The sequence below is a fragment of the Pseudomonas sp. NPDC089530 genome, from assembly GCF_050280705.1.
Classification (GTDB): domain Bacteria; phylum Pseudomonadota; class Gammaproteobacteria; order Pseudomonadales; family Pseudomonadaceae; genus Aquipseudomonas.
Genome location: NZ_JBNNVU010000020.1, coordinates 1 through 57,671, shown reverse-complemented (window position 1 = coordinate 57,671; position 57,671 = coordinate 1). Strand labels below are relative to the sequence as shown.

The window sequence follows — 57,671 nt, the reverse complement described above, 5'->3', positions numbered from 1 at the left end:
AGCCGGGCCTGCTGGTCCTCGGCCTCGGCCGCCTTGAAGGCGAACCAGCGGTCGGCGCGGAATATCGGCTGGTTGAGGACCGCCTGGTAGCTGGTGCCGCTGCGCTGGGTGTCCTGCCGCGGCTGCTGCAGGGAGGTGGCGGTGTTGTTCAGCTCGGCGCTGGCCGACAGCGTGGGCAGCAGGCCGGCCCGGGCCTGGGGCACCGCCTCGGCGCGGGCGGCCTGGTCGGCACGGGCGGCGGCCAGGGCGCTGTTGTGCTCATGGGCGTCGAGGTACACCCGCCACAGGTCGCTGGGCGGCGGTTGCCCGGCGGCGCCCGCCAGGGGAGCGACCAGCAGCGGGAAGGCGAACAGCCAGCCGGCAAGGGCTCGCTGTGGCGAAATCATGGAGTCGATCATGGTCTGCATCTACACAAGAAAAAGGGCCGGAACGTGGCGTCCGGCGTCGCAAGACAGGAGAGGCGTTGCACCCCTCCTGCGGTTCTCCTGCTAACTCAAGACAGGGATGGCACCAGCACCGCTTGCGCGGCCTGGCGGTTCTGCGGCAGGTGTTCGCGGGCGCCGCCGGTGTCGGCGAACGCCGCCATGGCCCCGCTCAGCTTGGCCAGGCTGGGACCCTCCACGTCCGTCGCCGTGGCCACGGCATCGGCGGCCAGCAGCGGCTGGCGCCCGACCGACGACAGCTCGAACACGCCGTGCCGGGTCGAGCCGGTCTGGGCCAGGCCCTTGACCAGGCGCTCGACGCTGATCACCGACGAGTCCCCTTGCAGCTCGAGCTGCAAATGCCGGTGCGCCGCGGCCTCGTTGCCCAGCACCTGGCGCAGTACCAGCGCGGTGCCGGTGCCGGCGTCGGTCAGCAGCACATCCTCGCCCTGACGGCTGACGAGGATGTTCTGCCCGTCGGCCACCGGCAGGATCAGGCGGTCCAGGGCCCGGCCGGCGTCATCGTTGTCGATGACCACCGTGCGGTAATGCGCCCAGGCCGCCCGGTCGAAGCGGTAGGTGTCGCTATCGGCCCCACCGTGCAGCACCACGCTGTCGACCCCGGCGATCAGCGGCGGCGCCAGGTCGTCCTGGCGACTGCCGGCGCCCCCGCCCCGCAGCAGCAGCGAAGAGCCGATACGCTCGACCTGGGTGTAGCGGTTGAGCCTCTGCGCAGCGCCTGCCCCGACCTGGTACAGCGCCTGCTCCGTCGGGCTGTAGACATACGCCACGCCCGACGTCCCGGCAGCGACCCCGACAAAGCGCCGGTCGCTCGCGGCTGGCATGCCGACACTGCTGAACACCTGGCCGCTGGCGACATCGAACCAGCCCTGGACGTCGCTGCCTTGCAAGGTCAGCACACCCTTGGTGCGCCACTGGGCGGCCGCCGCGGCCAGTGCCTGGGGCAACTGGCCGAGATGTTCCTGCTGCCAGCCCTTGTCGAGCGCCACCAGTTGCACCTCGCCGTTATCGGCCCGTAGCAGGACTTCCCCCTTGACCGTGGTCAGGCGCAGGCCGGCATCGACCTGGACCGCCTCCCGCAACCGCAGCTCGGGCAGCAGGACTGTGGCCGCAGGCAGCTGGGCCGTGGCTTCCAGCACCTCATCGCTGCCGAACGCCGTCGCCAGCGCCTCGACCGTCAGCGGCGCCTGGAGGTAGAGCTTGCCGCTCTCGGGCTCGAACAGCCGCGCGCTGGAGCTGGCGCTGTCGAAGCCGAGAAACTGCAGCGGCTTGCCTTGCAGCGCGGCGGACGCCACCACCACCTGGCCGTTGTGGTACCACACCGGCAGCGCACTTTTGCCATCGGCGCCCTTGGCTCCGAATACCGCCAGGGTGGCGTCGCTGCCGTTGACACTGGCCAGGTCCTTCCACCAGGTGCTACGGCCCTTGAGCCAATGCTCGTTGACCGCTTCATAACTCAGGCGCCCTGTCGCTTCGATCCGTGCGACAAGCCCGTCCTCGGTCACCGCCACCAGATGGCCGTTGAGTTCGAGCACATTGGCCAGGGCCGGTATGGCCAGGCGCAAGGCGCTCGGCTGGCTACCGTCGAGGACCTTCTGCCCCGGCCCTTCCTGGCGGAACAGCACCTTCTGCTTCTGGCTGTAGAAGAAAAACACTTCCTGGCCAGCGAGCTGCGGCATGCTGCCGGCGAACACCAGGTCCGCCGGAATCGGCCAGGCGCTCTGGGGTTTGCCCTGGGCATCCACCGGCTGCTGACCCGCCGGGGGCGCCAGGTTCGGCTTGATCACCGTGCCGTCGCCGGTGCGCACCCAGTAGCGGTGCGCCACTTTCGCGTTGTCCAGGCCAAACACCGTCACCAGCGCTGCGGCAGTCGGCTCCAGCAGCGGCGCGCCCAGGTTGTATACCGGCGTCGTCCGCTGGGTGACCTGGCTCTCATAGCCCTGGAGCATGGCCTTGAGCGCATCGCCATGCTGGCCGGTGCGCGCCGACAGTTGCAGCAATGCGTCATCGCCGACCACCCCGACCAGTTCCATCCGATCGCCGATGATGCGGAAGTTCAGCTCGGCCTCGCGCTCCTTGAGCTGATAGCGCCGGGCCAGGTAGACCGCGTCGCCCTCTTGCCAGAACCGGCTGATCCGGCCCGCGCTCTGGTTGAACGAAGGGGCGAACTGCGCATCGACCTTGCCGGTGGCGATATCCACGCGCCACGCCGCGGCGTTCTCGGCGTCGACAAAGTAGGCATGCTCGCCCACCACCGCCCCCAGCTGGGCTTGTTTGGCCTGCGCCACCTGGGTGTCGGTGAACAGCATGCGGTCCTTGGCCACGTCGTAGAACGCCCGGCCGACATCGCGCCCCTGGTGGCTGTAGTTCTCCACCGTCACATACTGGCCGTGCAGCTGATGGGCCTTGGCCAGATCGCTCAGGTGCTGCTCGATGCGCTGGCCCGACACCTGCCATTTGCTCGCGTCCTCCACCACCACCTGGGTGGTCAGGCCGGCGAAATCGACTTCGCGCACCTCGCCCTTGCCGTTGACCACCAGCACCCGGCCGTTCTGCGCCGGATCGAGCTCGACCGTCACGCCGCCGACCACCAGCCGGTTCTTCGAGACGCTGATGCTGTCGCTGGCCAGCTGGCTGCTGTCGATGATCCAACGCGAAGGCTTGCCGCTGGCCACGTCGTAGCGCACATCCCGCGGCTGGCCGTCGAGCGGATGGATATCGCCCAGGTGGACGTCCGGGCCCGCTGCCGCATTTTCGCTGGTGAGCTTGACCTGGGTGCCCTCGTTGAGGCCGATCAGGTATTCGCCGCCGGCGCCCTTGATCTCGTAGCGCAGGTAGCCGTGCAGTTCCTTGGGCAGCTCGGGGACGATCAACTGCCGGTTGCGCGAATCGAGCACCACCTCGATCGGGGTGTCGACATACTCCTGGCGAATCCGCCGGATCGTCTCTTCGCTCGGGAAAATGTAGAAGTCGTAGTCGAAGCGCCGGTCCTCCTCGAGCCGGCGGATCACGTCGAAACCGGTGTCGTGCCGGGTGGTGGACCCCGGCAGGATCATGTACTCGTAGCTGATGTAGGACTTGGGCGTGCCCGGCAGGATCACCGCCGTGCTGTCGCCGTGCTCCAGGGTGCGCGTGGCGTCCTTGTAGCCGATGCCGCTGCGCACCTCGATCGCCTGGCCGCGGTCGTGGATCATCCGCGGGAAGTCCCCGGCCCAGAAGAAGTAGTTGATCGCCCCCGAGCCGGTGGAACCGTGGTGCGTGCGGTAGATGTACTGGCTGTCGAAGCCGATCTGGCCGTTGCGCAGGTCGAGACGCTTGACCACCGCGCCGGCCAGCGGCACCAGCACCTTCTTCTCCTGGTCATAGCGATAGCCGTTGCCCTTGTAGGCCTGGTCGAGGGTGTCGAAGTAACGGCCAACCGCCTTGGCGTCTTCGGCCACCGCGCCGAAGGCTTGCGCCAGGGCGGTGAAGCCCACCGCCAGGCCGCCGAGGATCACCCCCGCACCGCCCAGCACCGCCGCCGCGGTCGAGGCGCCGACCAGCCCGGCTCCGGCCCCGGCCACGCCGGTGACGAAGCTGGCCGAGTCGAACGCCAGCTGGGTGCCGAACACCGCTTTCTGCACATCGTTCTCGGCATGGGCCAGCTCGTAGGCGTCCAGGCCGACCATGGCTCCGCCGAACAACACCCCCGCGCCTTCGTTGACGGTGTGGCCCAGGGTCGAGGCAAAGTCCTTGAGCGAGGTTTGCGCGGCCATGGCTTCACCGCGCAATGCGGTTTGCACCAGTTCGGTGACCTTGGCCACATCCTGCAAGGTGCCATGGCCGATCTGCGCCAGGCCCAGGTAGCTGTGGATCTTCAGCGCAGTGGCCAGATCCGGCGAAACCGTGCCCTGGGCCGCGTCTTTACGGTTCTTGTCGGCAAACCACTGGATCAGCGTCTGTACCGCGAAGCCGGCGTTCAGGCCGTCCACCGGCGCCGCTTCGCCGACCCCGGCACGGGGCCGTATCTGGCCATGCTCCAGGGTGAAGTGCTCGTTGAACACCCGCATGTGCTCATCGACGAAACGGCGGAACTCGACAAAAGTGCCATCGTCGGTGGCCAGCCAGCGGGTCTGCTCGGGTTGGTCACGATCAATGAACTGGACCCGATAGCCGCCCTCCTTCTGTTCCTCGATGTTGGCAATGATCGGTATCCATTGGCTGCCCAATTGGTGCTCCCGGGCCAGCCGGGTGCTGGCGGCTTCGAAGCGCTCGCCCCACCGCTCGGCGTCGAAGGTGGTCAAGGCCGTGCCCAGGCGCAGGTCTTCGCTGACCCGCTGCCGGGCGTCGACCACCTGTTCGACCTGGCGCTGCTGGCCGATGACGTCCGCCAGTTCCTCGGGCCGGGACAGGTCGGCCACGTTCAGCCCGCTGCCCACCGGCACCTCGGCCATCTTGCCGGTATCGATCTCCACCAGGTTGAAGGTCGGCTGCGACTGGCTGCCGAACGAGCCGTAGTGCGCCGCCAGCTTGCGCGTCACCAGGTGCTGCTGCATGGCCTTGGTCAAGGCCTTGGTCGAGTCGAAGGCGAAAATCCCCACGTTCGGGTCATAGAAATAGAAGCGCCGACCTTCGGCGGTGGCTGTGCTGCCCACCATCATCGAGTGGTTCTGGGTATTGAGGGCGAACATCGAGGTGCCGCTGGCGGAAGCCAGGCGCGCAACCACCTCGGCCAGCTTGAACTGCCCCAGCTCCTTCGACGCCTGGACCGCTTCGACATTGGAATGCAGGCGGATCAGGCTGTTCTTGAGCAGCGTCGAGCTGCCCGCCTCGGGGGCGGCCGAGGCCAGGAACAGCTTCTGCACCAGGCTGTTGACCCCGGTCTCGCCGCCGCTGGCCAGGGCCACGGCCATCGCCCTGACCAGGGGGTAGCAGCGGCCGCCGGAACGGTCGCCGACCAGCGACAGATAGAAGTCCTGGGGCACCAGCCGGTCGAAGACGCTGCCGGCGCCGTGGAAGTCTTCGCTGAACACCGCGGTCTGGCGCAGGACCTTGTCGATGTATTCGGCCTGGCTGGTTTCGCTGATGCGACCGCTCAGGGCGCCGCGCTGCTCGGGGCTCAGCTGGCCGTCGAGGAACAGCCGCTTCATCTCCAGGGACGACATCTTATCGTTGACCCCGGGAATCTCGATCTCGCGGAATCTGCGCAAGCCGTCGCTGAACGCCGTGCCCCGCGCGCCGCGCTGATAGGCCTCGGCAATGGCATAGCGCTCGCCCACGCTGCTGGCGCGCTCCGCGCCCCCGCCCTGCAGGGCCGCATCGCCGGTGCGCACCACCGCGGCGCTGCCGTCCTTGGCCTTGATCTGTTGCCAGAGCCAGGTCTTTTCCACGGAGCCGGCTTCGCGCAGCACCGGGTCGTACTGCGCCCGGTAGTAGTCCTGGGTGAGGTTGAGCTGCTTGATCTGCTGGTCGATCAGGCCCTTGTCGCTGGCGCCGCGGCGCTCCTGTTGCAGCTGGTAGCGCTTGTCGGCCAGTTGCTCGATATCGGCGTTGACCTTGGCCTGGACCGCTTCGCGCAGCCGGGTCCAGGCGGCGATCGCCGGATGCTCGGGAGTAAAGGCGCCGTCGCTGTAGACGCCGTCGGCCACCCCTTCGACCGACACCCCGAACTGCCCCGCAACCTTCTTCAGGTCCTGGTGGACCCGCTCGCGGTAGGCGGCGAACTCGGTCCGGTTGCGCTCCAGCACCTGGCTGTCGGCGGTCTGGATCGACAACGGCTGCGCGCCCTCGCGCAACTGCGGCCAGACCGTCTGCCCTTCGCGCCGGTACTCCTGGCGCTGGAACACCAGCTGCCACTGGCCGTCGACGTACTGCATGTAGGCCGCGGCCAGGCCCTCGGCGGTGCCGGCCACCTGGTAGTCCTTGTAGTCGACCGCCATCACCACGTTGTCGTACAGCAGCGAGCTGTTGACCCGGCCGTCGTGGTAGACCCGGAAGGTGTTGGCGTCCAGGCTGGTGACCACCAGGGAACAGCCCGACAGGGTGCCGGTGAAGAGGAAGCTGCCTGCCGCCGCATGCTTGGGAATGTCCACGTAGGCCGGCGCGGCATTGGCCTGGTTGGGGCCGTTGTAGCCGAGAAAGTACGCCGGCACGCTGTCGCCGCTGGCGGTAACTTCATTGGCGCCGCGCTCGGTGTATTCCAGCTCGTAGAGGTTCGGCGCGACCTTCACCAGTTGCGCATCGCCCTCGGCCGGCAGGCGGCCGGACTTGACCAGCGCCTCGGCGCTGAGCGTGTGGGTCTGGGCGAACCCGGCGGGATCGGCGGCGAACTGACGGATATCGGCGCTGCCCTGGCGCGCCTCGAACCCGGCCCCCAGCGAGGCCAGCCCGGTCTTGAGCTGCAGGTCCTGCGCCGCCTTGCCCAGCAGCGCCGGCATCGGCCCGATCTCGGTGAAGCGCGGCGGATGGAACTCCTCGGCCGGCGCCAGGCCCTGGTTGACCAGCGGCAGGACCCGCGCCATCACGCCGTCGTACAGCTGCCCCTGCAACGCCTCCTGGCGGCCTTCGGCCCGGTAGCGGTCGAACAGCTGCAGCAACTCCTGGCCGATACTGCCCTGGCCCTGGGGCTCGTAGCGCGCGGCGACATACAGGGTCTCGAAGAACGAGTGATAGCCGTTACGGATCATGAACGCCGCGTTGGCCATCTGGAACTGCCAGTACTGCTTGACGCTCAGGGCGCCGCCGAACAGCTCCGGCAAGACATTGCTGACGGTCTGGGTGGTCCCGGAAATCCCGCCCACGAACGGCGTGTCCAGGTCGTTCATGTAGCGCGTGGCCTCATTGCCGGGGTCGGGCCGGAACTGGTTGTAGCTGCGGTACTTGTCGTCCTCGATCCGGTACGTGGCATCGGCCTGGGCCTGCTCCGGGTGGGTATTGAGGATCAGGTAAGGGTCGGGCTGGTTCAGCCGGTTGTTGATCACCACCTTGTCGGCGCCGCCTGGCGAGGTCAGCGCCGCATGGGGATTGATCGGAGTCGCGGCCTTGGAATAGCTGTCGGCCAGCGGGCGCAGGGCGTGGAACAGCGCCTGCTTGCGCAGGCTGCGGCCGGCATCGCTGGCCAGCAGCGCTTCGATGCTGGGGCGCAAGGCCCCGTCGACACCTTCCAGGCCCTCCTGACCGTGCAGCAACAGGCTGAACAGCCGGTCGTCCACCGAGCGCTCGACCGCGACCCGGTCGAACACCTGCACGCTCGGGTTGTTCGGATGCTGCGCCGCGTTGGCGGCCGCGACCCGCCGGGTCTCGGCGTCCGCCGCCTGGGCGTGCCACTGCTCGTAGAGCGGCGCCAGGAGCAATTTGGCCTGGGCGATGTCGCTCTGCACATAACCGCCCTGCAGGACCTTGGCCGCTGCCGGATCCTTGGCCAGGCGGGTCGCCAGGCCGAACAGCAGCGCATCGTTGTCGCGGCTCTGCCAGACCGACGCGGCGAAGGCCTGCTCCCACAGCACCTTGTTCAGGTTGTTGCCCTTGATATCGCGCAGGCTGCTGCGGCTGTGCTCCGGCGCCAGGACCCCGGCCGGGGTGATGTGGTTGCGTTCCAGCAGGCGCGTCAGCTGTTGCACGAAGGTGGCGCGCTCGCGGCTGCCTTCGAACAGCCGGCTGGCCTTGATCCCGCCCTCGCGCAACTGCTCCAGCTTGTCGAAAAACGCTGCGTTGTATTGGTACAAGGTCTCGGTCTGGGCCTTGCTCAAGTGGCTGCTGCTGACCTTGTCGCCGTCGACGGTCATCACGGCAAAAGGCGTGGCGGCGCGGAAGTCGCCGCCCTGGGGCATTTCCAGCAGGTACTGGCGCTCGGCGAAACCCACCGAGCGCTCCAGCTCGCGGATATTGACGAACAGTCCGTCGCGGTCCGGGTGGTAACTGTTCTGGCGGAAGTCTTCGAGGCCGATGGTCTGGAAGCTGGCGATGTCCGCGTTCTGGTTGATCAGCTCGCCCAGGGCGCTGCCCAGGGGCACTTCGCGGGTGACGGTGGTGGTCGGCGACTGACCGGAAACCTGGATGCCCACCTGGTTCGGCACCTTGCGGTCGACGCTGGTCAGCAGCAGCTTGCGGCCATCGCCCAGCACCTGGGCCTTGAAGCCTTCGCGCAGGGAGCTTTCCGACACCAGATGGTGAGCGAAGTACTGTTCGACGAAAGCAGTCTTGACCAGTACCGAGCGGATCGGCGTCTGGGTCGGCGAGCGCATGGACGGCGGCTCGCTCTTGAGCCGGTACTGCTGCTGCCAGGCCAGGGAGCGGGCCGCGGTGCCGAAGGAAAAATTCAGCACCCCGTCGGTGGGCACCACCAGCCGGCCGTTCTCCAGGAAGAAGTCCTTGAAGCGCCCGTCGGTGCTGGCATTGACCAGCGCCACGTTCATGCGGATATAGCCGGGGCGCTCCTCCATCATCAGCAGGGAAATGTTCACCGGCAGCTCGTCCGAGGCCCGCGGCGGGACGGCCAGCGCGCCGAACGCCGCGCCTTGCTGCGCCGGCGCGGCCTTGAGCAGGGCGTTATAGCGGGCGCTGACTTCCTTGTAAGCCTGCAACTCGGAAAACAGCGTCACGTAGGCCTGGCTGAAGGTGGTGTCGGCCACCTGGACACTCAGCTGCTTTTCCAGGCGCTTGATCCGCGCGTCGAGCTTGCCCTGCTTGGCCAGTGCGTCGGCCTTCAGGCCCTTGGCCTCCAGCTGCTTGGCGCCGCCGGGGCTGAGCAGCGCCAGGGCCTTGTTCCAGGTGCTGTCGTAGTGGGTGATGGCCGTCTGCTGGCGGCTGTACAACAGAATGTCGCGGTCCAGCTGCTGCTTGTAGGCGCTGGTGGCCGGGGTGTCGGGGATGGCGTTCATCTGCTTGCGGCGCTGCTGGAGCGTCTGCAACTGGTCGCCGACCGAAACCGGGTTGTCCTGCATCTGGAAGTGCTGGGCGGCCAGCACGCTCAGGGTGCTCTGCTGCATTTCCAGCAGGCGCTCGCCGACCTGGCCGACGTACTCGGCGCGCTCGCCGGCGCTCATGTTGAACCATTCGGTTTGCCGTCCTGCCGCCTTGATCTGCTGATCGATCAGGGTATTGAGCAGGCGCGTGAAGTCCTTGGACATGGAAGCCATTACAGTGATCCTTTGTCTGTTTGAGCGAAGCCCTCCGCCGCGCGAAAGGCTGCTTGTCGATACGGCTATCGGGGGTGGGGAGACATGCCTGGTTCGTCGCTACTCCTGCCGTCGGTGGGCCTGCGATCAATCCTTCATCTGCAGGGCCCATTGCCGGGCATACACGCCATCCAGGGCGAGCAGTTGTTCGTGGCTGCCTTGCTCGAGCACCCGGCCGTGGTCGATGACCAGGATCCGGTCGGCATGGCGCAGGGTATTGAGGCGATGGGCGACGCTGATCACCGTGCGGCCGCGGGCGATGCCCTGCAGGTTCTCCATCACCGCCGCTTCCGACTCGTAGTCCAGGGCGCTGGTGGCCTCGTCCAGCAGCAGGATCCCGGGGTTGGTCAGCAGCGCGCGGGCCAGGGCGATGCGCTGACGCTGGCCGCCCGAGAGCTGGCCGCCGCGCTCGCCGACCGGGGTCTCGTAGCCCTGGGCCAGGGCTTCGATAAAGCCCGCCGCCCCAGCCAGGCTGGCGGCCTGCCGCACTTCGGCGTCGCTGGCCTGGGGCCGGCACAGGCGGATGTTGTCGGCGACGCTGCCGGCGAACAGCACGCTCTCCTGCAGCACCACGCTCATGTTGCGGCGCAGGGCCACCGGGTCGGCGATGGCCAGGTCGATGCCGTCCACCAGCACCCGGCCGTGCTGGGGTACGTAGAGGCGCTGCAACAGGCGGGTCAGGGTCGACTTGCCGGAACCGGAAGGCCCGGTGATGCCGACGAATTCCCCGGGGCGGATCTCCAGGTCGAGGTTGCGCAGGATCTCCTGGCCGTCTTCCTCATAGCGAAAGCGCACGCCCTGGAAACTCACACCGCCCTGCAAGGCCGGCACCGAGGCCAGCCCGCCGCTGCCGCTTTCGCCTTCGGTGTCGAGGATGTCGCCCAGCCGGCGCAGGGAAATCAGGGTGTGCTGGAAGTCCTGCCAGACCTGGGCCAGGCGCAGGATCGGCTCCACCACATGCCCGGCCAGCATGTTGAAGGCCACCAACTGGCCGGGGCTCAACTGGCCGTCCAGTACCAGCATCACCCCCCACCACAGCAGCAGCGCCGCCGTGAGCTTCTGGATCAGGCCGATGCCCTGCCCGGCCCAGATGCCGACGATGCGGGTGTGGAACGCCGCCCGCACGTAGGCCGCCAGCTGCCGTTGCCACTGCTGCTGGAAGCCGCTTTCGACGGCCCCGGTCTTGATGGTCTCGATGCCGGTCACGGCCTCGGTGAGAAAGGCGGTGTTGGCCGCGTTCAGCTCGTATTCGCGCAGCGCCCGGCTGCGCAGCAAGGGCCCGACGCACAGCCACAAGACGAAATACAGGGCCAGGGAGCCGACCACCACCCAGGTCAGCAGCGGCGCGTAGGCGTACATCACGGCAACGAACAGCCCGCAGAAGGCCAGGTCCAGCACCAGGGTCAGGGCCGAGCCGGTGAGGAACTGGCGGATCTGCTGCATCTCGCCGACCCGGGCGATGATTTCGCCGGTCTGCCGCTGCTGGAAATACCCCAGCGGCAACTGCACCAGATGCTGGTACAGCCGGGCGGACAGCTCGGCGTTGATCTTGCTCGCCACATTGCTGAACAGCCAGGAACGCAGGAAGCCGAACAACGGCTCGAACAGCGCCAGGGCCAGCATGGCCAGGCCCAGCACTTGCAGGCTCGACAGGCCGCGGCTGACCAGGACCCGGTCGATGATGTTCTCGAACAGCAGCGGCGTTACCAGCGCCACCAGTTGCAGCATCAGCGACACCAACAGCACGCTGCGAAACTGCCGCGCGTGCTTGAGGATCGACGGCAGGAACCAGCCGATGCCGAACCCCTGGCGCTTGAGCCCGGCATGCCGCTCGGCCAGCAGCAGTACCGAGCCTTGCCAGAGCCGCGCCAGCTCGTCCCGGGGCAAATCCTCGCAGACGCCCTGCAAGGGCCAGAACAGCCGGACCCGCTCGCCTTCCACGGCGTCCAGCACCGCCCAGCCGCGACTGGTTTCCAGCAAGGCCGGCAGCGGCAGGTGCTGCAAGCGCTGCGGCTGGCTGTGCACCACCCGGGCGCGCAGGCCGATCCAGCCGGCGCAGCGTCGCAGGTCGAGGCTGTCGGCCAGCCCTTCGACGCGCCCCAGGCGGTGCTCCAGTTGCGCCGCGCTGATGCTCAGGTCGAAACGCCGGGCGGCCCAGGCCAGTGCGTGCAGGCCGGTGTCGAACAGCAGCGGCGACTCGGCGGCGGGATTGAATGCGCTGGTCATGTTCAACGCTCCCGCAATGCTTCGGACTGGTACTCGCGGATCGGCCCCAGCAGGTAATTGATCACCCGCCGCTCGCCGGTGCGAATCTCGCCGGTCACGCTCATGCCGGCCTGCAACGGCAGCCAGCCCTGCCCCGCGGCGATGGCGGCCCGCTCCAGGCGGATCCGGGTGGGGAACACCAGGCCCTGCTGTTCGTCCTTGATGGCGTCGCCGGAGACATGGGCCACCGTGCCGCGCAGGGTGCCGTAGCGGGTGTAGGGAAAGGCGTCGACCTTGATCTCCACCGGCTGGCCGGCCCTGACGAAACCGACGTCCTTGTTCAACACCATGACCTCGGCGTCCAGCTCGGCGCCCTCGGGCACTATCACCATCAGTTGCTGCGCCGGTTGCACCGCGCCGCCCAGGGTGTGCACCGCCAGTTGCTGGACCACGCCGTCCACCGGCGCCAGCAGGGTTTGCAGGCGCTGGCGGTCGCGGCCGCGGATCAGTTGCTGCTCGAGCACGGCGATGTCCTGGCGGGCGCGGTTGAGCGCGTCATGCTGCTCGCGCCGGGTCCGGGCCAGGAAACTGTCGCGCTGCTCCCGGCGGTTCAGGGCCTGGGCCTTGAGCACTTGCAGCTCGGCGTGTTGCTGGGCCAGGGAACGCTCGACCTCCAGTTGCTCCTTTTCCTGCTCCAGCAGCTCGACCCGGGGCATCAGCTGTTCGGCCGCCATCGCCCGGCGCGCGTCGAGGCGACGGCGGACGTTACTGGCCAGCTTGCCCAGGGCGGCGATCTCGCTGCTGCGCGCCTGCTGGCTGGCCTGATTGATGGCGATCTCGGCGTTGAGGCTGTCCAGGTTGGCGCTGATTTCCTTCCAGGTGCTGGCCAGCTGCTCCCGCGCTTGCGCCGCTTGCTCCGGGTCCAGCCCCGGGGGCGCCTGGTAGCTGTGCAACGGGTCCGTGGTCAGCAGGGCCTGGGCCCGGGCCAGTTCCAGGCGCTTGAACGCCAGCTGGGCGCGCAACTCGCTCAGCTCGGCATCGATGCCGATCGGGTTCAGCGCCACCAGCACCTCGCCGGCCTGGACCCGCTGCCCGTCGCGGACGTGGATCGCCCGGACCTCGCCCGCCTCGTGGGCCTGGATCACCTTGGTGTAGCTGGAGACCATCAGGCGCCCGGCGGCGCTGGCATGGATATCGAGAAAGCCCAGGGTCGCCCAACCCAGCGCCAGCAGGATCGCCAGCACCAGCACCAGGGCCGTGCCGCGGGCCCAGGGCGCCGGCGGGCGCTCGACGATTTCCAGGTAACCGGGCTGGAACTCGTATTCGTCGCGGCTGCGCTCGAGCGCCGCCGGCGCCGCGCGCAGCCGCTGCCAGGCGCGCCGCCAAAAGGTCGATGAACCGCCCATCATTCGCCCTCCTTGCGCAGCGCCTGTTGCAGCGCCCACAGGCGCGCATAGCAACCGCCCCGGGCCAGCAGCTCGTGGTGGCTGCCCGACTCGCTGATACGCCCCTGCTCCAGGGCGATGATGCGCTGGCACTGGCGCACCGCCGACAGGCGATGGGCGATGACGATCACCGTGCGCCCCTGGGCGATGCGCGCCATGTTGTCCTGGATCAGCGCCTGGGATTCGTCGTCCAGGGCGCTGGTGGCCTCGTCGAAGATCAGAATCCGCGGATCGCCCATCAGCGCCCGGGCGATGGCGATGCGTTGCCGCTGGCCGCCGGACAGCGAACTGCCGGCTTCGGCCAGCACCGTGTCGTAGCCCCGCGGCAGGCGCAGGATGAAATCGTGGGCCCCGGCCAGGCGCGCGGCGGCGATCACGCTTTCCAGGGACGCCGTCGGCTGGCGCAGGGCGATGTTGTGCCGCACGCTGCGGTTGAACAGGTAGTTTTCCTGCAGCACCACGCCGATCTGGCTACGCAGCCAGGCCGGCGGCAGCTGCTGCAGCGGCACGCCATCGATCAGGATGCGCCCGGCGTCGGGGGTGTAGAGCTTCTGCAGCAAGCGGGTCAACGTGCTCTTGCCGGAGCCGGACGGCCCGACTATGCCCAGGGTCTGCCCGGCGGCGATGTGCAGGTCCAGGCCGCGCAGCACCAGCTCCAGTTCCGGGCGGTAGCGGAACGCGACCTGTTCGATGCACACCTCGCCGCGCAGCGCCTGCTCTGGCTGCCGATCGCCCGCGGCCTGCTCGACCGGCAGGTTGAGCATGTCGCCCAGCTTGTCCACCGAGACCCGCACCCGCACGAACTGCTGCCAGACCTCGATCAGCTTGGCCACCGGCTGGCTGACGTGGGACAGCATCATGTTGAAGGCGATCAACTGGCCGATGGTCATGCGCAGGTCGATGACCTGGCTCGCGCCCCAGCAGATCACCGCCACCGCCGTGACCTTCTGCAACAGCGTCACCAGCTGGCTGATGCCGCTGCCGAGGGTCTGGCTGGCAAAACCGGCCTCGACCATCTCCGCCGTCTGCGCCTCCCAGCGCCGCTGCATGCGCGGCTCCACCGCCAGGCTCTTGATGGTCTCCGTGCTGCTCACGGTTTCGTTGAGGAAGGCGGTGTTGCGCGCGGCGCTGTAGAACTGGCGCTCGATGCGCTTTTCCAGCGGCCCGGTGCTGGCCCAGGCCAGCAGCCCGTACAGCGGCAGGGTCAGCAGCACCAGCAGCGTCAGCGGCCAGGAGATCCAGGCCATGACGGCGAAAAACACCAGGGTGAAGGCCACGTCGACGCACAGGGTCAGCAGCGAGCCGGTGAGAAACTCGCGGATGCTGTCCAGCTCCTGGACCCGGGTGATGATCGCGCCCACCTGGCGCTGCTTGAAGTACAGCAGCGGCAGGCCCAGCAGATGGCGGAACAGCTTGACCCCGAGGCCGACGTCGATGCGGTTGGCGGTGTGCACCGCCAGGTATTCGCGCAGGCCCTTGAGCAGCACCTCGAACAGGCCGACGGCCACCAGGGTCATCACCAGCACATCCAGGGTCGACAACGCCCGGTGCACCATGACCTTGTCCATCACCGCCTGGAAGAACAGCGGGGTCGCCAGGGCCAAGACCTGCAACAGCAGGGAACACAGCAGCACTTCGCCGAGGATGCGCCGGTGCCGCAGCAGCTCCGGCACGAACCACGACAGGTCGAAACGCAGACCGCCCTGGCGCAGGCGGATCACCTCGCCGGACCACTGCGCGGCCAGTTGCGCGCGGTCGAGCACCTCGGGGGTATGGACGTCCGGGCGCTGCACCAGCGCCTGGGCGTCGGACAGCCGGGCCAGCAGGACAAAGGCGCCGCTGCGGTCGCGCCAGACCAGGGGCAGCATCTTCGGGGTCAGCCGGGCCAGGGCCAGGCGTTCGCAGCGCAGGTCGGCGCCGGCGGCCCGGGCGTAGTTCTTGACCGCCCGACGCAGGTCGCACTCGTCGCCCGGGTCCGCGGCGTGCGGCGCGCGCTCCTGGGTCAGTTGCAGCAGCAGTTGGCAACAGGCCAGGGCCGAGTGGACGGCGGCCGTGGCGGACAGCTCCGCCATGGCGGGGCATTCGGTCGGGGCAGGCTGCGGGGGTAGTGCGGGATCGACTGGCATAGACCGCTCGTTTCAGGACCCTCGCGTCAAAGACGAGGGCGCATGGAGAGACGAAACCAGTCTGCGGCAGCGGTGCGGGAATGATAATCAGCCGCAGGATTGAAAGCTTTTAAGTAAAACTTAATCAATCGTGCCCCAACCTCCGCGGGCCCTGGTGCGGGCAAAAAAAAGCCGGACTCGCGTCCGGCTTATTTCACCTCTGGGGTCAGGCGGCGTCCTGTCTGCGCAGCAACACCCGGGTCACCCGCCGCTCTTCCACCGTCAGCACTTTCAGGTTCCAGCCTGCCCATGCCAATTCGTCGCCGATCACCGGCAAGCGGTCCAGCAGGCTCATCACCAGGCCGGCCAGGGTCTGGTAGTCCGCGGTCGGTTCGGCGGCGAAGCCGGTACGCTGGCGGATCTGCGTCAGGTTCAGCGCGCCGCTGACCATGAAGCCGCCCTGCTCCTCGACTATGTCCGGGCCTTCGATTTCGCTGGCGTCGGGCAGCTCGCCAGCGATGGACTCGAGGATGTCGGTCATGCTCAGCACGCCGACGAAGTCGCCGAATTCGTTGATCACGAAAGCGATGTGGGTCGAGGCCTTGCGCATCTGCTCCAGGGCGTTGAGGATCGAGAAGCTGTCCAGCAGGTTGATGGCCGTGCGCGCCAGGTGTTCCAGGTTCGGCTCGTTGCCGGCCAGGTATTCCTTGAGCAACTCCTTCTTGTGCACGAAGCCCAGCGGCTCCTCCACCGCGCCGTCGCGAATCAGCGGCAGGCGCGAATAGGACGAGTGCATCAACTTGGCGCGGATGGCTTCGGCGTCATCGGCCAGGTCGATGTAGTCGACGTCGGCGCGCACCGTCATCAAGGTGCGGATCGGCCGCTCGGCCAATTGCAGCACGCCGCTGATCATCACCCGCTCGCGGCGGTCGAACAGTTCGGCGCTCGGCGCTTCGCCCTGGTCCAGCAGGTCGACGATCTCTTCGCCCACCTCCTCCACCGCCAGGCGGCGCCCGCCCAGCAAACGCATCACCGCATGGGCCGTGCGCTCGCGCAGCGGCCGCAGGCCCTGCATGGACTTCTTGCGCCGGGCCCGGGCGATCTGGTTGAACCCCTCGATCAGGATCGAGAAACCGATGGCCGCGTACAGGTAGCCTTTGGGGATATGGAAGCCCAGGCCTTCGGCGGTCAGGGCGAACCCGATCATCATCAGGAAGCCCAGACACAGCATGATCACCGTCGGGTGAGCGTTGACGAAGCGGGTCAGCGGCTTGCTGGCGACAATCATCAGGCCGATGGAAATCACCACCGCGATCATCATCACCGCCAGTTCGTCGACCATGCCCACGGCAGTGATCACCGCGTCCAGGGAGAACACCGCGTCGAGCACCACGATCTGCGCGACGATCGGCCAGAACAGCGCATAGGCGGCATTGCCGGCACGCTGGCTGACGTGGCCTTCGAGGCGCTCGTGCAACTCCATGGTGGCCTTGAACAGCAGGAACACACCGCCGAACAGCATGATCAGGTCGCGGCCGGAGAAGCTCTTGCCGAACACCTCGAACAGCGGCGTGGTCAGGGTCACCAGCCAGGAAATGCTCGCCAGCAGGCCCAGGCGCATGAGCAGCGCCAGGGACAGGCCGATGATCCGCGCGCGGTCACGCTGATGGGGCGGCAACTTGTCCGCCAGGATCGCGATAAACACCAGGTTGTCGATACCCAGCACCAGCTCCAGCACGATCAGGGTCAACAGGCCAAGCCAGGCCGTGGGGTCCATTATCCATTCCATAAAACGACTCTATCTCCGTAGTGGATTCAAACGGCCGGGCACGGCAAGGCCGGCCTTGAAGCGGCGAGCGCAGGCCAGATAGGTGAAACCGGAAGTTCGGCGCAGTGGCCGTGCCTTATGACGGGCGGCAGGCGCCGCAAGGCGGATGGGACGGGGAAAGGTCGGGACGTCCAGGAATAAGGACGACTGGGGGGCTCCGAGAGGGTGTTCATGCAAGTCCTGTGAAGAAAAACGGACTTGAATCCTACAATTTCACGAGAAATTTCCTATCGGGAAATCATTTCAAGATCTTATCGAGGAGGCTGGTTCCCGGGTCGAGAGCCCGCTCGCTGCCACGGCAACCAGCGGGCTTGCTCGGCTCAATGGCGCGCCGGCAGAAACCCGAGTTCCACCAGTTTGATATCGGTCTCCCCCACGATCTGCACATGCTGGACGTTCTTTTCGTCCATGATGCCGGGGCAGGCTACGACTATGGTTCCCTTCGATTGCGTAGGGTGCAGCTCGGCAACCTCCGGGAAGTCGGCCGCAGCCAGCGGATGCGGGCAGTAGCCGATCCAGCCGATGGTCTGCCGGTCCTGGAACACCCGCTGCTTGCGAAAGTACTCATTGGGCGCGGCCACGCCCCAGGAAATCTCCGGCCAGAGATCCACCGCCGCGTTCATCAACCCGACGATGCCCTGCCGCGGGTCCTGCAGGCAGCGGACCAATGTCCCGGCTTCGGAAAACTCGATCCCCGCCGGCAACGAACCACCGCTGCGGGCGTGATAGGTGATCGAAAGCCCGCCCTGGAGCGGATCGGCGATACCGTTCCACAGCACAAAACTCATGTCGTTGACGTCGAAGTCCGCGTCTTTCCAGGACGCCACTTCACGCCGGAGGCTGTCCGGGTCGAGGAGCACATTGTGCGTCAGGCCGTCATCCTTGCCTTCGGCGCACAGGAACCAGTTCTTGAGGATCGGGTCGAGCTCGCCGATCGCCTTGAGAAAGGCCAGGCTCCTGTCGATTTGTTCCTGTTCGGTCACCTGGGAAATCTTCTGCTTGTCAAAGCTCAACTTGAAATTAAAACGCTTGAATGTATCCATGAGTCTCCATCCGGTTTCAGGCCCTTAAGTGTGGATTGTCCTTGTAAAACTCCTCCAGCTCCTTTTCCTCCTGGCGACGCACTTTCTGGTACTCCTCATGCTCTTTGGTGCCGGGCATCGGATTCCAGTAAGCCTTCAGGTTGGTGAGCCCGCCCTCCTCGTATTTCTCGGAGCAATACTCGTAAACCACCCGCTGAAGGAAATGCCACTCGAGCATCACCGGCGGGCTGGGCTTGGCCTTGTCTGCCTGCTTGAACGCCTTGACGATCAGGTCCTTCTCAACATTCTTGGCCGCCTTCGGGTATTTGAAACCGAGGAAGATGAAGAACTCGTAGTTGGCCTTGGCCTCCTGCAAGGTACAGCGGTTTTTCACGAAACCGTCCCAATCGGTGCCGCTCCACAGCCACTCCCAGGGAAACGGGAAGTTGGTCACCCACTGCTGATAGCGGCTCGACAAGTCGCTCATGCTGTGCCCCTTGCCGTTGACGGGAATGTACATATCCCCGTCTTCGGGAGGGCATTTCACGCAGTCCTTCTTCTGCTTCTTGCAGTCCCTTTCGGCTTCCTGGGTGCGGTCCCGGGTCCTGGCCGGCGCATCCGTCTTGGGCAAGGCCTCGGGCTTGGGCACCGGCATCGGTTGCGGCATGGGCCTTGGGGCCGGTAGCGGCCGGGGCACCACTTCCGGCGGTGGCACCGGCAGCGGACGTGGCGGCGGCATCGGTAACCGGGTCGGCGCGGGCATGGGTATGTCGACGGGCAGCCTCGGCCCGGTGCGCGGCAACGGCATACGAAAGCCGCCGCTGATGGGAGGCGCCAGCTGGGCGACGGCTCCGGAAACGAAACTGGTCATTCAGGTCTCCCTGTCTTGAGGGCTGCACGCCATATCTGCTGCCCTTGAACGAAATCCATGACGCTCGCGTAATCTCGAAAGCGATGTTCCGGGCTGTCCGTCACCGGTCGTTGCATCCAGCGGATAAAACCCGGGGTTTCTTCGAATCCGGGAAACTGCAGGCCAAAGCGCATGAACTGCTCGACCGTCTCGGGCTCCTCGATGCCCAGGGCCCAGGCTTTTTCCCGGTAATCCTTGAGGTACTGGATCGTCTGCCAGTGGCCTTTCTGCTCGAGCCACTGAGGATTGTGCTGACGCACCTCCAGCATGATCTTTTCGATCACCTCGTTCTGCCGAACCTGCTCCAGCGCATTCAGCTGGTCTGCCGTCAACTCAAGCATGGCGAGCCTCCTGCTCTACCCGATAGTAAGTCTGGTACGCCAGCACCAGCGGCTGCCAGATCTGCCAGCGATCGAGCGGCAGCATCAGGGCCATGCGCTGCTCGCTGTCCAGGACCGTCTCCAGGCCACGCCGGACGGTCGGGTTGTAATAGCGGAACAGCGCCGTCCGGCCATCCGGCAGGCGGGTGAACAGGTGGGCTTTGAGGTGGTTGCTCAGGGCGTCGAAGGAGCGCTCGCTCCACAGCCACGACACCAGCGGCGATTTCTGGTCCCGCGCGATCAGCCAGTCGAGCAGTTCCGTGGCCTCGGCGCTGTCCTGCAGGAACTCCACCAGCGCCGGGCCGCCACGGCTGATTTCGTCCAGCTCGGTATCGGCCAGCAGCCATTGCACGCGAATCGCCGCCCCGGCGGCGTCCAGGCGATTTTCCAGGGTCAGGTAACAGGCCCCGTCCACCAGCACATACAGCCGGGTTTCGGGATGCTGCTCCAGGCAGTGGCGGATATGGTTGTGAAATTGCAGGACATAGGCATCGGGGCGGCGTCCATTGCCGGAAGTACTCATGCCTGGTTCCCCAGGCTTTGCAGCGGAACCAGGGCTTCATTGCGTCGCGCCGCCGCCAGCAGGCAAGGCAGGCACAGCCCGGGGATCTTGATCACCGGCGTGACCGGCGCCGCCGTGGCCTGTTGCCCGATGATCACGCTGCCCGATCCGCCCACCACCACATTGCCGTGGCTGCCGGTGCTGCCCAGGGTCGCCGCCGGCAATCCGTTGATCAGCACAGTGGCCACCACCGCGCCGACCAGGTTGCTGCCGCAGGCGGTGGAGTCCGACATCCGCGCCGCGCTGAGCCCATCGAACAACACGTCGGGCGATCCCGAGACAATCGGGTTGGTGCTGTGCCCGGGCAATGGGCAAGCCGTCGGATCCGTGACTCGCGCCGCAGGTTTTCCACTCATGGCAATCTCCTTGGTCCATTCAGGTATTGCAGGTTGTCCCGACCGTATCGATCTGGAATCGGCCAAAGCGCCAGCAGCCATCCTCCACATCGAACAAGGCCAGCTGGCTGGCCGTCGAGCCTTGCGCACCGAGCGGGAGCGACAGCTGCAGCGCGTCCGCGACGATGCGTCCCATGGCGGCGGGCGCCAGGTCATCCAGTTCATTGAGTTGTCGGTTGTAGTCCTGCGCCCCCACGCACTGGTAGGCGCTCAGCAGGTAGTCGGGCAAGGCCGTGTCCGACCATTGCAGATAGTAGCCCTGCTCATCCTGGGCAGGCCGGGTCCAGGCCGTCAGCCCGACCGGAATCACCGCCTGGCGAGGGCTGCCGAGGAGGCGCTCGTCCCGCGCCGCGAAGCCCAGGCAGATATTGAGTTTCAGCCAGCCATTACCGTGGCTGAGGAGCTGGGAAGGGTCGAACTGCCGAAGAGGCACCACGCGATAGTCGGGCAGGCAGGCAGAGCTCAGGTAAATCTCCGCGTCCAGCCGGGACACGAACGCCCTGACGCAGGGCGCCTGAACGTCGCCGACACAACTGATCTGCACCGGCTCCAGGGCCGGCTGATCGTGCACGCCGGTGACCGTGACCAAGCCATAAAGACGAATAGAGGATCTCAATCCCTGAAATCTGACCATCCCGCTCTCTCCGAGTAGCGTCGCTGCATTGCGCCGGTCACTCTAACAACCGAGAACTGCGCAAGAAGTTGCGCAGTGGCGCCCAAAGCCTCGCTCCAGAAGGCTTCGATGTTTTTTTTACAAAATATTTCATAACCCGGGCCAGTCGCCTCCTGGCTGCTGTGCCCGCCTAGGGACGAGCCCTGCCTTTGACCTGCTCGATATACCGCGCCACCGCCGGGGCCTTTTCGAAGCGGCGGTGGATCAGCGACAGCCAGGACGAGGCCGCGCTGTCCTGGATCGCGCGATACAGCACATTGGGCAGGCCGACATGCCCGACCACCGACTCCGGCACCACGGCCACGCCCTGCCCCAGGGAGACCAGGGCCAGCACCGCCACCAGGCCGCCGGGCTGCGGCCCCAGTTTCGGCGCATAACCGCCTTCGGCGGCGACCTGCAAGGTGCCGCTGATCTGTTCGGGCAGGACGAAGGTCTCGTTGGACAGATGCTCCGGCGCGATCTCGGGCAGGCGGCACAGCCACGACTGGGCCGACAGCGCCAGGACAAAGCCCTCGGCGTCCAGGCGGATCGCCTCGACGCCGTCGGGCAGGGTCATGGGCGAACGGATGTAGCCGATGTCGAAACGCCCGTCGGCCACCGCCGCGGGCAAGGTCGCCATGGGGCTTTCCCGCACGTTCAGGCTGACGTCCGGGCAGTCCTGGCTGAAGCGCTGCACCTGCCTCTGCAACAGCCCCGAATACACCGCCGAGGCGACGTAGCCCAATTCGATATGGCCGATCTCGCCGCGGCCGGCGCGCTGGGCATTGCGCTGGGCGAACTCGAACTGGCGCACCGTGGCCTCGGCCTCGAGCACCAGGGCGGCGCCGGCCTCAGTCAGGCTGACCTCACGCTGCTGGCGCAGGAACAGACGGGTGCCCAGGGTCTGTTCCATGTCCTGGATCTGCCGGCTCAGGGTCGGCGGCGCGATCCCCAGTTGCTCGGCGGCGCGGGTGAAATTGCGCTGCCGGGCCACGGCCAGAAAATAGCGGAAATGACGGATTTCCATGGATGCGTTAGCTCAAAGGTAATGAAGTGGGCCAAGTGGCCTAACGGAGCCCGCACCAGCCCGGGATAAGCTGGCCAGACCTTCACAGTAGAGAGCCCGAGCCATGCAGGTCAAACCTCTTATCCTGGCGCTGATCGCCAGCTGCAGCGTCCCCGTGGCATTCGCCGCGGACAAAACCGCCGACGTTGCGCAAAAGGCAATCCTGAATTTCGCCACCGCCCAGCAACTGCTCAAGGCTGCCCAGGAAACCGCCGAGGCCAAGGGCTGGCCCTGCGCCGTGGCGATCGTCGACGATGGCGGCTGGCCGATCCTCAGCGCGCGCATGGACGGCGCGCCGGTGGTGGCCGGCATCGAACTGGCCCAGGGCAAGGCGCGCACCTCGGCGCTGTTCAAGCGCCCCTCCGGCGATCTGGAAAACGCCATCAACGGCGGGCGCCAAGCGGCCATCACCTCGGGCCTGCTGATGATGAAAGGCGCCCAGCCGATCCGGGTCGCCGGCCAGGTGGTCGGCGCCATCGGTGTCAGCGCCGACACCCCGGCCCACGACGATGAAATCGCCCAGGCCGCCCTCGCGGTGCTGGGCCAGCGCTCATGAGGCCGGCCAGCCCGCGCCTGACCCTGCTCACGGCTTCCGGGGTCTGCTCGCTGATCGTGCTCGACACCAACATAGTCGCGGTGACCCTGCCGAGCATTGCCCGCGACCTGGGGGCCAACTTCGCCGATATCGAATGGGTGGTCAGCGCCTACATGCTGGCCTTCGCCGCCCTGCTGCTGCCGGCCGGCAGCCTGGCCGACCGTTTCGGACGCAAGCGCACCCTGCTCTGCGGCCTCGGGCTCTTCATCCTCGCCTCCCTGGGCTGCGGCGCCGCACCCAACGTGTTGCTGCTGGACATCGCCCGGGCGATCAAGGGTGTCGGCGCGGCGTTGCTGCTGACCTCGGCCCTGGCCACCATCGGCCACACCTTCCATGACGAGGTCGAACGGGCCAGGGCCTGGGCGTTCTGGGGCGCCTGCATGGGCGTGGCGATGACTGCCGCGCCGACCATCGGCGGCCTGATCACCGAGCTCGTCGGCTGGCGCTGGATCTTCTACCTCAATCTGCCGGTGGGCGGATTGCTGGTGCTGATGGTGCTGCGGGCGATCCCGGAATCCCGCGACACCCAGGCCGCGCGCCTCGACCCCTGGGGCAGCCTGGCCTTCAGCGCCAGCCTGCTGTGCCTGATCTGGGGCCTGATCGAGGCCAACCGCATCGGCTGGAGCCATCCATTGACCACGGCCCGCTTGCTCGGCGGCGTGGCGTTGCTGGGGCTGTTCGTGCTGATCGAGCGGCTGCAGCGGCGGCCCATGGTCGACCTGCAACTGTTCCGCCACCCGCGCTTCATCGGCGCCCTGCTGGGGATGTTCGCCTACGCCGGCTGCGCCCAGGTGATGATGACCCTGCTGCCCTTCTACCTGCAGAACGGCCTGGGTTTCTCGGCGATCTCATCCGGGCTGGGCATGTTGCCGTTCGCCCTGACCATGCTGGTCTGCCCGCGCATCGGTGTGCACCTGGCGACCCGTTATGCCCCGGCGACCTTGATGGCCACCGGCCTGACCCTGGTGGGCTGCGGCAATCTGCTGAGCGCCTGGGCCGTTCACGGCGGTGGTTACCTGAACTTCGCCCTGGCCATCGCGGTGACGGGGGCCGGAGCCGGCCTGCTCAACGGCGACACGCAGAAAAACATCATGGCCTGCGTCCCCCGCGACCGCGCCGGCATGGCTTCGGGCCTGAGCACTACCATGCGCTTCAGCGCGATCATGCTGGCCATCGGGGTGTTCGGGGCGTTGCTCGGCAGCCACACCCTGCAACGGCTGCAAGCCAGCCTGAGCAGCACCGCCGCGCCCTGGCTCGACCAGGCACAGGCAATCGCCTCGCGGGTGGTGGCCGGCGACATGCCCGCCGCCCTGGCGCTGCTGCCCGACGCGGCCCAGCCCCTGGTCGAACCCCTGGCCCGCCAGGCCTTCGTCGACGGCTTTGGCGCCGTGCTCTGGGTCGCCGGCTTCCTCGCCCTGCTGGCGGCAGTGACGGTCGGCACACTGATGCGCAAGCCACTTCCACGTCCGATGGAAGTTGCACTCAGGATGGAATAGCGCCCATGGGGTTTTATTGCACTGCTCAGCAATCATCGGTGCGGCTTTGCGGTAATCAAGCCGGTCGCACTCTGCACAGTGCCAATAAAACCTCAAGGTGTTCCAGAAACAGACATTTCCCTGTTCTTTTCCAATTCAACCTCCGCGCTATTGGATAAATACTCACGATCAGTAGGCTCAATCTGCCCCCCTTAAGGGGGACCCGCAGCATTGCTCTTCGAACAGCAATAGATAAAGGCAAATTTATGACGGTTCGGTTAAATTCATATATTTATCCTCCCGAGCATTGCTGTAACATTCGGCCACTTAACGTCCTCGTCTTCTTCAAAGGCAAAGACCCTGCGAGATTGCAAAGTTACGCTAAGTTGGCGCTTGGTATCGAAACAGCTATTTCCGGGACCTGTCTCGGAAAATGACCGGCCACCCGCAAGAAAACAGCCCCTGCTTTATGTTTTTTTCTGGTAACGAGTGTCGATAAGCGCCCATCAGCAAGGAGCCTCATGACGGGGCAGCCTGCATCCATGCACCATCAGGGGGCACGGCATGACGGGGTTAGGATTCACATGAATTAGAGGGTGTGCTGATTTTGAACATTATTCCCCAGCCTCAGATAAATGCTGACGCGGATGAAATTGATCTGTATGCATTGTTCCAATCCATTTGGCAGCAAAAGAAACTGGTAATTGGCTGCGCCCTGGCCGTGACCCTGGCGGGTTTGACTTATGCAGTAGTGGCACCCCGCATCTATGAGGTCAGCAGCGTATTACGTCCTGCCGCACTGAATGAACTCGACGCCCTCAATCGTTCGGAAGTCTACAAACTGCCGCCTGCAGACGCCCTGTCCAAGGTCGGTGCCGCTCTTGAGTCCTATGAAACACGACTGGAGTTTTTCCGTGAGCATCAGGATTTGTTCCAGTCTTTCAAGCGTCCGGGACAAACACTTGAACAAAGTTTCGAGGACTTCAACCGCAACTCAATCAATCTGATCCTGCCAGATCCGAAGAAACCGGGCGCCCTGAGCAATTACATCACGCTGGAAATGCAATACCCCAATGATGTCGACGGGGTGGCGATCCTCAACGGCTTTGTCGATTACGCCATCAATGCCGAACGCGCGCGGATCGGCGCCGACCTCAAGGTGATCGTCAAGAATCGGCTCAACGAACTCAAGGGCAAGATTGCCGCGGCGCGCTCCAACTATGACACCGACAAGGCCTCGAAAATCGCGACCTTGCTCGAAACCGACAACATTCGGCGCGGGCAGCTCGAAGACGAACGCAAGGCCCTGCGCCTGCAGCTGAAAGAACAGCGCAGTGGCCGCCTGGCCGAACTGGCCGAAGCGATCTCCATCGCCAAGTCGATGGGTATCCGTACCCCGACCACGCCCTCGTCGATGTCTGACGCCGCCCACGCCGGTTCGACCCAGGTCATGCGCACCGAGGTCAACAATCGGGCTATTCCGCTGTACTTCATGGGCTATGAAACCCTTGAGGCCGAGCGCACGGCACTGCAAAAGCGTACCTCCGACGACTTCACTGAAAAGCGTATCGCCGAAATCGGCAAGGAACTGCAGATGTTGCAGGTCAACCGCCAGGTGCAGGAGTTGAACAAGCGCTCCAACGAAGACATCTTCCTGAAAGACGTCTTTCCGCTCCGGGCAGAAATGGCCCGCCTGCGTAACCTGAACATCGATATGGACCAGCTGAAACTGGTCACCATCGATCGCAAGGCGTTGCAACCGGTGAAACCGATCAAGCCGAGAACGGCATTGATCACAGCGTCCTCCCTTGTACTGGGCTTGGTATTAGGGGTGATCCTTGCCCTGCTGCGTCATCTCATCCGTTCCCCCCGGAAGTCGGGCCACGACAAACTGCTCGCCACCCCGGTGCTGCTGGACCAGTCCGGCAAGGTGCGGGACAAGGCCAACGACACGCCGCAGTAAGCCGTTCGACCTGCTGACCTGAAACACCTTTTGGGCGACCGCAAGGGTCGCCCAAATGGTTTGGGGCCCTGTAAATCAGGCCCGGCTCAGGACGTCCGGTCCTCGATCGACGCCAGCACCCGCTCGGCGTTCTGCGAACAATCCATGCCTTCCGGGCGGTGGCGGATGTTGTCGATGATCTCCAGCAACTGCGCCTTGCTGCGCGCCAGGTGCTGCTGCATTTCCTCGATCTGCCGTTGGCCTGGCGCTGCACCTGGACCAGCAAGCCCTGGGCTTCGTAAGAGCGGATGCGCGACGCCGCCAGCCCGCTCAGTTGCGCCAATTCACCAATATTCATTTCAGTCTCGATAACCTGCTTGACATTAAAGTTAACTTTAAACTTAGCCTCAGGCCTCCACTGATGAGGAGTCAAGCCTGTCGCCCTTTCAAGCCTTGAATTTGCCCAACGGCCAGTCGATCTGGTAATCGCATCGCCAAGGCCACGATGGAAGAGAACCTCGCCGACAGCCAGCAAGCGCCCTCCACCGCTTTGATCCGGCTCTACCGGGCCTGGGCCGAGGGCGCAGGGCGAAGTGCGGGACGGCCGGACCCTGGCGCGGGAGGCCTACTTCATCGAAATGGCCAGCGAACTGGCGAACGTGGCGCCGGAACCGGCCCTGCCCCGGCTCTGGCGCAGCGGTCAGCCCAGCCATCCGCAGGCAAGCGCAAGCCCCTGGCCTCCCTGGCAACCATGGCCATGGTCCGCCTGCAGATGCAGCGCCTGAGCCGCGGCCGCGCGTCCAAACCCCAGGTGCGCCCGTGGGCGGCGCTGCTCCTCGACCGCCTCTACCTCGCCCGGCGCACCCGCCAGTACCGGCGGACGACGGCTGAGTGACGGTGGCGTATCAGAGAGGCCACTATCGCGGGCAAGTCGGATCTCCGCCCGCTCGCGCCTACAAAAGAGCGATTCAGGCGCCGCGGCTCGTCGTCGGGCTACAACCTTTCCAGATGCCGGACAATGACGCCCACCGCGTCTTCCGGCGACAGAGCAGCGCTATCGAGCTGCAAGCGCTCGCCGCTCCAGGCCTGGTACTCATGATCGAGCACCGACTGCCAGCTCGGCGGACACAGGCCAGGGACATCCAGCTCCCGGCTTTCCACCCGGCGCCGGTGCTCGGCAACATCTGCGCACACCACCTCGACGTCGAGCCACGCGACCCGCTGGGACTCGGCGCTATCCCGCCAGGCCTGACGGCTCTCGGCCACCGGATTGACGCAGTCGGCCACCACCCGGTTGCCCAGGGCCAGGTTGCTCCGGGCCAGGGCATTGGCGACGTCGTAGCCCAGGGTGCCGACCTCCGTCATCCCGGCATCGCGCAGCGTCTGTTCGATAGCGTCGATACGCAGGTAGGTCGCGCCCAGCTGGCTGGCCAGGGCGCGGGCGATGGTGGTTTTTCCGCTGCCGGGCAAACCACTGAAGACAATGAGCATGGGAGAAACTCCAAGCGGATGCCAAGGCTGGCCGCTACCCCAGCCAGCGGGTTCGGATAGATGCTATGACGCCCGGTTAACCGCTGGACTGACTGCCTTGGCCGCGCGCTCGACACGCCCGGCCGGGCTGCCCGGCTCGGCCAGTTCCACAGCGAAACGCCGGGCCAGCTCCTTGCGTCCCAGAGCGGTCAGCCCCAGGGCCCGGCTGTCCAGATCCTGGGTCAGCCATTGGCGGCGCAGCGCTTCCTGCAACAACGCCGCCCCCAGCGCGCCGCCCAAGTGCGGGCGGCGCATGCTCCAGTCCAGGCACGGGCAGGCAAAGCGTCGGCGCAAGGTGGCCAGGGCCAGGGCATCGATCCCGAGACTGGTGAAAAACGCCGCGCCGGCCGGGCTCAGGCGGTACTCCCGGGCCTCTTCCGGCGGCTCCAGCAACCAGCCGGCGTCGAGCATGCGGTCATGCAGTTGGACCGCCAGGGTGCCGGCCATATGGTCGTAGCAGGTGCGGGCGAACTGCAGGCGGTCCGGGGTGCGTGGGTTGAAGTCCGGGGTGGCGTTGCGGCCGATCACCATCAGCGCTTCCAGGGCCTGGGCCACACGCGGGTCGGCCAGGCTGTAATAGCGATGGCGGCCCTGCACATGCAGGCGCACCAGGGCCAGTTCCTTGAGTTTGCCCAGGTGGGCGCTGGCGGTGGAGGCACTGACATCGGCCAGCGCCGCCAGCTCGGTGCTGGTGCGGGCATGGCCATCCATCAGGGCACAGAGCATTTTTGTCCGCGCCGGTTCGGCAATGGCCGCGGCCACCTGGGATACGCCACTGTCGTGCTGCTCTGCATTCATATTTCGCTCCCGAACGAATCGTGCCCCTCGCAGGTTGCCGATAGTAGCAACACTTTCCTCAAGCCGATAAGGCCGCCCGCCATGGACCCGATCACCGCCGTCACCCACGCCGATCCCTACCCTTATTACGCCTGCCTGCGGGCCCGGGCCGGGCTGGTTTTCGACCCTGGCCTGGGGCTGTGGCTGGCCAGCAGCGCCGCAGCGGTGGCTGCGGTGCTGGCCCACCCCGAGTGCCGGGTACGCCCGCCCCACGAACCGGTGCCCCGGGCCATCGCCCATGGTGCCGCCGGCCGGGTGTTCGCCCGGCTGATGCGGATGAACGACGGCGAGCGCCAGCGTTGCCCACGCGCGGCCATCGAACCGGGCCTGCAGCAAGTGCATGGCGAGGAAATCGGCCAGCGGGTCACGGCCCTGCTGCCGGGCCTGCCGAACGATCTCGGCGCCCGGCTCCAGCACTGCCAGTTCCGTCTACCAGTAGCAGTGGTCGCCGGTCTGCTGGGGTTCAGCGCGCAGCAGTTGCCGGCAATCGCCGAACGGGTCGCGGACTTCGTCGCCTGCCTGTCACCGGCCAGTAGTCAGGCGCAACTGGATGCCGCCCACCGAGCCGCCGAGCAACTGAGCCGCGACTTCACCGCCCTGCTCGGCCAGACGCCCGGCAGCCCGCTGCTGCAACGGATCGTCAAAGGCTTCGGTGCCGAGGATCGGGACACCCTGATCGCCAACCTGATCGGCCTGCTGTCGCAGACCTTCGAGGCCAGCGCCGGGCTGATCGGCAACAGCCTCTGCGCCCTGCTCAAGGATCGCCATCTGCTCGCTGAACTCCGAGCAGCACCGTCGCGGGTCGACGAGCTGCTGGCCGAAGTGCAGCGCCACGATCCGCCGGTGCAGAACACCCGACGCTTCGTCGTCGCACCCTGCACCGTCGCTGGCGTGTCCCTTGAACCGGGCGATGGGGTGCTGGTGCTGCTGGCTGCGGCCAATCGCGACCCGCAACTGAACCCGGAACCGGATCGCCTGCTGCTCGACCGCCAGGCCCGGCGCAGCGTCAGCTTTGGCAGCGGCCGCCATCAGTGCCCCGGCCAGGCCTTGGCGCTGAGCATCGCCAGCGCGGTGGTCGGTGCCCTGGTTCGGCATTCGAATCTGGAACAGCCCCTTGGCTGGACCTACAAACCCTCGCTCAATGGCCGCATCCCGCTGTTCCACCCCCTGCCGGAGTCGCGCTGATGATTGCCGTGATCTTCGAAGTCCTGCCGCACCCGGAGCATCGTCAGCGCTACCTGGATCTTGCCGCCGCGCTGAAACCACTGTTGCTGGAGATCGACGGCTTCATTTCCATCGAACGCTTCCAGAGCCTGAGCGAGCCGGACAAGCTGCTGTCCCTGTCGTTCTGGCGCGACGAGCACGCCGTCGAGGCCTGGCGCACCCTGGAGCGGCATCGCGCGGCCCAGGCCCTGGGCCGCACCCAGGTGTTCGCCGACTACCGGCTGCGGGTTGCCAGCGTGGTGCGGGACTACGGGCTGACCCCGCGCGAGCAGGCGCCGGCGGACAGCCGTCAGGCCCACGCCGGGTAACACGACCTGGATTGCTGGGCGCCCATTCGACCCATGAATGGTCGTCAGCGGGTCATCGGGCTTCTGCTAGGGTCAGGCCTGGCCACAGAGGACACCGAGCATGAGCCAGATGACCCCGCACGTCCTGCCACTCAACGGCATCGAGCTGCACCTGTACGCCGCCGGCCCGCTGGACGGTCCGCCCGTCTGGCTGCTGCACGGCTTTCCCGAGTGCTGGTATTCGTGGCGCCGCCAGGTCGTGCCGCTGGTGACCGCCGGCTACCGGGTGCTGATTCCACAGATGCGCGGCTACGGCGACAGCAGCGCCCCCGAGGACGTGGCCGCCTATGACGTGCTGACCCTGTGCGCGGATATCCAGCAGGCGATGGACGCCTTGGGTCAGCAACGGGCCTGCGTGGTCGGCCACGATTGGGGCGCCGTGGTGGCCTGGCACCTGGCGCTGCTGGAGCCGCGGCGGATCACGGCCCTGGTGACCCTCTCGGTGCCGTTCGCCGGTCGCCCCGGCCGCCCGGCGGTGGAGATCATGCGCAAGCTGTTCGCCGAGCGCTTCAACTACATCCTGTACTTCCAGGAACCCGGCGTCGCCGAGCAGGAACTGGATGCCGACATCGACCGCAGCCTGCTGCATTTCATGCACGACTGCGAACGCCTGCTGGACGACAAGAGCCCCCAGGCCCTGCTGTTCGACGGCATGCCGCCCCGTCACGCACCGCCCGCCTGGTGCACGGAGCAAGACTTCACGGAGTACCGGCGCACCTTTGCCGGGCGGGGTTTTCGCGGTGCCCTGAACTGGTACCGCAACTTCGAGCGCAACTGGCAACGGACCGAGCACCTCGGCACGCTCCAGGTGAGCCAGCCCACTCTGTTCATGATCGGCGACCGCGACCCGGTGGGCCGGCTGGAGGCCCTGACCCTGGAGCGCATGCCCGGCAAGGTACCGCGCCTGGAGCAGCATCGACTGAAGGATTGCGGGCACTGGATCCAGAGCGAAAAGGCCGACGAGGTCAACCGGCGCTTGCTGGATTTCCTCGGGAGAAACTACCCCTGCCCGCCTGCTGTGCAGGCAGGGGCCAGCGTCACAGGCTGCGGTATTCGAGGGTGAGGTGCGACAGTTCGTGGACCGGCGCCAGGCGTTGGCGAATGGTCTCCGCGCTGACCCCGGCCGCCGCTACCACGCTGACGATCGCCGCCCGGGCCTGAGGGCCGACCTGCCAGACATGCAGGTCGGTGATGCGTGCGTCGCCGGCGGCTTCCACCGTCTGGCGGATCTCGCCGGCCAGTTGCTCGTCCGTGGTATCGAGCAGCACCGCCGCGCTGGACTTCATCAGGCCATAGGCCCAGCGGGCGATGACCAGGGCACCGACCAGGCCCATCACCGGGTCGAGCCAGACCCAGCCCAGATAACGCCCCGCCAGCAACGCGGCGATGGCCAGGACCGAGGTCAGGGCATCGGCTAGCACATGGACGTAGGCCGAGCGCAAGTTGTTGTCGTGGTGATGGCCATGCCCGTGACCATGGTGATGATCGTGGTGATGCCCGTGATCATGGCCATGGTGACCGTGGCCGCCGGACAGCAGCAAGGCGCTGACGATGTTCACCACCAGCCCGACCACCGCGATCAGGGTCGCCTCGGTGAAGGCCACCTGGGTCGGCTGCAACAGCCGCAGCAAGGACTCGCCGGCGATGCCGATGGCCACCAGGCCGAGGATCAGCGCCGAGGCGAACCCCGCCAGGTCGCCGACCTTGCCGGTGCCGAAACTGAAGCGCGCATTGTCGGCATTGCGCCGGGCGAAACCGTAGGCCGCCGCCGCGATCCCCAGGGCGCCGGCGTGGGTCGCCATATGGAAACCGTCGGCGAGCAGGGCCATGGAGCCGGTGAGATAACCGGCGGCGATCTCACCGAGCATCATGACGAAGGTCAGCACCACCACCCACAGCGTGCGCCGGGCATTTTCATCATGGGCGGCGCCGAGGAAATGGTGGTCGTGGGTGAAACCTGCCGCGGGCAAGGTCGGACTCATGGTAGGCCTCCAGTCAGGAATAACGGCGGATGGCTTCGAGCAGTTCGTCCACGCCCTGGGCCCGCTCCGCGTCGCTGAGTTCAGGGTGGGCCACATGCTCGCGGGCATGGGCTTCGATGATTTCCCCCATCAGGCCGTTGATCGCACCACGGGTGGCCGCCACCAGATGCAGGGTCTTGGCGCACTCCGCATCGGACTCCAGGGCCCGCTCCACCGCCTGCACCTGGCCCAGGATGCGCCGGACCCGTTTGAGCAGATCGTCTTTCTGTACGTGAATATGCGACATACCTATACCCCCTATACCTATACGGCGCGCATCCTGAACCATGCTGCGGGCTAACGCAAGGCTCCAGCGGTACCAGCCATCCGCCGACGCCTTTTGCCCCGCCTGGCGCATTTCAGAATCGCCCTACAGCCCGCCCATCAACCTTCACGGTAGCGTCCCGAAGCCCACTGCAAGGGTGGTTCGCCCTCGCTGACAGGGGACTTTTCATGGACGACAGGGCAGCGAACACGGATGAGCGGTTACGTACCGAACGCCCCAAAGGGCTATCGCAACACGGGTGTAGAACCCATTGATCTGGGTGCCCAGCGCTGGGCGGAATACCCGGCGCTGCCACCGAAGCCGGAAGACAAGCCCAAGACCGTCGGCTGCACCTTTACCAAACCCTGCAAGCTCCCTGATGGGGTTATCAATTACACAAGCTCAGTCATCCCCACCGATACCATCAAAGAGTTCGGTGAACTCGCCTTGCTGGGTGGCCGTGAAACCGACGCCTCAGGGAATATCAAGCTCGGCAGGATCAGCGGAAACATACCGGCATCACTCGGGACACTCGCGCTTGGCGCAAGAGCTATCGCGTCTCCTGCGGCAGCGGTCACAGGTGCGTCTGGCGTTGCTGCTGGCGCGTTGGCGGGAGTGGTCGCACTGTTGTGGCCATCGAGCTTGGGCGATAGCAGCCTGTATACAGTGGACCAGCTCAGCAGCCTCAAGGAAGGTCGTACACGTATACGGCTGCACATAGAACGGCAAGCTGACGGCAGCCTCAAGGGCTACGGGTACAACACCGAAAAACGTGCCGATTGGGAAATGATTCCTATCGTTCAGTTTGTTGCTCAGGGCCAACAACAGGTGGCTGACTTCGGAGACGGAATAACCCTGATCTGGACGCCAGCCGTTGACCCATCCAGCACATCCGGCATCCCCCCTTTAGAAGCTGCACCGCAAGCTCCCCACATCTGGATTTATCCGCCGACCGAACAGGCGGACCACATCATCGTCAACCCGATCTACCCTCCGGAATACAAGGATTTCATCCTGGTATTCCCGGCAGATTCCGGTATCAGGCCTATCTATATTGTCTTGGCACTGGAGTTCAGTGCCGCCAGCTACCATGGCAAGGCGGACACCGCAGCCAAAAGCAAAGGTCCCACCAACGGACAGGAAGCTCTGGAGAACTCCGTTCAGGTGAAACCTACATCACCCCGCAGGATTGGCGTCGATCCAGACGCCAATGAGTTTGTCGTCTTTGACCGTACGGCAGGAGATGTCTACCACGGCCATGTCAGGCAATGGGATAAACTTCACCAAGATATGAAAAATGCCCTGATCAAGGCCAAGAAAGCAGACATCAAGGGCAATATTCTGGGAGCGCAAAAGTGAGCCTTTTCTACCAAGACCCCTCAACCAGCCACGATGAAGCGACGAAGTTGCTCGCCAGTGGCGTGGATGCGGACGTTATTGCAGGGTTGATTTCCATCGGTCTGAATGAAGGTGACAGAATCTGGGCCCAGAATACTTGCCTTAAGTACCTTGCAAATGGAACTGAATCGGTCGCTGCAGCCGCCGTCACCACTCTGGGCCATATCGCTCGCAGACACAACAAACTGGATAGGGAAATGGTCCTTCCGGCACTCGAACGCGTACAGCAGCAGTTCCCTGCATTGGAAGGAGTCGTTGCAGATACGCTTGACGATCTCGATGCATTTACCTGACCCGTCGAGCGCTCAAGTGCAGGGCACTGCGGTGGGAGCTTGCCCCCTCCCAGCAGCGGCTCAACGCTCTCCCTCAATCGTCCCGCGTCAACACTTCGAGCAACTCGATCTCGAACACCAAGTTGGAGTTCGGCGGGATCTTGCCCATCGAGCGCTCGCCATACCCCAGGTGCGCCGGCACCAGCAGCTTGCGCTTGCCGCCGACCTGCATGCCCATCAGGCCCTGGTCCCAGCCCTTGATCACGCGCCCGGTGCCGATCACGCACTGGAAGGGTTTGCCGCGCTCCCAGGAAGAATCGAAGGGCGTGCCGTCTTCCAGGAAACCGCGGTACTGGGTGGTGATCAAGGCGCCCTTGACCGCCGCCTTGCCCTCACCCACTTCGATATCGATCACCTGCAACTGGTCGTTCATCCGCTCACTCTCTGCTGGGTGGCAGCCGGCAATGGCCGCCGAGGGTGCGGAAAATAGCAAATTTTCGACCTCGCGACTTCCGCTCGCGCGCCAGGACAGGGGCGCGGCGCTGCTGTGCAACGCCTTCAATTCGCTGATCCAGTGCGGCGGCAAGATATCGCTATTGCACGGCCCCCGCCCATGGCGGTACCGACTGCAAATTCGGGTACCATGGCGCCCCCCGAAATCCGCACCTCGATAAGGACATCCGTATGGCTGCTTCAACTCTTGTGATTCTGCTCGCTCTGGCCCTGTTGGTGATCTACGTCATCGTTGTCTACAACAACCTCGTGGCCCGCCGGAATCAGTTCAAGAACGCCTTCGCCCAGATCGAAGTCCAGCTCAAGCGCCGCTACGACCTGATTCCCAATTTGGTGGAAACCGCCAAGGCGTACCTGGCGCACGAGCGCGAGACTCTCGAAGCGGTGACTGCTGCCCGCAACAACGCACTGGCGGGTCTCAACGCGGTTGCCGCCGAACCCGGCAATGCTCAAGGCATGGCGCAACTGGGCCAGGCCGAAGGTGCGCTGTCCGGCGCCCTGGGCCGGCTGAGCGTGAGCATGGAAGCCTACCCGGACCTCAAGGCGTCGCAGAACATGCAGCAACTGAGCGAAGAGCTGACCAGCACCGAGAACAAAGTGTCCTTTGCTCGCCAGGCATTCAACGATGCGGTCATGCACTACAACAGCTACAAGCAGAGTTTCCCGCCCGTGATCCTGGCCGGCCTGTTCGGCCATGGCGCCGACGCCAGCCTGCTGCAATTCGCCGACAGCGCGCACATCCAGGAAGCGCCCAAGGTCGCGTTCTAACCCCCTGCCACCACGGATGGTCCGATGAATTTTTTTGAACACCAGGCCCGGGCCAAACGGCGTACCGGCACCCTGGTGCTGCTGATGATCCTGGCTGTGTTGTGCCTGGTGACCGTCACCAGCCTGATCCTGAACCTGCTCTGGCTGCAGTTTCTCAAGGAAATGAAGCAGTCCCCGAGCTTCGACTGGCAGCTGACCGCGATGATCGCCGCCGTGGTGTTCCTGGTGGTGATCGGCAGCAGCCTGGGCAAGCATTCCGAACTGAAGGCCGGCGGCAAGGTGGTCGCCAAACGCCTGGGCGGCCGGCTGATCAACCTGCACCCGAACGGCCTGGAAGAACAGCGACTGCTCAATGTGGTCGAGGAAATGGCCCTGGCCTCAGGCACTCCGGTGCCGCAGGTGTACGTGCTGCCGGATGCCGGGATCAACGCTTTCGCCGCCGGCTTTACGCCACAGGAGGCGGTGATAGGGGTCACCCGTGGCGCCATCCTGGTGCTCAACCGCGAAGAACTGCAGGCCGTGATTGCCCACGAGTTCAGCCATATCTACAACGGCGACATGCGCCTCAATACCCAGTTGGTGGCCGTTGTCCACGGCATCCTGGTCATCAGCCTGACCGGCGAGGCGATGGCCAATGGGGTCAATCGGGCTGGCAAGCTGGCAGACAATCGGCTCGGGGGCCTGGCCATGTGGAGCGGCCTGACGCTGATCCTGCTGGGCTCGGTCGGAACCTTTTTCGGCAATCGGATCAAGGGCGCGATCAGCCGCGAGCGCGAGTTCCTCGCCGACGCCTCGGCGGTGCAATTCACCCGCAATCCGGCCGGCCTGCTGGGTGCACTGAAAAAAATCGGTGGTTATGCCGCCAGCTCGAAACTCGACAGCGCTTTCAGCTCTGAATACAGCCACCTGTATTTCAGTGAGGGGGCCACCCTCTCCGTCCATGGTCAGTCCGCGACCCACCCGCCTCTCTCAGCGCGGATCCGGCGCCTGGAACCCGGCTGGGACGGCCGCTTGCCCACCATCGAAGCCATCGAACTGCCGGCCGAAGACCGCCATGGCGGCCTCGACAGCTCCGGCGCGTTCAGCCACCAGGCTCAAGCGACCAGCGCCCTGGTCTTCGACCTGAACGCAATCAAGGAGTCGATCGCCAGCATCGGCAACCCGAACGCGGAGCACCTGCTGGCGGCGCAAGCGGCGCTGGTCAGCCTGGACCCGGCCCTGCAGCGCAGCGCCCACAGCACCACCGGCGCCCAGGCGCTGGTCTATGGCTTGCTGCTGTCAACCCAGCAGGCCGTGCGCGCCAGCCAACTCAAGCACCTGGATGCCAACAGCCCCGTCGAGGTTTTCGCTTGCTTGCAAGCCCTGCAAAAACAGCTGGCGGCCCTCGACCCGAACCTGCGGTTGCCGCTGCTGGACCTGTCGATTCCGGCCCTGCGGCAGCTGGACAAGAACGCCTGTAAGCAGTTCATGGACAACCTGCGACAACTGATCGACGCCGACGATCAGGTCGAGCTGCTGGAGTGGACGCTGCTACGCATCGTGCAACGCAATGTCGAAGGCCTGCCGGCGCCCGAGTACAAATGGGGGCTGTTCCAGCGCAGCGAAGAACTGGCAGTCCTGCTCGGCGCCCTGGCCAGTGCCGGACAAAAGACCGCACAGCAGGCCCAGTTGGCCCTGGCCCATGCCTGGACCGGCTTGCCCTTTGCCCGGCCACAACCTGCACAGGTGGACCTCGAGCACCTGGATGCCGCCCTGGCGCGCCTGCGCCAGTTGATGCCGGAGGAACGGCCGATGCTGCTGCAGGCCATGGCCCGCTGCGTCTGCTACGACGGCCAGGTCACGCTGGCCGAAGCCGAGCTGATGCGCGCCGTGGCCGATGTGCTGGATTGCCCGATGCCACCGCTCTTGTCCCCGACGGCCGAGGAACCCGCCTCCACCCACGCACCTGTCCCCCAGGCCGCCCTGCGCTGAGCGACGGCCATCGATCCCTGCCTCGCGGCTGACGCCAGCCCGGGCAGGCTTTATCCTCTCCCCCGGGAACCGATGGCCACCGTTGTTGCCTGAGGCGCAGCCGTCGTTTTCCGCGCATCGATCAATACCCGTTTTTCCCAGGAGTAAGCCCATGCCCCATGAAGGCAACCTGTTGCAAGCCGCTGTCGTGTTTCTGTTCGCGGCGGTGCTGACCGTCCCCCTGGCCAAGCGCCTGCAACTGGGGGCCGTGCTCGGCTATCTGCTGGCCGGCGTGATCATCGGCCCGGCGGTACTGGGGCTGGTGGGCAACCCGCAGAGCATCAGCCATGTCTCGGAACTGGGGGTGGTGCTGCTGCTGTTCATCATCGGCCTGGAACTGTCGCCGCGGCGCCTGTGGGTGATGCGCAAATCGGTGTTCGGCGTCGGCCTGGCCCAGGTGCTGTTGACCGGGGTGGTGATCGGCTGTGTGGCCCTGTTCCTGTTCGGCCAGTCGCTGAACAGCGCCATCGTGCTGGGCCTGGGCCTGGCCTTGTCGTCCACCGCCTTCGGCCTGCAGAGCCTGGCCGAACGCAAGGAACTGACCAGCCCCCACGGGCGCCTGGCCTTCGCCATCCTGCTGTTCCAGGACATCGCGGCGATCCCGCTGATCGCCATGGTGCCGGTGCTGGCCGGCGTCGACCACAACACCAGCAGCGCCGAAGACCTGCGCCATGGCCTGCAGATCCTGGGCAGCATCGCCGTGGTGGTGATCGGCGGACGTTATCTGTTGCGTCCGGTGTTCCGCGTAGTGGCCCGCACCGGCCTGCCGGAAGTGTCCACCGCCACCGCGCTGCTGGTGGTGATCGGCACCGCCTGGCTGATGGACATGGTCGGCGTGTCCATGGCCCTCGGCGCCTTCCTCGCCGGCCTGCTGCTGGCGGACTCGGAATACCGCCACGAACTGGAAGCGCAGATCGAGCCCTTCAAGGGCCTGCTGCTGGGGCTGTTTTTCATCAGTGTCGGCATGGGCGCCAATATCGGCCTGCTGTTCAGCGCGCCGCTGGCGGTGCTCGGCCTGACCCTGCTGCTGATCGGCCTCAAGCTGCCGCTGCTGTTCGTGGTCGGGCGCCTGGCCGGTGGCCTGGGACGCTTGAGCGCGGTGCGCCTGGGCGTGGTGCTGGCGGCCGGCGGTGAATTCGCCTTCGTGGTGTTCAAGATCGGCCGCGACCAGGGCCTGTTCGAGCCGCGCCTGTATGACCTGCTGGTGCTGACCATCACCCTGTCCATGGCGCTGACCCCGCTGCTGCTCCTGGCCGGCGCGCGCTTGCTGCAACCCAAGGCCAAGCCGGTGGAAATGCCTGCCGAATACCGCGAGATCGCCACCGACGCGCCACGGGTGGTGATCGCCGGCATGGGCCGCATGGGCCAGATCGTCGCGCGGATCCTGCGGGCGCAGAAAATCCCCTTCGTCGCCCTCGACACCTCGGTGGACACCATCGAGCTGACCCGCAGCTTCGGCGGCATGCCGGTGTTCTACGGCGACCCGATGCGCGCGGAAATCCTCAAGGCGGCCAAGGTCGGCGAGGCGGAGTTCTTCGTGATCGCCACCGACGACCCGGAAACCAACATCAAGACCGCCGAGGTGGTGCGCAAGCTCTACCCGCACATCAAGATCATCGCCCGCGCCCGTAACCGCCAGCACGTGCACAAGCTGGTGGACCTGGGCGCCGAAGCGGTGCGGGAAACCTACTACTCCAGTCTGGAGATGAGCCGTCAGGCGCTGATCGGCCTGGGCCTGAGCCACGCCCAGGCCGACTCGCGGATCAAGCGCTTCACCGCCCACGACGAACAGGTGCTCGAAGCCCAGCACGCGATCTACGACGACCACGCGAAGATCCTGCAATCGGCCCAGGAAGCCCGGGCCGAACTGGCGCGGCTGTTCGAGGCGGACGAACAGGACGAGCAGGCCGAGGGGGTGCTGCCGCCGCCGCGCTGAGTATTGGAACGCAGCCTTTTTGTGCCTGGCGCCCAACCTGTAGGAGCCAAGCTTGCTGGCGATGCAGGCGCCGCGGTGGGTCAGATACGGCGCCATCGCGGGCAAGCCTCGCGCCTACGGAAAACGCGGCGCTACTGACACAATCTGTCAGCCCACTGCGCTACAGTGCCCGGCGTCCCTGTCCCGAATGGATACGTCGATGACTCCCCCCAGCGCCCCTGCCCTCAAGGAAATCTTCAACCGCGAACGCCTGGAACACATCGCCGAGGCAATGCTCGCGGTGGATCCGGCGTTCGATCGCCGGGGCTTTCTCCAGCTCGCAACCCGGGATCTGGCCGGGCTGTCGGTGATGCAGCGCCTGGCGCGGGTCAGCGAGAGCCTGCACGCGGTGCTACCGGTAGGCTACGAGGCCAATCTCGCGCGGCTGTACGCCCTCGCCCCGCGTCTGAACAGCCGCTTCGTCTGCATGTTCCTGCCGCACTACGTGGCCAGCTACGGCCGTCATGACTTCGAGCGTTCGATGGTGGCGCTCAAGCATTTCACCACGTTCGGCTCCTCGGAGTTCGCCATCCGCCCGTTCCTCGCCAGCGACCCGCAGCGCACCCTGGCGGTGCTGCGGGACTGGGCCCGGGACGCCAACGAACATGTGCGTCGCCTGGCCAGCGAAGGCAGCCGCCCGCGCCTGCCCTGGTCGTTCCGCCTGGAGCGGCTCCAGGCCGACCCGGCGCTCGCGGCGCCGATCCTCGAACAGCTCAAGGCCGACCCCAGCCCGTACGTACGCAAGTCGGTGGCCAACCACCTCAACGACATCACCAAGGACCATCCCGACTGGGTGCTGGAGCTGATCGAAAGCTGGTCCCTGGAGCATCCCCGCACCGCCTGGATCGCCCGTCACGCCCTGCGCAGCCTGATCAAGCAGGGCAATCGCCGGGCCCTGGCGATCGTCGGCGCCGGGCAACGGCCACAGGTCAGGCTGCAGGAGCTGCGGGTGGAGCCGGCGGTGATTCGCCTGGGGCAACGGATCAACCTGTCCTTTGCCCTGGAGTCCACCGCCGACTCCAGCCAGCACCTGGTGGTGGATTACGCCATCGACTACGTCAAGGCCTCGGGCACCACATCCGCCAAGGTGTTCAAGCTCAAGGCCCTGACCCTGCCCGCCGGGGCCCGGGAACAACTCGGCCGCGCCCAGCACATCCGCGAACTGACCACGCGCCGGCACTACCCCGGACGCCATGCGCTGCATATCCTGGTCAACGGCGAACGCCTGGGCAGCACCGCGTTCGACCTGCAGCCCTGAACCCGCAAGGAGCGACCATGCCAGCCCATCCCCTGCAAGCCCTGATCGAAGCCGCCGACCGCGCCATCTCCGCCGAAGACTTCGACGTCCTGATGGACTTCTACGCCGAGGACGCCACCCTGGTGGTCAAGCCCGGCCTCGAGGCCCGGGGCAAGGCCCAGATCCGCCGCGCCTTCGTGGCCATCGCCGAGCACTTCAACCACAGCATGGTGGTCAGGCAAGGCGCCATGCAGGTCATCGAGGGCGCCGGGACCGCGCTGGTGATCATGCACACCCTGCTCGATACCCGGGACCGAGACGGGGTCGCCAGCACCCTGGAACGGCGGGCCACCTATGTCTTTCGCCAGGAATCCGCAGGCGACTGGCGCTGCGTCATCGACAATTCCTACGGCACCGACCTGCTGGACGGCTGAGCGCCCGGCGATCTAGTAACAAAATATTTCGAAAAATCCGGCCTCCAGCCCGGCAGCCGGGACACGGGTCGCCGCTGAGGATTTTTCAGGCCACGGATATGGCTTCTGGCCATATCCTGCGGGGAGCACAGCCTCCTCCCAGAGGAACCTTCCTGGCTCACCGCGGCCCTGCCCAAGGCTTCGAAAAGTCTCGCTGTTCCTTGAAGAAACCGCTCTATTTCAAGCCTTTCAGCCACCCGCATTGTCAGACAATGCTGTAATTCGGTATTGAGATAAATTATCATTTGGCGCCTCCCCGCTCGCCACCCGCACCCGATGCGCGATTCGCCCTGTGCGATGTGGCTGATTTCCATGATTCACCCGAGGCGCCCATGTACCGTTTCTCGCTTTACCGTCCCCTGATCTGCGCCGGTCTCGGACTGCTCTCCTGGCAAGCCAGCGCTGCCTATCAACCCCAGGCGGAAGCCGCCCTGGCCGGCGATTCGGCAATCGAATGCCAGTTCAATGCCGACCACAGCACCGACTGCACCACCACCCAGCACTACACCATCCTCACCCCGGCCGGCCGGGAAATGCTCTCGCGCATCGACTTCAGCTACGCCGAAAACGATGGTTTCGAACTGCTCAAGGCCGAATCCACCCAGCCTGGGGGCCAGCCCGTCGCCCTGGCGCCGGGGCAGATCGATACCCGTACCGCCCCCAATCCGGAACAGGGTTTCCTGCGGGAAAAACAGACCTCTCTGGCCTTCCCCAACCTGCGGGTCGGTACCCAGATCCGTTACAGCGTGCAGCAGCATTACGCGGCCAAGCCGCTGCTGGGGCAGTTCCACTCGGTGCTGCAGTTCGGCCCCCGGCCCGTACGCCAGGACAGCTTCAAGGTCACCTACCGCGCCACCCGCCCGATCATCTGGCGCAGCGAGCAGATGGAGGGTTTCAGCTTCAGCGCCTCCAGCGACCGCAAAAAGCTGACCATCGAGCAAAAGGCCCCGGTCTACCTCAACTACATCAACGAACCCTCGATCGGTTTCATCCAGCGCGTGCCCCGGGTCGAGCTGGGCAGCAGCACCGAGGTGCAGGACTACTTCGGCCCCTTGGCCCAGCGCTACCAGCAGATCCTCGCCGCGCCCCTGCCGCCGGCCAGCGCCAAGGCCGTGGCCGGCCTGCGCGATCTGCCCCAGGCCCGGCAAGTGGCTGGGCTGATGCAGCACATCAACGACAACTACCGCTACCTGGGCGACTGGCGCGCCAGCGAACGGGGCTACGTGCCCTTCGAGCTGGCACAGATCGAACAGCGCGGCTACGGCGACTGCAAGGACCTGGCGGTGCTCCTGGCGGCCATGCTCAAGGCCAGCGGGATCAAGGCCGAGACCGCCTGGGTCAGCCGGGAAAACGTGGTCACGCCGCTGCTGATCCCCGGCACCAACGCGCCGAACCACGCCATAGTACGGGCCGAGGTCGACGGCCAGGTGTGGTGGCTGGACCCGACCAACCCGGCGTTCGACCCGGGCCGCAGCATGCCCGATATCCAGGAGCGCTGGGCCTTCGTCAGCGATGCCAAGGGCCAGGTGCGCCAGGACTACATTCCCCTGGAAGCGCCGGCCACCAGCATCGTCCTGGACAAGCAGGAACACTTCGACAGCAGTGGCCAGGCCCGGGTCAACGCGCGTATCGAGTTCAGCCACATGGAGCTGATGCGGTTGATGGTGTCCGACAACCAGAGCGGCATCGCCAGCAACGACCAGAGCCTGTGCGAGCGTTTCGCCCGGGAAATCAGCGACTGCCGGATCACCCGCGAACCGACCACCTTCGTGGTGCCCAAGAACTATCGGATCAAGGCCGCCCTGACCGACCTCAAGCCCCTGGAAAACCTCAACGGCAGCTACCTGTACAAGGCCCAGGCCCTGGAGGGCGACTGGGACTTCCTGGTCAACTACCGCCGCAACGGCCAACTGGCCGACCTGTACATCGGCGACACCTACAGCCTGCGCTACACCATCACCCTCTCCGGCGCCCACCTGGAGCAGGACGTCAAGGCCTGCACCGTGCGCTCGCCCTGGTTCGACCTGGACCTGGACAGCGAACGGGTCAAGGGCGAGTACCGCTACCACTACCGCCTGAGCCAGAAAAAACGCTGGCTGAGCCACGAGGAAATCCTCAGCGCCCCGTTCGAGGCCATGGTCGACCAGGCCAAGGCCTGTTCCGGGCAGGTGCGGCAGGTGGTGCAGCTCAAGGGCGCCGCGAAAAAGGCCTGAGCCCCGCTCCCAGGTAGCCGCTGCCGAGCCTGCGAGGCTGCGTACGGGCGCACAGCGACCGCCAAACCAGGCAACCCGGTGTATCAGGCAAATGGGGGATATCGCCCTTGCGTCTGCTGCGCAGACGTACGCAGCCTCGCTTCGCTCGGCAGCGGCTACATGAATCACCTGCCGGGCCTTGTGGTGGGTGGGCTGGCCCTATCGCGGGCAAGCCTCGCTCCTACAGGAAGGCGCCCTGGGTTTGCGGCGATCAGGACAGCAGCAAGCCCTGCTCCGCCGCGCACAGTTCCACCAGGTAATCCCACACCACCCGCAGGCGCACCGACTTGTGCAGGTCGCGCCGGGTGCTGATCCAGTAGGCGCGCTGGATGCTCTCGCCGGGCAGCAACGGCACCAGTTGCGGGTCGCCCGCCGCCATGTAGCACGGCAGCACGGCGACCCCCAGCCCGGCGCGCGCGGCCTGTTGCTGGGCGATCACGCTGGTGCTGTGGAACACCACCCGGGGGTTGCGGCAGAAGCTGCTGAGGAACTTCAGTTCCTGGCTGAACAGCAGGTCGTCGACGTAGTCGATCCAGGCATGCCGCCCCAGGTCCTCGCGGCTGCGCAGCGGCGGCGCGCGGTCCAGGTAATCCTGGCTGGCGTACAGCGCCAGGCGGTAGTCGGTGAGCTTGCGGGTCACCAGCATGTCGGCGTTGGGCCGCTCCAGGTGGATGCTGATCTCCGCTTCGCGGTTGAGGATGCTGACAAAGCGCGGCACCGCCACCAGCTCCACCTCCAGCCCCGGGTAACGCTCGAACAGGCCGCGCAGGCGACTGGCGAGGAACATGATGCCCAGGCCCTCGGTCACGCCGACGCGGATCTTGCCCAGGGGCGCCGTGGACTGGGTGATTTCCTCCTGGGCCAGCAGCGCCACGTTCTCCATGGCCTCGGCATGCTTGAGCAGGGCCTCCCCGGCCGGCGTCAGCTCGTAACCCTGGGCGTGCTGGACGAACAGCGCGGTGCCGAGGCTCTTCTCGATCGCCTCGATATGCCGGGCCACCGTGGCGTGGGTGGTCTTCAGCCGCTGGGCCGCGGTCAGCAGGCGGCCGCTACGTTGCAACTCGAGAAAGAACCGCAGGTCGTTCCAGTCGAACATGAGGCGTCCTTGGCAGGCGGAGGGCAGGCCGCTGTTTAAAAACGCACAGCGGCTGAGCAAAAACTAACATTCTTTTAACGAAAGCTAACAACTAGGATGAGGCCAACAAGAACGATAAAGAAGAGGTCATGGATGCGCCCTGCCTTCGATCCGTACGACTACATCGTGGTCGGCGCCGGCCCCGCCGGTTGTCTGCTGGCCAATCGACTGTCCGCCAACCCGGCCCACCGCGTCCTGCTGCTGGAGGCCGGTGGCCGCGACAACTACCCCTGGATCCATATTCCCGTCGGCTACCTGTTCTGCATCGGCAACCCGCGCACCGACTGGTGCTTCAAGACCGAGGCCGAACCCGGCCTGCAGGGCCGCAGCCTGAGCTACCCGCGGGGCAAGGTGCTGGGCGGCTGCTCGTCGATCAACGGCATGATCTACATGCGCGGCCAGGCCGGCGACTATCAGCGCTGGGCCGCCGACGGCAACCCCGGCTGGGACTGGCAGGACGTGCTGCCGCTGTTCAAGAAGAGCGAAAACCACTTTGCCGGTGACTCACAGATCCACGGCGCCGCCGGCGAGTGGCGGGTCGAGCGCCAGCGCCTGTCGTGGCCGATCCTCGATGCCTTCCGCGACGCCGCCGCCCAGAGCGGCATCGCCCACCGCGACGACTTCAACGGCGGCGACAACGAAGGCTGCGGCTATTTCCAGGTCAACCAGAAAGCCGGGGTGCGCTGGAACGCCGCCAAGGCCTTCCTCAAGCCGATCCGCCAGCGCCCTAACCTGACCGTGCTGACCGGGGTCGAAGTGGATCGCGTGCTCCTGGAAAACGGCCGCGCCAGCGCGGTCAGCGCTCATTATCAGGGCCAGCCGCAGACCTTCACGGCCCGTCGCGAAATCGTCCTCAGCGCCGGCGCCATCGGCTCGCCAAGCATCCTGCAACGTTCGGGCATCGGTCCCGCCAGCCTGCTGCAGCGCCTGGGGATAGGCGTCGCCCACGAACTGCCTGGGGTCGGCGGTAACCTGCAAGACCACCTGCAACTGCGGCTGATCTACAAGCTGGAAAACGCCCGTACCCTGAACCAGATCGCCGGCAGCCTGTGGGGCACGCTGGGCATGGGCCTGCGCTACCTGTACGACCGCAGCGGCCCGCTGTCCATGGCCCCGAGCCAACTGGGGGCCTTCGCCCGCTCGGGGCCGGAGCAGACCTCGGCCAACCTTGAGTACCACGTGCAGCCGCTGTCCCTGGAGCGCTTCGGCGAGCCGCTGCACAGCTTCCCGGCCTTTACCGCGTCGGTCTGCGACCTGCGCCCGCACAGCCGCGGCCGGGTGGAAATCCGTTCCGCCGATCCGCAGGCGGCGCCGCTGATCCAGCCCAACTACCTGAGCCATCCGGAGGACCTGCGGGTCGCCGCCGACGCCATCCGCCTGACCCGGCGCATAGTCGCCGCGCCGGCCTTGCACGCCTTCAAGCCCAGCGAGTACCTGCCGGGGCCCGCGTTGCAGAGCGAGGAGCAATTGCACGAAGCCGCGGCCCGCATCGGCACCACCATCTTCCACCCGGTGGGCACCTGCCGCATGGGCCACGGCCGGGACGCGGTGGTCGACGCCGAACTGCGGGTGCATGGCATCCCCGGCCTGCGCATCGCCGATGCCTCGATCATGCCGTACATCACCTCCGGCAATACCTGCTCGCCGACCCTGATGATCGCCGAGAAGGCGGCCGAGCTGATTCTTGCCGCCACGACCAGGAGCGCTGCCCCCGAAAAACAAACCATCACCCCCGCCTGATCTGTGTAGGAGCGAGGCTTGCCCGCGATAGCGGCCTGCAGGCCGGTGCAAGGCTCAAGGGCCTATCGCGAGCAAGCTTCGCTCCTACAGAGGCCGAATAGCGACAAGTGCAGATAGCGACGCCACGATGGCGCCGACAGTGGAACAACAAAAACAATCACTGTGAGGGATATCGATATGTCGGAACATGCTCAATCCATGGAAGCCGCGCTGGCTGCCCCCACCGCCAAGGAAAGCCAGAAAGTCATCTTCGCCTCGTCCCTGGGGACGGTGTTCGAGTGGTACGACTTCTTCCTCTACGGCGCGCTCGCGGCGGTCATCAGCAAGCAGTTCTTCGCCGGGGTCAACGACACCACCGCCTTCATCTTCGCCCTGATGGCCTTCGCCGCCGGCTTCGTGGTGCGGCCGTTCGGCGCCCTGGTGTTCGGCCGCCTGGGGGACATGATCGGACGCAAGTACACCTTCCTCGCCACCATCGTGCTCATGGGCCTGGCGACCTTCGCCGTGGGCCTGCTGCCGAACTACGCCAGCATCGGCATCGCCGCGCCGATCATCCTGGTGGCCCTGCGCATGCTCCAGGGCTTGGCCCTGGGCGGCGAATACGGCGGCGCCGCGACCTATGTCGCTGAGCACGCGCCCCAGGGCAAGCGCGGTTTCCATACCAGCTGGATCCAGTCCACCGCGACCCTGGGCCTGTTGCTGTCGCTGCTGGTGGTACTGGGCTGCCGCCACTTCACCGGCGAGCAGTTCGAAGTCTGGGGCTGGCGCCTGCCGTTCCTGCTGTCGATCGTGCTGCTGGGCATTTCCACCTGGATCCGCCTGAGCCTGCACGAGTCGCCGGCCTTCCTGAAAATGAAAGAAGAAGGCCGCGCCAGCAAGGCGCCGATCCGCGAGTCCTTCGGCAAGTGGGAAAACCTCAAGGTGGTACTGATCGCCCTGTTCAGCATCAATGCCGGGCAGGCGGTGACCTTCTACGCCGCGCAGTTCTACGTGCTGTTCTTCCTCACCCAGTTCCTCAAGATGGACCCGGCCCTGGCCAACAGCCTGCTGATCGTCAGCGTGGTGATCGGCGCGCCGTTCTTCATCTTCTTCGGCTGGCTGTCGGACCGGATCGGCCGCAAGCCGGTGCTGATGCTCGGCCTGCTGCTGGCCACCGCGCTGTACTTCCCGATCTTCAAGGCCCTGGCCCACTATGCCAACCCGGCCATCGACCAGGCCAGTCGCCAGGCACCGATCAGCGTGCTGGCCGACCCCGCCACCTGTACCTTCCAGTTCGACCCGGTGGGCAAGGCGCGTTTCGACAGCCCCTGCGACAAGGTCAAGACCTTCCTGGTCAAGCAGGGCCTGCCCTACGCCAGCGTCGCCGCGCCGGCCGGCAGCCCGGTGGAAGTGAGCATCGGCGAGGTGAAGATCAGCGGCTTCGACGAGGCCGCCCTGCGCGGCGCCGTGACCCTGGCCGGCTACCCGCAGGCCGCCGACACCCAGAACGTCGACAAGACCATGGTAGTGGTGCTGATCGTCGCCCTGATCCTGATCGCCGCCATGTGCTACGGCCCGCTGGCGGCGCTGATGGTCGAGCTGTTCCCGACCCGCATCCGCTACACCTCGATGTCCCTGCCCTACCACATCGGCAACGGCTGGTTCGGCGGCTTCCTGCCCACCGTGTCCTTCGCCCTGGTGGTGTACACCGGCGATATCTTCTATGGCCTGTGGTACCCGGTGGCGATCACCGGCGTCAGCCTGATCGTCGGCCTGCTGTGCCTGCGGGAAACCCGCCACGTGGATATCGACAGGCACTGAACGGCCGCCAGATAACCACAAACCTGTAGGAGCGAGGCTTGCCCGCGAAAGGCGCGCCGCGGAATGTCTGGCACACCGCGTCATCGTTCTTCGCGCGCAAGCTGCGCTCCTACAGAAGCAGAAGCTCACGCTGTCCGTAGGAGCGAGGCTTGCCCGCGAAAGGCGCGCCGCGGAGTGTCTGGCACTCCGCGTCATCGTTCTTCGCGCGCAAGCTGCGCTCCTACAGAAACGCGCCGGTTCGACCCCGGTCAGTAAGGATTGCAGTGCTGGGCTACGGCTGTGGCCTGATCGACGTAGGGCCGCGCCGGCTCAAGGTTCCACTCGGGCTTGTCCCGAACCGGCTTGCCGTCGAAGGTGGCCGCCAGATGGCAAACCATTTGCCGGCGCAGCGACCCACCGTTGACGCTGTACTGCCGCCATTGCTCATCGTTTTTGTGCTTGTTGTACAGCTCGGCGAACATCCGGTCGGTCTGGTCGTCCTTGATCGCCCGGCCGCAGGCGGTAGGCACCACCTGCAGCGACCAGGTCTTGGGCCCGAGCTTCGGATCGTCGCGCTGCACCCAGGTGCTGGACTCGATGTACTTGTCGCAGAACTGCGGCGCAGGCGCCGACGCGGTTTGGATGCAAGAAAAGCTGGCCTTGCCGGTCGGGGTCCTGGGGAAGTCGATCTTGACGATATTGCGCTCCTTGCCGGTCTTGTTCTTGTAGTCCCGCTGATTGGCCAGGGCATCGTTCAGCCCCCGCTGATCGCTGTAGAAAAAGGCCAGGATCGGCAGTTCGTCGTCTTTCGGGTTGCCCAGGCGCAGCTCGGTCTGGGTCTGGAATTCCCGGCTGTTGATTACGCGCCGGGACCCCATGAAGTTTTGAAACGCAGTGACCCGATCCTGGCTGCTCATGGGGTTGCGCATGTTGAAGCCGCATTGCAACTGGTCCTGCTGGCGGTTGTTGTTGAACTTGGTGAAGTGCGCGACCCAGGCATTGACGTTGGTGATAGGCGGGGCCATGGCCTGGCAGACCGCCTCGGTCTGGCTGGTGTTCTTGTTGTTGCCACAGCCGCGGTCGTCGCGGAAATCGGTCCAGGCATCGTTGGGGAACGCGCAGTAGACGTGCACCGGCGTCTCGGGTTCGCGCACCAGGTCGATCGGCTTGATGATGTAGCCGTTCTGCGTGCTCATGCCGGGGTCTTCATAGCTGATGCCATCGGCCCGCATCCAGGACGCGGCGAAGGTCCCCAGCTCCCTGGCTCTCGGGCTCGGGTTCCACACATCCCATTGCTGCCCCTTGGCCGGGTCGGCCCGGTGGGTGCCCCGGATCAGCAGTCCCGAACAGTCCGACGCCGGATCCTTGCCGCAGCTGGCGACGGTATTGTTGTACAGGGTTTCAACCTGCTTCAGCGTCTCCTCGCACGACTCGGCCTGGGCCGCCGTCGCTTGCCAGAGCAACGGCAACATGAGCAATGGAGCGATCCCGTTCAAACGTCTTTTCATGGCTTGCATCTCCCTGATTAGCCAACACACACCTGGCCTGGTGCGATCCATCCGCAGACGGCCCGGTGTTCCTTGCGCCCGGCGCGCTCAACGCGGAACCGGGTTACAGCCCGCGGCACGGGTCTCGCTGTCCGACAGCGCGGGCCGGAACGGCTCGAGATTCCACGGCGTCTTGCTGCGGTAGTTGACCAGGACGCAGCTCAATTGCTGGCGCATGCTGCCGGCGGACTTCTCGTTGTCGCGCCAGTTGCCGTCGGCGCCCTTGAGGGCGAACAACTGGTCGTACAAGGCGCCCACCTGCTCGTTGGGCAAGGCACGCCCGGCCGCGGTCGGCACCACGCTCAAGGTCCATTCGTCCTGGCGGGTGCCGGGGTCGTAACGCTTGACCCAGTCGGCGGACGCGATGTACTGCGGTGCCTTGACCGGCACGGGATTGCAACCGGCCTTGGCCGCTTCCTGGGGTGACACGGTCGGGCGGAACGGCTCCAGGTTCCACTCGGTCTTGGCCGGGTAGTTCTGCACCAGGCAGCTCAGTTGCTGGCGCATGCTGCCCGGGGATTTTTCGTGGTCGCGCCATTGGCTGTCGGCGCCGCGCAGCTCGAACAGTTCCTTGTACAACGCCTCCTGGTCGCTGGCCTGGCTCGCCTTGCCCTGGGCGGTGGGCGTGACATTGAGGGTCCATTCGTTTTTCCCGGTGCCGGGGTCGTGGCGCTCCACCCAGGTGGCCGAGGCGATGTACCGCTGCGTCGGTTTATCCGGCGCCGGCTGGGCGCCGCCCGCCACCGGCAGGTCGATCGCCTGGTCGGCGGCGACATAGCTGAAGCGCTGCTGCGGCGGCTTGGTGAAGTCCAGCCGCAGGATCGGCACGCTGTAGCCCTGGGCCTGGAGCTTCTTCTGGAAGTTGCGCGCGCTGTTCAGGCCGTCTTCCGGTTTCGGCGGTGCCTGGTCGCCGCGGGTGGCGAAGTTGTGCGTGCTGTTGACGTTGTAGATGAAGGCATCGATGTGCTTCATGTTTTCGCTGCCGTCGTTGGTCGCCGAGGCATTCTTCAACATGAACTCGTTGACTTGGGCACTGTAGGCGAAGGGGTCCTTGTTGGTGGTGTTCACCCTTGATTCGTGGACCCGGATCATGGCGTTCCAGTCGCTGGGTTTTTCCGCGTTCCAGGAACACTGGCTGTACTGGATCGGCCCTTTCATCAGCCCGGTGTATTTCTGCGTCCACTGCTCGGCGGTGGTCACCCCGGCTTCCGCGCAGGTGCCATAGGCCAGCGCCGCGTTGCGGTTGGTCATCACCGTCTGGGCCGAGCGCGGCGGTTCGCGGCTGTCGAAGAAACCGCAGCCGTACCACTTGCGCTCCGGCCCTGTGCCGCCGTCGAAGGCGTAGATGCAGGTCCAGCCCTGCTCCTTGACCGGCAGCTGCAAGGCCGCCGCGTCGGTGGGCGTGCGCAGGATGAAACCGGCCGGGTGGATGAGAATCCGCGTGCTCAGGTCCTTGCGGATCCAGGAGTAGGACGTCGCACCGATCTTGATCGCGTAGGGGCTGTAGTCCCAGGGGTTGAACGGCCCGTCGTTGACCATGCGCAGGGTCACGCCACTGCAGTAGTAATGCCCGCGCGCGGCACCGGTATCGGGCTCGCGGCAGGCATCCTTGAGGGTGTTGTAGTTGCGGTTGATCCGGTTCAGGGTTTCCTGCGGATCGAGCGGTGGTTGCGCCGCTACCGCGCAGAAGGCCAGGGGCAGGGTCCAGCCCAGGATAAAAGACGAGCACGCGGCTTGGCGCATGGGCGACCTCCTTGTCGCTGCTAAGAATTATCTGAGTCTGGAGACTAGACCAAGGCAGAAAAAACGCCGGAGCCTGTCCCTCGGCTGTCGGGGAAAACAACCACAGGCGGGTGCTGCAGGAGAGACCCGGCGGGCGCCAGGCCTTAGCGAAAAAGCGGCGCATTGCGCGCCGCTTCCATGGCTGTCGATCAGGCCACGATATCGGTGGTCAGCGCCTGGCCTACAGTGCCCACGGCGAAGTCCACGTTGCCCTGGCCGGTAAGGTCGAGCATCAGGCTGGTCTGGTTGGTTTCGGCGTAGTAGGTCAGGATCGCGTCGCCGGCGTGGCCGGTGAAACCGCTGACGAAGTTCAGGGTCGCCTGGCCCGAGGTGAACGGCGCCAGGCCGCTCAAGTCGATCTTGTCCTGGCCACTGGTGAAATCCATGATCCAGTCGGGCGCGTCGAAGGTCGAATCGGAGGCCGCGCCGAACACGAAGGTGTCCGCCCCTGCCCCGCCCCACAGGCTGTCGCCGCCACCGCCGCCGTAGAGGATGTCGTTGCCGGCACCGCCTTCGAGCAGGTTGGCCACCGCGTTGCCGATCAGCAGGTCGTTGCCCGAGCCGCCGATGGCGCTTTCCAGGGTCACGCCATGGGCGACCGAGACGTTGCCCACCAGGCCGCCGACGTCGGAGAACGAGCCCTCATTGAGGTTGATCTTCTGGTTCTGGGTGAAGCCGGAGAAGTCCAGGGTGTCGTAGCCGCCGCCGTCCCACACCGAGAACACCAGCTTGGACGCCGCCGAATCGGCGCTGTAGAAGTCGCGACCGGTGTTGGAGTTGAAACCGTACACGGTGTTATCGGCGCGGGTCTCGTGATTGGCGCCGTAGAGTTTCTGCACCGCGACGATGTCGTCCATCAACGGCGCCGAAGAGTAGGCACCGCTGCCGTCCTTGCTGAAGTTCTGCCCGGTATTGCTCTCGCTCCAGTAGCTCATCAGGCTGTAGCCGCGGGTGTCCTGGGCGTAGGAGGCATCGTTGTAGGTCGGGTTGCCGTTGCCGGCGTTGTAGGTGCCGGGATGGGACAGGCCCAGGCTGTGGCCGATCTCGTGGGTCAGGGTCTGGCGGCCGTAGTTGCCGTTGCCCGGGGTTTCGTTGACCCGGTACTGATCGTTGATCAGGTACCAGGACTGGCCGTCGTAGCTGCTGCCCGAAGGCAGGTAGGCGAAGGCCGCGCCGCCGGTGCTGACGTTGTAGTTGCCGAAGCTCAGGTGGCCGTCGCCGCCGCTCGCGGCCTCATTGAAGGTCACGTTGGCCACGTCCGACCAGGATTGCAGGGCCAGGAACGCCTGGGCTTTCTGCAGCGCGCTGAACTCGCTGAAAGTGCCCAGCTTGGGGTTGTAGTTGGCTGGTTTGCTGGTGAGGAAGCTGTAGCTGAGTTCGACTTTGCCGTCACCGTTCTGGTCATGCCAGGACAGGCCCTTGCGCAGGATCTGCTCGGCAGCCTGCTCGGAGGTGTACGACGGCTTGCCATTCACCAGCTCCACACCGCCACGGTCATAGGCATGGCTGAAGGCAGTGACCAGTTGAAAGGCATCGCTGCCTGGAGCTGCCGAAAAACCGGCATTTTCTTTAGCTTTTGACATCACTTACGTCCTTGTTCAACGCTGAAAATTTCCGATAGACCACGGCGACCTTTTAGCGAGATCGTCCTATCACTCGCCCTATTCAAGGCGTGGAAAAACTGACACAGAGTCCGCCGCGACGTCCACGTTTTTTATTGTCCGACAATGTATCCAAGCAACGGCGCAGTGCATTTGGATCCCAGCCCGTCACCTTGCCCGGGCGCGCCATACGCTAAGCTTCAGCGCAAACCGCACAGGCTGCCCCGCCTGCGCTTCCGCCGGTTTTCCGAAGGAGTCCACAATGAAAAAAATCCTCCTGAGCTGCGCCCTGTCGCTCCTCACCAGTGCCGCCCACGCCGAAGGCATCCCGCTGTTCAACGTCGACTGTCCGGGGGAGGTCCCGGTCAGCGCGGAGCAAGGGGGACCGGTGTTCATCAACGGCAAGCAAGCCCAGACCAAGACGGTCAACGAGCGTTATTTCGAGGCCAAGGGCGCGGGCGTCACGGTGTCCATCAGCGTGGAGGACGACGACTCGGTGGTCGTGACCTACACCGGCAAGCAAGGCGACAGCGGCATCTGCACCTCGGTGGACGACTGACCCCCTAGAACAAACCCAATTGCCCGCCGACCAGGGTGCTGAAATCGTCCTGCACGAACGGCAGGATCGCATCCGCCACCGGCTGCAATTGCCGGGTCACGTAGTGATCGTAATCGATGGCCGCGGTACGGTTTTCCAGGGGCTCGGGACCGGCCAGGGTGATCACGTAGCTGATCCAGCCACCGTTCTGATAGCGCAGCGGCCGGCCCTGGCGTTGGTTGTATTCGTCGGCCAGGCGCGCGGCCCGCACATGGGGCGGCACGTTGCGTTCGTAGTCGTCCAGTTGCCGGCGCAGGCGCTTGCGGTACACCAGTTGCTCATCCAGCTCGCCGGCCAGGGTGCGCCGTACGTAGTCGCGCACATAGTCCTGGTACGGCTGGCGGTGGAAGATCCGCCGGTACAGCTCCTGCTGGAACTGCTGGGCCAGCGGCGACCAGTCGGTACGCACCGCCTCCAGGCCTTTGTAGACCATCTCCTGGCTACCGTCGGCGCGGGTCACCAGGCCGGCGTAGCGCTTCTTGCTGCCCTCCTCCGCACCGCGGATGGTCGGCATCAGGAAGCGGCTGAAGTGGGTTTCGAACTGCAGTTCCAGGGCGCTGTCCAGCCCGTACTCATCGCGCAGATGCTCGCGCCACCACTGGTTGACGTGCTGCACCAGGGCGCGGCCGATGCGCGTGGCATCCGCCTCGGCGTGGGCGCTGCCGAGCCAGACGAAGGTGGAGTCGGTGTCGCCGTAGATCACCCGATGCCCCTGGGCCTCGATGAGCTGCCGGGTGCGGCGCATGATTTCGTGGCCGCGCAGGGTGATCGATGAGGCCAGGCGTGGGTCGAAGAAGCGACAGCCACTGGAGCCGAGCACGCCGTAGAAGGCATTCATGATGATTTTCAGCGCCTGGGACAGCGGCGCGTTGTGTTCGCGCTTCGCCACCTCGCGGCCTTCGGCGACCCGGGCCACGATCGACGGCAGGCAATGCCGGCTGCGGGAAAACCGCGCGCCGCGAAAGCCCGGCACCGATTCGTCGTCCGCGGGGTGGCGCAAGCCTTCCACCAGCCCCACCGGGTCGATCAGGAAGCTGCGGATGATCGAGGGGTACAGGCTCTTGTAGTCCAGCACCAGCACCGACTCGTAGAGGCCGGGCCGCGAGTCCATGACAAAACCGCCGGGGCTGGCCTCGGGCGGACGCTCGCCGAGGTTCGGCGCGACGAAGCCCTGGCGGTGCATCAGCGGCATGTACAGGTGGGTGAAGGCCGCCACCGAACCGCCGCTGCGGTCGGCCGGCAGGCCGGTGACCGAGGCCCGCTCGAGGAGGAACGTGAGCATCTCGGTCTTGGCGAAAATCCGCGTCACCAGCTCGCAGTCCTTGAGGTTGTAGCGCGCCAGGGCCGGCTTGTCCTCGGCGAACATACGGTTGATCTCGTCCATGCGCTGGTAGGGGTTGTCGATCGACTTGCCTTCGCCGAGCAGGGTCTGGGCGACGTTTTCCAGGCTGAACGAGGGGAAGCTCCAGGTCGCCGAACGCAGGGCCTCGATGCCATCGATAATCAGGCGCCCGGCGGCCGCGGCGAAGTAGTGGGTACGGCTGCCGTGTTCGCGCCACTGCATCTCTTCGCCGCCGCGCCCCAGGCGCAGCGGCACCGCCAGGCGGCGCGCGTGTTCGTGCAGCACCCGCAGGTCGAACTGCACCAGGTTCCAGCCGATGATCGCATCCGGGTCGTGGCGCGCCAGCCACTGATTGAGCCGTTCGAGCAACTGCTCGCGGCTGGCGCAGAACTCCAGGTCGAAATCCACCGCGCTGTCGTCCTTCCGCGCGCGGCCGAGCATGTACACCTGGCGCTGGCCGCACCCTTCCAGGGCGATGGAGTACAGCTCGCCGGTCTCGCTGGTCTCGATATCCAGCGAGACCAGCTTCAGGCTGGGCCGGTAGTCCGGCGCCGGTTTCATCTGCGCCTCCAGCAGTAGCCCGCCCTCCCCCGAGGTGCCGCCGAACCACACCGGCGCGGTGATGAAGCGCTCCATCAGGTAGCGCTCGGGCGGGCGCACATCGGCCTCGAACACCTCGACGCCAGCGCGGCGCAGGGTCTTGTCGAGGCGGATCAACTGGTTGTGCTGCGGGCAATACAGGCCGAGCACCGGGCGGTGCTGGAAGTCGCACAGCCCCAACGGCCGCAGCTCGACATCGGGATCGTCGGCCAGCAGGCGCCGGGCGTGGTCCTGCTGCTCGACGGGAATGAAGGCCACGGAGGTCTGCACCGGCAAGCGGATCCGGCGCGGCCCGGCATCGGTCGCCAACCAGAACTCGACTTCCGTGCCGGCCGGCGTATCACGCCAGTGCCGGGTCAGGACGAAGCCCTGCTGTAAATCCACCACTGCAACCTCAAGAACCTGTTTCAAGGCGTTGATTCTACCTGTCCTGGGTCGCGATCGCGCGCTTTGGCCATGGGTCTGGGCAATGTGCCGAAAGGTTTTGTCGGACAATATGTAGTGCTTGAAAATTTTCACTACAAAACCGTTGACGAGGCGAATCTGCCCTTGCATGATGCAGGCGTCTCCCCGATCGGGAGACGTGGCAAAGGTGTTATGAGCAAGCTCGTCTGACCGCCGAGCTGTTAACCCGGATGTGTACTGCCCACAAGGCAGATTGATGAAACTGACCTGGCATGAACGTCCAGTACCAAGGGCGGGAAGCTGGCGAAAACTCCTCAAGATGCTTGTGGCCGAAACTGAAAACTTCGGCAGCTTGATCCAGGTTTACGCCGTTTCTCTTCGTTGTGACGCTATTGCGTAGCAGTTAATCAAGACGACTACACGCATCAGGCTCTGGGCCTTATCTGTATCCGACAGACACCCTCTGTCGCCCTGTTTCCGGTATCAGGGTTCAACTTACCGATGTAGCGATATCAATTAGCGACTCAACTAGATAGATCGAAATGGTCAAGGGGCTTACCAATGAATCTGAACAATCAACCGACTATTGATCAACTGGCTCATCTGTTCGCGAAACAGAAAGACAGCCATGACAGCCACATCCTGTGGATTGCCAAGTCTGGCCAGGTCCATATCGACTGCCTGTCGCCCCACGCCCATGAAGCAGCATTCGACCAGAACAACCGGGACCTGCTGGCCCGCCTGAAAATGTACCGTCGCGGCCAGGGCTACGTCGGCAAGAAGGCCGCCGCCGACAGGGACTTCATCGGACGGGTACTCGATACCCTGAAACATGAATGGCAATCGCTGCAGAACAACTCGGAAGTTCGGGTGATCGATCGGTTCTGCTAAGTACAACTTGTCGTTGATGTACTATTGACCCGCTAAATAAACAGGGGCGCTCCCAATAAGAGCGCCCCTTTTTTATTGCAACTTGCTGGCAAGTTGGATAACCGCGTTAATTCGCTGAACCGCGTTATCCTTCATCGCGCGCAAGCTGCGCTCCTACAGGAATGGTGTTGCTTCTGTAGCAGCAGCCGGTCGACGCTCGATTGCCCGCGATGCAAACGCCGCCGAATCAAAAGGCAAAACACGAACAGCCAAACGCCCCCCAGAACCCCTGGAAATCACTGACCGGCACATTGGACAGCCGCGCCCGCTCGTGACCGTGGGCATGCACGCCACACGGACCGCTGCACTGGTGCACCTGATTGAGCAGCGGCGAGGCCGGCCGCCAGTGACCCGGCACCTTGAGCACCGGCGACCAGTCCGGCGTCACCGGCAGGGTTGGCGGGGCGAGTTTTTCAAAATCCCCGGCGGCATGCACCACCTTGCCACCGACCACGGTCAGCAGCGACTCGATCCACTTGATCGCCTCCTCCTCGACACTGAAATAGTCCGCCGACAGGGCCACCAGGTCCGCCAACTGGCCGACCTTGATCTGGCCCTTCTTGCCCTGCTCCGAGGAGAACCAGGCACTGCCGTGGGTGTACAACTCCAGCGCGGTGTCGCGGCCCAGGCCCTGGGGATGGAGCGCCAGGCCACCGACGGTCTTGCCGCTGACCATCCAGTACAAGGAAGTCCAGGGGTTGTAGCTGGAGACCCGGGTAGCATCGGTGCCCGCGCCCACCGGTACGCCCTCAGCCAGCATGCGCTGGATCGGCGGGGTCTGCTCCGCGGCCTTGGCGCCGTAACGGTCGACGAAATATTCGCCCTGGAACGCCATGCGGTCCTGGATCGCGATACCGCCGCCCAGCGCCCGCACCCGCTCGATGTTTTTCGGCGTGATGGTTTCCGCGTG

The 57,671-nt window shown here is 65.6% G+C and carries 42 protein-coding genes and 2 pseudogenes (1 of these 44 running past the window's edge); 19 read left to right on the top strand and 25 right to left on the bottom strand.

Annotated features, from left to right (window positions below; genetic code table 11):
- The 13 genes from ACQKQA_RS10900 to ACQKQA_RS10840 all read right to left on the bottom strand — a co-directional run.
- On the bottom strand, positions 1 to 398 hold the start of the coding sequence (locus tag ACQKQA_RS10900) for a TolC family outer membrane protein (RefSeq protein WP_427556669.1). 1,039 nt of this gene lie to the left of the window's left edge; 398 of the gene's 1,437 nt are visible here — the first part of the coding sequence; its start codon is at positions 396 to 398; its stop codon lies beyond the left edge, outside the window.
- 95 nt (positions 399 to 493) lie between these two features.
- Entirely contained in the window at positions 494 to 9,559 is a 9,066-nt protein-coding gene (locus ACQKQA_RS10895; protein ID WP_427556667.1) for a TcdA/TcdB pore-forming domain-containing protein, read from the bottom strand.
- Positions 9,560 to 9,685: 126 nt separating this feature from the next.
- Positions 9,686 to 11,824: a type I secretion system permease/ATPase gene (locus tag ACQKQA_RS10890; RefSeq protein WP_427556664.1), complete on the bottom strand. Its 2,139-nt coding sequence runs from the start codon at positions 11,822 to 11,824 to the stop codon at positions 9,686 to 9,688.
- Positions 11,825 to 11,826: 2 nt separating this feature from the next.
- Positions 11,827 to 13,209 (bottom strand): HlyD family type I secretion periplasmic adaptor subunit, encoded by a 1,383-nt coding sequence (locus ACQKQA_RS10885; protein ID WP_427556661.1) that lies wholly within the window; start codon positions 13,207 to 13,209, stop codon positions 11,827 to 11,829.
- On the bottom strand, positions 13,209 to 15,320 hold the full coding sequence (locus ACQKQA_RS10880; protein WP_427556711.1) for a type I secretion system permease/ATPase: 2,112 nt from the start codon (positions 15,318 to 15,320) through the stop codon (positions 13,209 to 13,211). Before ACQKQA_RS10880 ends, ACQKQA_RS10885 begins: the two co-directional genes overlap by 1 nt.
- Before the next feature lie 259 nt (positions 15,321 to 15,579).
- Positions 15,580 to 17,142 carry a TerC family protein gene (locus ACQKQA_RS10875; protein WP_427556658.1) on the bottom strand — a complete coding sequence of 521 codons (1,563 nt, stop codon included), beginning with the start codon at positions 17,140 to 17,142 and terminating at the stop codon, positions 15,580 to 15,582.
- A 359-nt stretch (positions 17,143 to 17,501) separates the two neighbouring features.
- Positions 17,502 to 18,224 carry an Imm52 family immunity protein gene (locus ACQKQA_RS10870; RefSeq protein ID WP_427556655.1) on the bottom strand — a complete coding sequence of 241 codons (723 nt, stop codon included), beginning with the start codon at positions 18,222 to 18,224 and terminating at the stop codon, positions 17,502 to 17,504.
- 16 nt (positions 18,225 to 18,240) lie between these two features.
- Complete coding sequence (locus ACQKQA_RS10865) at positions 18,241 to 19,074, bottom strand: Tox-REase-5 domain-containing protein (protein WP_427556652.1); 834 nt, start codon at positions 19,072 to 19,074, stop codon at positions 18,241 to 18,243.
- Positions 19,071 to 19,454 carry a hypothetical protein gene (locus ACQKQA_RS10860; protein WP_427556649.1) on the bottom strand — a complete coding sequence of 128 codons (384 nt, stop codon included), beginning with the start codon at positions 19,452 to 19,454 and terminating at the stop codon, positions 19,071 to 19,073. Before ACQKQA_RS10860 ends, ACQKQA_RS10865 begins: the two co-directional genes overlap by 4 nt.
- Positions 19,447 to 20,016, bottom strand: coding sequence for a DUF4123 domain-containing protein (locus tag ACQKQA_RS10855; protein WP_427556647.1), 570 nt, complete (start codon positions 20,014 to 20,016; stop codon positions 19,447 to 19,449). Before ACQKQA_RS10855 ends, ACQKQA_RS10860 begins: the two co-directional genes overlap by 8 nt.
- The gene (locus ACQKQA_RS10850; protein ID WP_427556644.1) at positions 20,013 to 20,411 is read right to left on the bottom strand and encodes a PAAR domain-containing protein; all 399 of its coding nucleotides are present in this window, start codon (positions 20,409 to 20,411) and stop codon (positions 20,013 to 20,015) included. Before ACQKQA_RS10850 ends, ACQKQA_RS10855 begins: the two co-directional genes overlap by 4 nt.
- Before the next feature lie 19 nt (positions 20,412 to 20,430).
- Positions 20,431 to 21,066, bottom strand: coding sequence for a hypothetical protein (locus ACQKQA_RS10845; protein ID WP_427556641.1), 636 nt, complete (start codon positions 21,064 to 21,066; stop codon positions 20,431 to 20,433).
- A gap of 187 nt (positions 21,067 to 21,253) precedes the next feature.
- Positions 21,254 to 22,129, bottom strand: coding sequence for a LysR family transcriptional regulator (locus ACQKQA_RS10840; protein WP_427556638.1), 876 nt, complete (start codon positions 22,127 to 22,129; stop codon positions 21,254 to 21,256).
- 103 nt (positions 22,130 to 22,232) lie between these two features.
- On the opposite strand from ACQKQA_RS10840, the gene ACQKQA_RS10835 reads away from it, so the two are divergent.
- The 3 genes from ACQKQA_RS10835 to ACQKQA_RS10825 all read left to right on the top strand — a co-directional run bounded on the left by ACQKQA_RS10835 (position 22,233) and on the right by ACQKQA_RS10825 (position 26,201).
- The gene (locus ACQKQA_RS10835) at positions 22,233 to 22,724 is read left to right on the top strand and encodes a GlcG/HbpS family heme-binding protein (protein ID WP_427556635.1); all 492 of its coding nucleotides are present in this window, start codon (positions 22,233 to 22,235) and stop codon (positions 22,722 to 22,724) included.
- Positions 22,721 to 24,259: an MFS transporter gene (locus ACQKQA_RS10830; RefSeq protein ID WP_427556633.1), complete on the top strand. Its 1,539-nt coding sequence runs from the start codon at positions 22,721 to 22,723 to the stop codon at positions 24,257 to 24,259. Before ACQKQA_RS10835 ends, ACQKQA_RS10830 begins: the two co-directional genes overlap by 4 nt.
- A gap of 586 nt (positions 24,260 to 24,845) precedes the next feature.
- The gene (locus tag ACQKQA_RS10825) at positions 24,846 to 26,201 is read left to right on the top strand and encodes a Wzz/FepE/Etk N-terminal domain-containing protein (RefSeq protein ID WP_427556708.1); all 1,356 of its coding nucleotides are present in this window, start codon (positions 24,846 to 24,848) and stop codon (positions 26,199 to 26,201) included.
- An 86-nt stretch (positions 26,202 to 26,287) separates the two neighbouring features.
- Here the strand turns inward: ACQKQA_RS10825 and ACQKQA_RS10820 are convergent.
- Positions 26,288 to 26,538 (bottom strand): annotated as a pseudogene (locus ACQKQA_RS10820) (MerR family DNA-binding transcriptional regulator).
- Positions 26,539 to 26,615: 77 nt separating this feature from the next.
- Here ACQKQA_RS10820 and ACQKQA_RS10815 point away from each other — a divergent pair.
- Positions 26,616 to 26,859 (top strand): annotated as a pseudogene (locus tag ACQKQA_RS10815) (hypothetical protein); the annotation flags it as partial.
- Between the two features lie 314 nt (positions 26,860 to 27,173).
- Here the strand turns inward: ACQKQA_RS10815 and ACQKQA_RS10810 are convergent.
- On the bottom strand, positions 27,174 to 27,671 hold the full coding sequence (locus tag ACQKQA_RS10810; protein WP_427556630.1) for an AAA family ATPase: 498 nt from the start codon (positions 27,669 to 27,671) through the stop codon (positions 27,174 to 27,176).
- Between the two features lie 63 nt (positions 27,672 to 27,734).
- Entirely contained in the window at positions 27,735 to 28,508 is a 774-nt protein-coding gene (locus ACQKQA_RS10805; protein WP_427556626.1) for an ArsR/SmtB family transcription factor, read from the bottom strand.
- An 81-nt stretch (positions 28,509 to 28,589) separates the two neighbouring features.
- Here ACQKQA_RS10805 and ACQKQA_RS10800 point away from each other — a divergent pair, with 81 nt between their 5' ends.
- From ACQKQA_RS10800 to ACQKQA_RS10790, 3 genes are all read left to right on the top strand, one after another.
- The gene (locus tag ACQKQA_RS10800; protein ID WP_427556623.1) at positions 28,590 to 29,732 is read left to right on the top strand and encodes a cytochrome P450; all 1,143 of its coding nucleotides are present in this window, start codon (positions 28,590 to 28,592) and stop codon (positions 29,730 to 29,732) included.
- The gene (locus ACQKQA_RS10795; protein ID WP_427556620.1) at positions 29,732 to 30,079 is read left to right on the top strand and encodes an antibiotic biosynthesis monooxygenase family protein; all 348 of its coding nucleotides are present in this window, start codon (positions 29,732 to 29,734) and stop codon (positions 30,077 to 30,079) included. The genes ACQKQA_RS10800 and ACQKQA_RS10795 overlap by 1 nt, the downstream gene beginning before the upstream one ends.
- Before the next feature lie 100 nt (positions 30,080 to 30,179).
- Positions 30,180 to 31,181 carry an alpha/beta fold hydrolase gene (locus ACQKQA_RS10790; protein WP_427556617.1) on the top strand — a complete coding sequence of 334 codons (1,002 nt, stop codon included), beginning with the start codon at positions 30,180 to 30,182 and terminating at the stop codon, positions 31,179 to 31,181.
- Here ACQKQA_RS10790 and dmeF read toward each other — a convergent pair.
- Together dmeF and ACQKQA_RS10780 are read right to left on the bottom strand one after the other, a co-directional pair.
- Entirely contained in the window at positions 31,156 to 32,100 is a 945-nt protein-coding gene (gene dmeF / locus ACQKQA_RS10785; RefSeq protein ID WP_427556614.1) for a CDF family Co(II)/Ni(II) efflux transporter DmeF, read from the bottom strand. The two genes, ACQKQA_RS10790 and dmeF, sit on opposite strands and share 26 nt — an antisense overlap.
- Positions 32,101 to 32,113: 13 nt before the next feature.
- Positions 32,114 to 32,386, bottom strand: a complete 273-nt coding sequence (locus tag ACQKQA_RS10780) for a metal/formaldehyde-sensitive transcriptional repressor (RefSeq protein WP_427556611.1) — start codon at positions 32,384 to 32,386, stop codon at positions 32,114 to 32,116.
- Between the two features lie 231 nt (positions 32,387 to 32,617).
- Here ACQKQA_RS10780 and ACQKQA_RS10775 point away from each other — a divergent pair, with 231 nt between their 5' ends.
- Both ACQKQA_RS10775 and ACQKQA_RS10770 read left to right on the top strand, forming a co-directional pair.
- Complete coding sequence (locus ACQKQA_RS10775) at positions 32,618 to 33,763, top strand: S-type pyocin domain-containing protein (RefSeq protein ID WP_427556608.1); 1,146 nt, start codon at positions 32,618 to 32,620, stop codon at positions 33,761 to 33,763.
- Complete coding sequence (locus tag ACQKQA_RS10770) at positions 33,760 to 34,095, top strand: hypothetical protein (protein ID WP_427556605.1); 336 nt, start codon at positions 33,760 to 33,762, stop codon at positions 34,093 to 34,095. The genes ACQKQA_RS10775 and ACQKQA_RS10770 overlap by 4 nt, the downstream gene beginning before the upstream one ends.
- 73 nt (positions 34,096 to 34,168) lie before the next feature.
- Here the strand turns inward: ACQKQA_RS10770 and ACQKQA_RS10765 are convergent, their stop codons facing one another.
- Positions 34,169 to 34,507 carry an FKBP-type peptidyl-prolyl cis-trans isomerase gene (locus ACQKQA_RS10765; protein WP_427556602.1) on the bottom strand — a complete coding sequence of 113 codons (339 nt, stop codon included), beginning with the start codon at positions 34,505 to 34,507 and terminating at the stop codon, positions 34,169 to 34,171.
- Between the two features lie 251 nt (positions 34,508 to 34,758).
- Between ACQKQA_RS10765 and ACQKQA_RS10760 the strand changes: the two genes are divergently transcribed.
- The 6 genes from ACQKQA_RS10760 to ACQKQA_RS10735 all read left to right on the top strand — a co-directional run bounded on the left by ACQKQA_RS10760 (position 34,759) and on the right by ACQKQA_RS10735 (position 43,263).
- On the top strand, positions 34,759 to 35,355 hold the full coding sequence (locus tag ACQKQA_RS10760) for a LemA family protein (protein WP_427556599.1): 597 nt from the start codon (positions 34,759 to 34,761) through the stop codon (positions 35,353 to 35,355).
- A gap of 24 nt (positions 35,356 to 35,379) precedes the next feature.
- On the top strand, positions 35,380 to 37,326 hold the full coding sequence (locus tag ACQKQA_RS10755) for a M48 family metallopeptidase (RefSeq protein WP_427556596.1): 1,947 nt from the start codon (positions 35,380 to 35,382) through the stop codon (positions 37,324 to 37,326).
- A 151-nt stretch (positions 37,327 to 37,477) separates the two neighbouring features.
- Positions 37,478 to 39,301, top strand: a complete 1,824-nt coding sequence (locus ACQKQA_RS10750; RefSeq protein WP_427556593.1) for a monovalent cation:proton antiporter-2 (CPA2) family protein — start codon at positions 37,478 to 37,480, stop codon at positions 39,299 to 39,301.
- Positions 39,302 to 39,500: 199 nt separating this feature from the next.
- A complete protein-coding gene (locus tag ACQKQA_RS10745; RefSeq protein WP_427556590.1) occupies positions 39,501 to 40,598 on the top strand; it encodes a DNA alkylation repair protein in 1,098 nt (365 codons plus the stop codon).
- A 17-nt stretch (positions 40,599 to 40,615) separates the two neighbouring features.
- The gene (locus ACQKQA_RS10740; protein WP_427556588.1) at positions 40,616 to 41,011 is read left to right on the top strand and encodes a YybH family protein; all 396 of its coding nucleotides are present in this window, start codon (positions 40,616 to 40,618) and stop codon (positions 41,009 to 41,011) included.
- A gap of 371 nt (positions 41,012 to 41,382) precedes the next feature.
- Positions 41,383 to 43,263 carry a DUF3857 domain-containing transglutaminase family protein gene (locus tag ACQKQA_RS10735; protein ID WP_427556586.1) on the top strand — a complete coding sequence of 627 codons (1,881 nt, stop codon included), beginning with the start codon at positions 41,383 to 41,385 and terminating at the stop codon, positions 43,261 to 43,263.
- 250 nt (positions 43,264 to 43,513) lie between these two features.
- Here the strand turns inward: ACQKQA_RS10735 and ACQKQA_RS10730 are convergent, their stop codons facing one another.
- Positions 43,514 to 44,398 carry a LysR family transcriptional regulator gene (locus tag ACQKQA_RS10730; RefSeq protein WP_427556583.1) on the bottom strand — a complete coding sequence of 295 codons (885 nt, stop codon included), beginning with the start codon at positions 44,396 to 44,398 and terminating at the stop codon, positions 43,514 to 43,516.
- A 132-nt stretch (positions 44,399 to 44,530) separates the two neighbouring features.
- Between ACQKQA_RS10730 and ACQKQA_RS10725 the strand changes: the two genes are divergently transcribed.
- Positions 44,531 to 46,177, top strand: a complete 1,647-nt coding sequence (locus ACQKQA_RS10725) for a GMC family oxidoreductase (protein WP_427556580.1) — start codon at positions 44,531 to 44,533, stop codon at positions 46,175 to 46,177.
- Between the two features lie 177 nt (positions 46,178 to 46,354).
- A complete protein-coding gene (locus ACQKQA_RS10720; protein ID WP_427556577.1) occupies positions 46,355 to 47,977 on the top strand; it encodes an MFS transporter in 1,623 nt (540 codons plus the stop codon).
- 248 nt (positions 47,978 to 48,225) lie between these two features.
- Here ACQKQA_RS10720 and ACQKQA_RS10715 read toward each other — a convergent pair whose 3' ends face one another.
- From ACQKQA_RS10715 to ACQKQA_RS10705, 3 genes are all read right to left on the bottom strand, one after another.
- A complete protein-coding gene (locus tag ACQKQA_RS10715; RefSeq protein ID WP_427556574.1) occupies positions 48,226 to 49,464 on the bottom strand; it encodes a DUF2599 domain-containing protein in 1,239 nt (412 codons plus the stop codon).
- A gap of 87 nt (positions 49,465 to 49,551) precedes the next feature.
- Positions 49,552 to 51,246: a DUF2599 domain-containing protein gene (locus ACQKQA_RS10710; protein WP_427556571.1), complete on the bottom strand. Its 1,695-nt coding sequence runs from the start codon at positions 51,244 to 51,246 to the stop codon at positions 49,552 to 49,554.
- Between the two features lie 188 nt (positions 51,247 to 51,434).
- A complete protein-coding gene (locus ACQKQA_RS10705; protein ID WP_427556568.1) occupies positions 51,435 to 52,868 on the bottom strand; it encodes a serralysin family metalloprotease in 1,434 nt (477 codons plus the stop codon).
- 280 nt (positions 52,869 to 53,148) lie between these two features.
- Between ACQKQA_RS10705 and ACQKQA_RS10700 the strand changes: the two genes are divergently transcribed.
- Entirely contained in the window at positions 53,149 to 53,445 is a 297-nt protein-coding gene (locus ACQKQA_RS10700) for a hypothetical protein (RefSeq protein ID WP_427556566.1), read from the top strand.
- A 4-nt stretch (positions 53,446 to 53,449) separates the two neighbouring features.
- Here the strand turns inward: ACQKQA_RS10700 and ACQKQA_RS10695 are convergent, their stop codons facing one another.
- Complete coding sequence (locus tag ACQKQA_RS10695) at positions 53,450 to 55,810, bottom strand: DNA polymerase II (protein WP_427556705.1); 2,361 nt, start codon at positions 55,808 to 55,810, stop codon at positions 53,450 to 53,452.
- Between the two features lie 582 nt (positions 55,811 to 56,392).
- Between ACQKQA_RS10695 and ACQKQA_RS10690 the strand changes: the two genes are divergently transcribed.
- Entirely contained in the window at positions 56,393 to 56,722 is a 330-nt protein-coding gene (locus ACQKQA_RS10690) for a hypothetical protein (protein ID WP_427556563.1), read from the top strand.
- A 226-nt stretch (positions 56,723 to 56,948) separates the two neighbouring features.
- On the opposite strand, the gene ACQKQA_RS10685 is transcribed toward ACQKQA_RS10690, so the two are convergent.
- Positions 56,949 to 57,671: amidohydrolase family protein (locus ACQKQA_RS10685; RefSeq protein ID WP_427556560.1), on the bottom strand; the 723-nt coding region annotated here is incomplete at its 5' end.

Coding starts and splice junctions, on each gene's coding strand:
- ACQKQA_RS10795 (WP_427556620.1), top strand. CDS start 29,732: ATGATTGCCGTGATCTTCGAAGTCCTGCCGCACCCGGAGCATCGTCAG.
- ACQKQA_RS10810 (WP_427556630.1), bottom strand. CDS start 27,671: ATGCTCATTGTCTTCAGTGGTTTGCCCGGCAGCGGAAAAACCACCATC.
- dmeF (WP_427556614.1), bottom strand. CDS start 32,100: ATGAGTCCGACCTTGCCCGCGGCAGGTTTCACCCACGACCACCATTTC.
- ACQKQA_RS10765 (WP_427556602.1), bottom strand. CDS start 34,507: ATGAACGACCAGTTGCAGGTGATCGATATCGAAGTGGGTGAGGGCAAG.
- ACQKQA_RS10835 (WP_427556635.1), top strand. CDS start 22,233: ATGCAGGTCAAACCTCTTATCCTGGCGCTGATCGCCAGCTGCAGCGTC.
- ACQKQA_RS10710 (WP_427556571.1), bottom strand. CDS start 51,246: ATGCGCCAAGCCGCGTGCTCGTCTTTTATCCTGGGCTGGACCCTGCCC.
- ACQKQA_RS10790 (WP_427556617.1), top strand. CDS start 30,180: ATGAGCCAGATGACCCCGCACGTCCTGCCACTCAACGGCATCGAGCTG.
- ACQKQA_RS10745 (WP_427556590.1), top strand. CDS start 39,501: ATGACTCCCCCCAGCGCCCCTGCCCTCAAGGAAATCTTCAACCGCGAA.
- ACQKQA_RS10855 (WP_427556647.1), bottom strand. CDS start 20,016: ATGAGTACTTCCGGCAATGGACGCCGCCCCGATGCCTATGTCCTGCAA.
- ACQKQA_RS10750 (WP_427556593.1), top strand. CDS start 37,478: ATGCCCCATGAAGGCAACCTGTTGCAAGCCGCTGTCGTGTTTCTGTTC.
- ACQKQA_RS10760 (WP_427556599.1), top strand. CDS start 34,759: ATGGCTGCTTCAACTCTTGTGATTCTGCTCGCTCTGGCCCTGTTGGTG.
- ACQKQA_RS10800 (WP_427556623.1), top strand. CDS start 28,590: ATGGACCCGATCACCGCCGTCACCCACGCCGATCCCTACCCTTATTAC.
- ACQKQA_RS10880 (WP_427556711.1), bottom strand. CDS start 15,320: ATGGCGGAGCTGTCCGCCACGGCCGCCGTCCACTCGGCCCTGGCCTGT.
- ACQKQA_RS10690 (WP_427556563.1), top strand. CDS start 56,393: ATGAATCTGAACAATCAACCGACTATTGATCAACTGGCTCATCTGTTC.
- ACQKQA_RS10735 (WP_427556586.1), top strand. CDS start 41,383: ATGTACCGTTTCTCGCTTTACCGTCCCCTGATCTGCGCCGGTCTCGGA.
- ACQKQA_RS10860 (WP_427556649.1), bottom strand. CDS start 19,454: ATGCTTGAGTTGACGGCAGACCAGCTGAATGCGCTGGAGCAGGTTCGG.
- ACQKQA_RS10705 (WP_427556568.1), bottom strand. CDS start 52,868: ATGTCAAAAGCTAAAGAAAATGCCGGTTTTTCGGCAGCTCCAGGCAGC.
- ACQKQA_RS10730 (WP_427556583.1), bottom strand. CDS start 44,398: ATGTTCGACTGGAACGACCTGCGGTTCTTTCTCGAGTTGCAACGTAGC.
- ACQKQA_RS10700 (WP_427556566.1), top strand. CDS start 53,149: ATGAAAAAAATCCTCCTGAGCTGCGCCCTGTCGCTCCTCACCAGTGCC.
- ACQKQA_RS10850 (WP_427556644.1), bottom strand. CDS start 20,411: ATGAGTGGAAAACCTGCGGCGCGAGTCACGGATCCGACGGCTTGCCCA.
- ACQKQA_RS10870 (WP_427556655.1), bottom strand. CDS start 18,224: ATGGATACATTCAAGCGTTTTAATTTCAAGTTGAGCTTTGACAAGCAG.
- ACQKQA_RS10885 (WP_427556661.1), bottom strand. CDS start 13,209: ATGGGCGGTTCATCGACCTTTTGGCGGCGCGCCTGGCAGCGGCTGCGC.
- ACQKQA_RS10840 (WP_427556638.1), bottom strand. CDS start 22,129: ATGGAAATCCGTCATTTCCGCTATTTTCTGGCCGTGGCCCGGCAGCGC.
- ACQKQA_RS10775 (WP_427556608.1), top strand. CDS start 32,618: ATGAGCGGTTACGTACCGAACGCCCCAAAGGGCTATCGCAACACGGGT.
- ACQKQA_RS10865 (WP_427556652.1), bottom strand. CDS start 19,074: ATGACCAGTTTCGTTTCCGGAGCCGTCGCCCAGCTGGCGCCTCCCATC.
- ACQKQA_RS10715 (WP_427556574.1), bottom strand. CDS start 49,464: ATGAAAAGACGTTTGAACGGGATCGCTCCATTGCTCATGTTGCCGTTG.
- ACQKQA_RS10830 (WP_427556633.1), top strand. CDS start 22,721: ATGAGGCCGGCCAGCCCGCGCCTGACCCTGCTCACGGCTTCCGGGGTC.
- ACQKQA_RS10895 (WP_427556667.1), bottom strand. CDS start 9,559: ATGGCTTCCATGTCCAAGGACTTCACGCGCCTGCTCAATACCCTGATC.
- ACQKQA_RS10890 (WP_427556664.1), bottom strand. CDS start 11,824: ATGACCAGCGCATTCAATCCCGCCGCCGAGTCGCCGCTGCTGTTCGAC.
- ACQKQA_RS10740 (WP_427556588.1), top strand. CDS start 40,616: ATGCCAGCCCATCCCCTGCAAGCCCTGATCGAAGCCGCCGACCGCGCC.
- ACQKQA_RS10725 (WP_427556580.1), top strand. CDS start 44,531: ATGCGCCCTGCCTTCGATCCGTACGACTACATCGTGGTCGGCGCCGGC.
- ACQKQA_RS10780 (WP_427556611.1), bottom strand. CDS start 32,386: ATGTCGCATATTCACGTACAGAAAGACGATCTGCTCAAACGGGTCCGG.
- ACQKQA_RS10875 (WP_427556658.1), bottom strand. CDS start 17,142: ATGGAATGGATAATGGACCCCACGGCCTGGCTTGGCCTGTTGACCCTG.
- ACQKQA_RS10755 (WP_427556596.1), top strand. CDS start 35,380: ATGAATTTTTTTGAACACCAGGCCCGGGCCAAACGGCGTACCGGCACC.
- ACQKQA_RS10805 (WP_427556626.1), bottom strand. CDS start 28,508: ATGAATGCAGAGCAGCACGACAGTGGCGTATCCCAGGTGGCCGCGGCC.
- ACQKQA_RS10720 (WP_427556577.1), top strand. CDS start 46,355: ATGTCGGAACATGCTCAATCCATGGAAGCCGCGCTGGCTGCCCCCACC.